Annotated in this window: 43 protein-coding genes, 1 pseudogene and 3 riboswitches; of the genes and pseudogenes, 34 read left to right on the forward strand and 10 right to left on the reverse strand. The window is 38.7% G+C overall.

Annotated features, from left to right (window positions below; translation table 11 throughout):
• Nucleotides 1-283: 283 nt before the first annotated feature.
• From A2U94_RS11980 to A2U94_RS11995, 4 genes are all read left to right on the forward strand, one after another.
• Nucleotides 284-1,801: a nicotinate phosphoribosyltransferase gene (locus A2U94_RS11980; protein WP_025908387.1), complete on the forward strand. Its 1,518-nt coding sequence runs from the start codon at nt 284-286 to the stop codon at nt 1,799-1,801.
• Nucleotides 1,802-1,826: 25 nt separating this feature from the next.
• A complete protein-coding gene (nadE, locus tag A2U94_RS11985) occupies nt 1,827-2,654 on the forward strand; it encodes an NAD(+) synthase (RefSeq protein ID WP_025908388.1) in 828 nt (275 codons plus the stop codon).
• A 246-nt stretch (nt 2,655-2,900) separates the two neighbouring features.
• Nucleotides 2,901-5,063, forward strand: coding sequence for a PAS domain-containing sensor histidine kinase (locus A2U94_RS11990; RefSeq protein ID WP_025908389.1), 2,163 nt, complete (start codon nt 2,901-2,903; stop codon nt 5,061-5,063).
• Nucleotides 5,064-5,076: 13 nt separating this feature from the next.
• Entirely contained in the window at nt 5,077-5,589 is a 513-nt protein-coding gene (locus A2U94_RS11995) for a methylated-DNA--[protein]-cysteine S-methyltransferase (RefSeq protein WP_025908390.1), read from the forward strand.
• A gap of 5 nt (nt 5,590-5,594) precedes the next feature.
• On the opposite strand, the gene A2U94_RS12000 is transcribed toward A2U94_RS11995, so the two are convergent.
• The 4 genes from A2U94_RS12000 to A2U94_RS12015 all read right to left on the reverse strand — a co-directional run bounded on the left by A2U94_RS12000 (nt 5,595) and on the right by A2U94_RS12015 (nt 9,299).
• On the reverse strand, nt 5,595-5,786 hold the full coding sequence (locus tag A2U94_RS12000; RefSeq protein ID WP_035320185.1) for a hypothetical protein: 192 nt from the start codon (nt 5,784-5,786) through the stop codon (nt 5,595-5,597).
• Nucleotides 5,787-5,927: 141 nt separating this feature from the next.
• On the reverse strand, nt 5,928-6,974 hold the full coding sequence (mtnA, locus tag A2U94_RS12005; RefSeq protein ID WP_035320187.1) for an S-methyl-5-thioribose-1-phosphate isomerase: 1,047 nt from the start codon (nt 6,972-6,974) through the stop codon (nt 5,928-5,930).
• 12 nt (nt 6,975-6,986) lie between these two features.
• Nucleotides 6,987-8,159 (reverse strand): S-methyl-5-thioribose kinase, encoded by a 1,173-nt coding sequence (gene mtnK / locus A2U94_RS12010; protein ID WP_025908391.1) that lies wholly within the window; start codon nt 8,157-8,159, stop codon nt 6,987-6,989.
• A 97-nt stretch (nt 8,160-8,256) separates the two neighbouring features.
• Nucleotides 8,257-8,424: riboswitch (SAM riboswitch) on the reverse strand.
• 92 nt (nt 8,425-8,516) lie between these two features.
• Nucleotides 8,517-9,299 (reverse strand): carbon-nitrogen family hydrolase, encoded by a 783-nt coding sequence (locus A2U94_RS12015; RefSeq protein ID WP_025908392.1) that lies wholly within the window; start codon nt 9,297-9,299, stop codon nt 8,517-8,519.
• Between the two features lie 107 nt (nt 9,300-9,406).
• On the opposite strand from A2U94_RS12015, the gene A2U94_RS12020 reads away from it, so the two are divergent.
• The 10 genes from A2U94_RS12020 (at nt 9,407) to A2U94_RS12065 (ending at nt 19,696) form a co-directional block, all read left to right on the forward strand.
• On the forward strand, nt 9,407-10,603 hold the full coding sequence (locus A2U94_RS12020; protein WP_025908393.1) for a pyridoxal phosphate-dependent aminotransferase: 1,197 nt from the start codon (nt 9,407-9,409) through the stop codon (nt 10,601-10,603).
• 96 nt (nt 10,604-10,699) lie between these two features.
• A riboswitch (SAM riboswitch) is annotated at nt 10,700-10,807 on the forward strand.
• Nucleotides 10,808-10,895: 88 nt separating this feature from the next.
• Nucleotides 10,896-12,134, forward strand: a complete 1,239-nt coding sequence (mtnW, locus tag A2U94_RS12025; protein WP_025908394.1) for a 2,3-diketo-5-methylthiopentyl-1-phosphate enolase — start codon at nt 10,896-10,898, stop codon at nt 12,132-12,134.
• Nucleotides 12,134-12,793, forward strand: coding sequence for a 2-hydroxy-3-keto-5-methylthiopentenyl-1-phosphate phosphatase (locus tag A2U94_RS12030; RefSeq protein ID WP_035320189.1), 660 nt, complete (start codon nt 12,134-12,136; stop codon nt 12,791-12,793). Before mtnW ends, A2U94_RS12030 begins: the two co-directional genes overlap by 1 nt.
• Complete coding sequence (locus A2U94_RS12035; protein ID WP_025908396.1) at nt 12,790-13,428, forward strand: methylthioribulose 1-phosphate dehydratase; 639 nt, start codon at nt 12,790-12,792, stop codon at nt 13,426-13,428. The genes A2U94_RS12030 and A2U94_RS12035 overlap by 4 nt, the downstream gene beginning before the upstream one ends.
• A gap of 13 nt (nt 13,429-13,441) precedes the next feature.
• A complete protein-coding gene (gene mtnD, locus A2U94_RS12040; RefSeq protein ID WP_025908397.1) occupies nt 13,442-13,957 on the forward strand; it encodes an acireductone dioxygenase in 516 nt (171 codons plus the stop codon).
• Nucleotides 13,958-14,143: 186 nt separating this feature from the next.
• Nucleotides 14,144-15,214: a sugar ABC transporter substrate-binding protein gene (locus tag A2U94_RS12045; protein ID WP_025908398.1), complete on the forward strand. Its 1,071-nt coding sequence runs from the start codon at nt 14,144-14,146 to the stop codon at nt 15,212-15,214.
• Nucleotides 15,215-15,226: 12 nt separating this feature from the next.
• Nucleotides 15,227-16,732 carry a sugar ABC transporter ATP-binding protein gene (locus A2U94_RS12050; protein ID WP_025908399.1) on the forward strand — a complete coding sequence of 502 codons (1,506 nt, stop codon included), beginning with the start codon at nt 15,227-15,229 and terminating at the stop codon, nt 16,730-16,732.
• The gene (locus tag A2U94_RS12055; protein ID WP_025908400.1) at nt 16,729-17,748 is read left to right on the forward strand and encodes an ABC transporter permease; all 1,020 of its coding nucleotides are present in this window, start codon (nt 16,729-16,731) and stop codon (nt 17,746-17,748) included. Before A2U94_RS12050 ends, A2U94_RS12055 begins: the two co-directional genes overlap by 4 nt.
• A gap of 102 nt (nt 17,749-17,850) precedes the next feature.
• Nucleotides 17,851-19,182, forward strand: coding sequence for a CoA-disulfide reductase (locus A2U94_RS12060; RefSeq protein WP_025908401.1), 1,332 nt, complete (start codon nt 17,851-17,853; stop codon nt 19,180-19,182).
• 274 nt (nt 19,183-19,456) lie between these two features.
• Entirely contained in the window at nt 19,457-19,696 is a 240-nt protein-coding gene (locus tag A2U94_RS12065) for an aspartyl-phosphate phosphatase Spo0E family protein (RefSeq protein ID WP_025908402.1), read from the forward strand.
• A 49-nt stretch (nt 19,697-19,745) separates the two neighbouring features.
• On the opposite strand, the gene A2U94_RS12070 is transcribed toward A2U94_RS12065, so the two are convergent.
• Both A2U94_RS12070 and A2U94_RS12075 read right to left on the reverse strand, forming a co-directional pair.
• A complete protein-coding gene (locus A2U94_RS12070) occupies nt 19,746-20,477 on the reverse strand; it encodes a ZIP family metal transporter (protein ID WP_025908403.1) in 732 nt (243 codons plus the stop codon).
• A gap of 145 nt (nt 20,478-20,622) precedes the next feature.
• Nucleotides 20,623-21,393: a DUF4931 domain-containing protein gene (locus A2U94_RS12075; protein ID WP_025908404.1), complete on the reverse strand. Its 771-nt coding sequence runs from the start codon at nt 21,391-21,393 to the stop codon at nt 20,623-20,625.
• Nucleotides 21,394-21,536: 143 nt separating this feature from the next.
• Here A2U94_RS12075 and A2U94_RS12080 point away from each other — a divergent pair, with 143 nt between their 5' ends.
• The 3 genes from A2U94_RS12080 to A2U94_RS12090 all read left to right on the forward strand — a co-directional run bounded on the left by A2U94_RS12080 (nt 21,537) and on the right by A2U94_RS12090 (nt 24,298).
• Complete coding sequence (locus tag A2U94_RS12080; protein WP_025908405.1) at nt 21,537-22,001, forward strand: MarR family winged helix-turn-helix transcriptional regulator; 465 nt, start codon at nt 21,537-21,539, stop codon at nt 21,999-22,001.
• Between the two features lie 125 nt (nt 22,002-22,126).
• Nucleotides 22,127-23,821, forward strand: a complete 1,695-nt coding sequence (locus A2U94_RS12085; protein WP_025908406.1) for a M3 family oligoendopeptidase — start codon at nt 22,127-22,129, stop codon at nt 23,819-23,821.
• A gap of 204 nt (nt 23,822-24,025) precedes the next feature.
• Nucleotides 24,026-24,298 (forward strand): hypothetical protein, encoded by a 273-nt coding sequence (locus A2U94_RS12090; RefSeq protein WP_025908407.1) that lies wholly within the window; start codon nt 24,026-24,028, stop codon nt 24,296-24,298.
• A gap of 50 nt (nt 24,299-24,348) precedes the next feature.
• Here A2U94_RS12090 and A2U94_RS12095 read toward each other — a convergent pair whose 3' ends face one another.
• On the reverse strand, nt 24,349-26,487 hold the full coding sequence (locus A2U94_RS12095) for an ATP-dependent Clp protease ATP-binding subunit (protein WP_025908408.1): 2,139 nt from the start codon (nt 26,485-26,487) through the stop codon (nt 24,349-24,351).
• A gap of 778 nt (nt 26,488-27,265) precedes the next feature.
• On the opposite strand from A2U94_RS12095, the gene nhaC reads away from it, so the two are divergent.
• From nhaC to A2U94_RS21820, 3 genes are all read left to right on the forward strand, one after another.
• Nucleotides 27,266-28,639, forward strand: coding sequence for a Na+/H+ antiporter NhaC (nhaC, locus tag A2U94_RS12100; RefSeq protein WP_025908409.1), 1,374 nt, complete (start codon nt 27,266-27,268; stop codon nt 28,637-28,639).
• A 293-nt stretch (nt 28,640-28,932) separates the two neighbouring features.
• Nucleotides 28,933-29,811: an alpha/beta hydrolase family protein gene (locus tag A2U94_RS12105; RefSeq protein WP_025908410.1), complete on the forward strand. Its 879-nt coding sequence runs from the start codon at nt 28,933-28,935 to the stop codon at nt 29,809-29,811.
• A gap of 70 nt (nt 29,812-29,881) precedes the next feature.
• A complete protein-coding gene (locus tag A2U94_RS21820) occupies nt 29,882-30,013 on the forward strand; it encodes a DUF6254 family protein (protein WP_220387615.1) in 132 nt (43 codons plus the stop codon).
• A 40-nt stretch (nt 30,014-30,053) separates the two neighbouring features.
• Here the strand turns inward: A2U94_RS21820 and A2U94_RS12110 are convergent, their stop codons facing one another.
• A complete protein-coding gene (locus A2U94_RS12110) occupies nt 30,054-30,773 on the reverse strand; it encodes a 3-ketoacyl-ACP reductase (RefSeq protein WP_025908411.1) in 720 nt (239 codons plus the stop codon).
• A 246-nt stretch (nt 30,774-31,019) separates the two neighbouring features.
• On the opposite strand from A2U94_RS12110, the gene A2U94_RS12115 reads away from it, so the two are divergent.
• From A2U94_RS12115 to A2U94_RS12155, 9 genes are all read left to right on the forward strand, one after another.
• Nucleotides 31,020-32,603 (forward strand): spore germination protein, encoded by a 1,584-nt coding sequence (locus tag A2U94_RS12115; protein WP_062954525.1) that lies wholly within the window; start codon nt 31,020-31,022, stop codon nt 32,601-32,603.
• 22 nt (nt 32,604-32,625) lie between these two features.
• Nucleotides 32,626-33,828: a Ger(x)C family spore germination protein gene (locus tag A2U94_RS12120; protein ID WP_062954527.1), complete on the forward strand. Its 1,203-nt coding sequence runs from the start codon at nt 32,626-32,628 to the stop codon at nt 33,826-33,828.
• A gap of 252 nt (nt 33,829-34,080) precedes the next feature.
• Entirely contained in the window at nt 34,081-34,347 is a 267-nt protein-coding gene (locus A2U94_RS12125) for a GerAB/ArcD/ProY family transporter (RefSeq protein WP_025908414.1), read from the forward strand.
• A gap of 21 nt (nt 34,348-34,368) precedes the next feature.
• Nucleotides 34,369-35,475: a GerAB/ArcD/ProY family transporter gene (locus A2U94_RS12130; RefSeq protein ID WP_025908415.1), complete on the forward strand. Its 1,107-nt coding sequence runs from the start codon at nt 34,369-34,371 to the stop codon at nt 35,473-35,475.
• A gap of 66 nt (nt 35,476-35,541) precedes the next feature.
• Nucleotides 35,542-35,585, forward strand: a riboswitch (PreQ1 riboswitch).
• Nucleotides 35,586-35,759: 174 nt separating this feature from the next.
• Nucleotides 35,760-36,422, forward strand: coding sequence for a 7-cyano-7-deazaguanine synthase QueC (gene queC, locus A2U94_RS12135; protein ID WP_025908416.1), 663 nt, complete (start codon nt 35,760-35,762; stop codon nt 36,420-36,422).
• Nucleotides 36,422-36,865 (forward strand): 6-carboxytetrahydropterin synthase QueD, encoded by a 444-nt coding sequence (gene queD / locus A2U94_RS12140; RefSeq protein WP_025908417.1) that lies wholly within the window; start codon nt 36,422-36,424, stop codon nt 36,863-36,865. The genes queC and queD overlap by 1 nt, the downstream gene beginning before the upstream one ends.
• Complete coding sequence (gene queE / locus A2U94_RS12145) at nt 36,858-37,589, forward strand: 7-carboxy-7-deazaguanine synthase QueE (protein ID WP_025908418.1); 732 nt, start codon at nt 36,858-36,860, stop codon at nt 37,587-37,589. Before queD ends, queE begins: the two co-directional genes overlap by 8 nt.
• Before the next feature lie 99 nt (nt 37,590-37,688).
• Nucleotides 37,689-38,186 carry a preQ(1) synthase gene (gene queF, locus A2U94_RS12150; protein ID WP_025908419.1) on the forward strand — a complete coding sequence of 166 codons (498 nt, stop codon included), beginning with the start codon at nt 37,689-37,691 and terminating at the stop codon, nt 38,184-38,186.
• Nucleotides 38,187-38,252: 66 nt separating this feature from the next.
• Nucleotides 38,253-38,954, forward strand: coding sequence for an oxidoreductase (locus tag A2U94_RS12155; RefSeq protein WP_025908420.1), 702 nt, complete (start codon nt 38,253-38,255; stop codon nt 38,952-38,954).
• Nucleotides 38,955-39,196: 242 nt separating this feature from the next.
• Here A2U94_RS12155 and A2U94_RS12160 read toward each other — a convergent pair whose 3' ends face one another.
• Complete coding sequence (locus tag A2U94_RS12160; protein ID WP_025908421.1) at nt 39,197-39,382, reverse strand: YkvS family protein; 186 nt, start codon at nt 39,380-39,382, stop codon at nt 39,197-39,199.
• Nucleotides 39,383-39,625: 243 nt separating this feature from the next.
• On the opposite strand from A2U94_RS12160, the gene A2U94_RS12165 reads away from it, so the two are divergent.
• From A2U94_RS12165 to A2U94_RS12180, 4 genes are all read left to right on the forward strand, one after another.
• Complete coding sequence (locus tag A2U94_RS12165; RefSeq protein WP_025908422.1) at nt 39,626-40,480, forward strand: patatin-like phospholipase family protein; 855 nt, start codon at nt 39,626-39,628, stop codon at nt 40,478-40,480.
• Between the two features lie 16 nt (nt 40,481-40,496).
• Nucleotides 40,497-40,691, forward strand: a complete 195-nt coding sequence (ykzS, locus tag A2U94_RS12170) for a protein YkzS (protein ID WP_025908423.1) — start codon at nt 40,497-40,499, stop codon at nt 40,689-40,691.
• 70 nt (nt 40,692-40,761) lie between these two features.
• Entirely contained in the window at nt 40,762-41,088 is a 327-nt protein-coding gene (locus tag A2U94_RS12175) for a hypothetical protein (protein WP_025908424.1), read from the forward strand.
• 769 nt (nt 41,089-41,857) lie between these two features.
• The gene (locus tag A2U94_RS12180; protein ID WP_025908425.1) at nt 41,858-42,607 is read left to right on the forward strand and encodes a cell wall hydrolase; all 750 of its coding nucleotides are present in this window, start codon (nt 41,858-41,860) and stop codon (nt 42,605-42,607) included.
• Nucleotides 42,608-42,930: 323 nt separating this feature from the next.
• On the opposite strand, the gene A2U94_RS12185 is transcribed toward A2U94_RS12180, so the two are convergent.
• On the reverse strand, nt 42,931-43,299 hold the full coding sequence (locus tag A2U94_RS12185) for a YueI family protein (RefSeq protein ID WP_025911362.1): 369 nt from the start codon (nt 43,297-43,299) through the stop codon (nt 42,931-42,933).
• Between the two features lie 170 nt (nt 43,300-43,469).
• On the opposite strand from A2U94_RS12185, the pseudogene A2U94_RS21825 reads away from it, so the two are divergent.
• Nucleotides 43,470-43,593, forward strand: a pseudogene (locus A2U94_RS21825) (IS701-like element ISPlan1 family transposase); the annotation flags it as partial.

The raw sequence follows: 43,593 nt of genomic DNA on the forward strand, positions 1-43,593 counted from the left end.
TGAATTGGCCAGTATCGGAAGAAAGTTCGCCTCCATCGTGAGTTAATTTGAGTTGGTGATTGAAATGAAGTGTTGTTTGCGGTAATCTAATCATGAGAAGAATCCTTTCTTTTGGTTAGTTCTTAGTCGATTTAACCTTAACAGAAATGGATTCTTTTTTCATTTTTTTAGTGAAAAAGAGAATCCCACAGGAAAGCCGATAAATCGCCTTTCCTGTGGGATTTTGTATTTGGGTATGAATAATTCAGGAATGGAATTGTAAAAATTGTTGGGGGTACGAATGATGAGCAGGCGATATGCTGACGATAGCTTAGCTTTACATACAGATTTGTATGAGCTAAATATGGCCAATACATATTGGAAAGATGGAATTCATAAACGCAGGTCTGTATTTGAAGCTTCGTTTCGTCGAATGCCTTTTGATAATGGCTACGCAGTCTTTGCAGGACTAGAACGAATGATTGATTTCATCGCGAATTTTCGATTTTCAGAAAGTGATCTCGATTATTTATCCAGCGAGCTGCACTATGAAGATGAATTTATTGATTATTTAAAAGGAATTCGTTTTACGGGTAACGTTAAATCGGTGGTAGAAGGTGAAATGATTTTTGCGAATGAACCTATTCTTCAAGTGGATGCACCGTTAGGAGAAGCACAGCTTATTGAAACACCGCTTTTAAACATTTTAAACTTTCACCCATTAATTGCAACCAAGGCTTCCCGAATTCGCTTAGCAGCTGGAGAAGATGCGGTGTATGAGCAAAGTGATAATCGTTTGATGGAATTTGGAGCAAGGAGAGCTCACGAGCTTGATGCAGCGTTATATGGAGCGCGAGCAGCTTATATTGGAGGGTTTGATGCCACTAGCAATGTGCGAGCAGGAAAAGTGTTTGGTATTCCAATCTCTGGAACGCATGCTCATGCGCTGGTACAGGTGTACCGTGATGAATATACTGCGTTTAAAAAATATGCGGAATCTCATCAAAACTGCATTTTCCTTGTTGATACGTACAATACCCTCAAGTCAGGAATTCCAAATGCGATTCGCGTTGCTAAAGAGATGGGGGATCGCATTAATTTTGTAGGTATTCGCTTAGATAGCGGAAAGCTTCCTTATTTATCTCAAGAAGCACGACGGATGCTAGATGAAGCAGGGTTTCAAAACGCGCGCATTTTTGCTTCAAATGATTTAGATGAACATAGCATCATGGATTTGAAAGCACAAGGAGCTAAAATTGACGGCTGGGGTATCGGCACAAAGCTGATTACTTCATATGATCAGCCCGCGCTTGGCGCAGTTTATAAACTTGTATCAATTGAAGGTGAAAACGGGGAGCTTGTTGATACCATTAAGCTGTCAGATAATCCTGAAAAGGTATCGACGCCTGGATTAAAGGATGTATACCGTATTGTTAATCAAGTAAACGGAAAATGGGAAGGCGATTATATTGCCATGCAGAATGAGCAGCCAAACGATGAGCATCATTTGAAGATGTTTCATCCGGTTTATACTCATGTAAGTAAGTTTGTCACAGATTTTCATGCCCGTAAGATTCATAAGCAAATTTTTGAATCTGGTAAACTCATCTACAAACAGCCGTCAGTCGAAGAGATGCGCGCATATTGCTTACAAAACCTTAATCATTTGTGGGATGACTATAAAATGATTGCTAAATCGAACGAAGAAGTGCTGCGACCAACCGAATACCCTGTGGACCTTAGCACAAATTGTTGGAATAATAAGATGGATAAAATCAATGAAGCGCGCTCTAGAGCGTCTCAGCTATTAACTCATGTATAACAATTAGAGGCAGGGAGAGGACCATATGACGAAGCAACAGTACATCATTGACGAAATGAAAGTAAAGCCAGTTGTTGACCCAAAAGAAGAAATTCGTAGAAGTGTCGACTTTTTAAAAGAATATATGAAGAAGCACTCGTTTTTACGTTCATTTGTACTAGGCATTTCAGGAGGCCAAGATTCTACGTTAACAGGTAAGCTTGCCCAAATGGCTATAGAAGAATTAAATGAAGAAGCAGGCGAAGAAACATATCAGTTTATCGCTGTGCGTCTACCGTATGGTGTACAAGCTGATGAACAAGACTGTCAAGACGCTCTAGCCTTCATTCAACCAAGTCGTTCGGTTGCTGTTAACATTAAGCCTGCTGTAGATGCAATGATTGCGGCAGTCGAAGAAGCAACGGGAGAAATTGTTTCTGACTTTAACAAAGGAAACGTAAAAGCACGTGAACGTATGATTGCACAGTATAGCATTGCTGGCATGCATCAAGGAGTTGTGCTTGGTACGGATCATTCTGCAGAGGCAGTGACTGGATTCTTTACGAAATTTGGAGATGGTGGCGCAGATTTAGTGCCGATTTTCCGTCTTAATAAGCGCCAAGGCAAACAGCTGTTAAAAGAATTAGGTTGCCCTGAACATTTATATTTAAAACAACCGACAGCTGATTTAGAAGAAGATCGTCCACAGCTGCCAGATGAAGAAGCATTAGGAGTTACATATAATCAAATTGATGACTATTTAGAAGGTAAAGAAGTTGGGGAGGAAGCAAGTAGGAAAATTGAGAGTCATTTCGTTAAAACAGCTCATAAACGCAGCCTGCCTATTTCAGTATTCGACGATTTCTGGAAATAATTTTTTAAAAAGTCCGCTATGTGTATAGATGTACGCGTAGCGGACTTTTTTCAGGAAGATTTTCATTGTTTTTTTAAAGGTGAAAAAAGAAATTTGTAGAATAATAGTGTATTAGTGACTAATGTGCCTATCAATGACTGCGCACATATCTACCTGGGAATCGTTAGATTATGAAAGAGAGTAGAAATTTGTCGAAATAGCTTTGTCTTTTGATAGGAAGAAAGAGTTTAGAAAGGAGGATGTGGCATGGCTCCACATCGGCAACTACCGATTGAACAAGACCAACACGAAGAAATAAAGCAGTTGCGTGCCATTTTTAATGCAGTTTCAGATGCAATTATTGTATTTGACGAGAATTTTTGCGTTCAGCATGTTAATGAAGCAGCCAGTCAGTTATTTGACAAACATTATGATGAACTGATTGCATATCAATTAAAAGACTTTCTTATGTTGTTTCCGTATGATGTCATCAATGATTATTATCCAACGCTAGTAGAAAATCAGAAGTTTACTTATAAAGGTACAATGAACTTGCAAAATGGCATCGTAAAATATGTAGAGTTTACGTGCGAACAACGAAGCGAAGCCTCTGGCAGTAAGATTTGTACTTTCCGTGACATTACAGCACAAAAAATGGTGGAGAACGAACGCTTTTTGAGTCAGCATATGTTTATGGACGTATTCAACGAAGCGGTTGATGGGATTGTCATTTTTGATCGAGCAGGGCAGCTGATTGATGTCAATCCATCGTTTTGTGACCGGTTGAATTTTCCAAAAGAATACTTATTAACAAAAACGTTAACAGAATTAGTTGAGCCTGCTTATCACTATAAGCTAAAAAAATTATGGCGCCTTCTTCAGAAGCAAGGAAAAGCGAGCGGAGAACTTCCGATTAAGCTTAAAAATGGAGACATAACTTTTTTTGAATTCACGACAACCGCAAATATTTATAGTCGTTACTATATGTCAATTATGCGTGACGTAACGGAAAAAAGAAGAATGGAGCAGAAATTGTTGCGAAGTGAGAAAAATTTTCGAGCCATTTTTGAAGATGCAATTGAAGCTATTTTAATTTGGCGTCATGACGGGGTAATTGTAAATGCTAACGCAGCTTCTTCTAGGACATTTGAACTACCCTTAGAAGAACTAATCGGCACAAATCTTCAAACGTTTATTAATAAAAAAGATCGTCACGTATGGAAGCTTTATTATCAATTTATTGAGCAGGAAGAGATTCGGGAAGAGCTTACCTTTTATATGCCAAACGGAGAAGAAAAAGAGCTTGAGTTTACAGGGAAAAAAGGCATTATTGAAGGCTATCATTTAACCATTTTTCGCAATATCAGCGAGCGAACCAAAATGGAGCAAGAACTTCGGAATAATGAACAAAAGTTTCGTAAAATCTTTGATGGTTCCATAGATGGCTTAATCTTATGGGACGGAGAGCAGCAGATCATTGATGTTAATGAGCCTGCTTGTGAAATTTTAGAACAAACGAAGGAAGACATTTGTTCCCAAACGATGGAAATGTTTTTATCATCCTCTAACTTTGATTTAGTCATTGAGCATAAGGCTACGATTGAGAGCAAAGGTGAAGGAGAAGGAGACATTCAGTATAAAACAGCTAGCGGTAAAGTGAAGCAAATTGAGTTTTCGACGAAAAAAGGTATTTTACCAGGCCTATACATGACAATTATTCGCGATGTAACGGAGAAAAAGCAAATGGAGGAGCAAATTCGGAAATCGGATACGCTTCAAGTAGTAGGGCAGCTTGCAGCTGGCATTGCGCATGAAATAAGAAATCCAATGACCGCATTAAAAGGTTTTATTCAGCTACTTGAAGATAGCATGAAAGAAGGTCATTCGCTTTATTTTGATATTATTACGTCTGAACTGCAGCGAATTGAATCAATTATTACAGAGTTTTTAGTATTAGCTAAGCCACAAGCAATTAAATTTGAAGAGAAATCACTAGCCGTCATCGTACAAGAGACGATTGATTTATTGAATGCTCAAGCTTTACTTGAAAATGTTCAATTTGAAACAGACTTCGATCCATCATTGTCAAAGGTTTATTGTGAGCCTCATCAGCTAAAACAAGTGTTTATTAATGTAATTAAAAATGCAATTGAAGCGATGAAGGGTGGAGGGGTAATCTCCATAGAGGTCAAGCATCTTAACAATCGCTATATGAGAGTATCCATTCATGATGAAGGAGAAGGCATGCCCCCAGAGCGAATTCGTAAGCTAGGAGAACCGTTTTATACCACAAAAGAAAAAGGAACTGGACTTGGACTGATGGTGTCTTATAAGATAGTAGAAGAACATAAGGGATATATTGAAGTAGAAAGTGAGTTAGGGGTCGGAACAACATTTCATGTGACGTTACCCGTTTCCCAAGTACAATAGAGAGGAGAAAACGATGAATTACTATGGAAGCATTCCGCTGTTTGACAATGAACATGTGTATGTTACATGTTCTGATAAAGGGATTTCCGGTTTATTCTTTTCTTTTGATGAGTTGATGTTACAAACAAAGGGAACGGCCACTTTGCTCGAAAATCATGAATATATTAAAGAAGCGACAAAGCAGCTACATGAGTATGTAGTTCAAACGCGGCAAAACTTTGATCTTCCGTTAGAAATAACAGGAACGGCTTTTCAGCAAAAGGTGTGGAAAGAACTTAAAACCATACCATATGGAGAAGTCATTTCCTATAAACAGTTAGCAAGTATGATTGGACAGCCAAAAGCTGTTCGTGCCGTAGGACAAGCAAATCGTAGAAACCGTCTACCTATCTTTTTACCTTGTCATCGTGTTGTTGGCGCATCAAAAGATTTAACTGGCTATGCAGGAGCACAGGTTCATTTAAAAGAGCGGCTTTTAACGTTAGAAGGAATACAAGTAGCAAACGGAAAGGTTGTATTAGCGTAGCGCTGCTAGGCTTCATCATCGTTCTCTAGCTTCCATCCTTCCCCTTGTACAAATACACCATCTACAGACGTGAACGTTTCGTCTGAATGATCTTGCTGAATGGTTTGATTTGTAACATCTAAAAGCTGAAATTGCTCCTTTCGTGCCCGCTGCTTTCGCTTTTTACAGGTTGAGTCGGGATGTTCTTGTTTGGTCATAGTTACCCCTCCTATACAGATTTCGCTTAACATGATAAAACTAACTATAATATATGTAGGTAGATGATAAATTACTGTTACATTTATGTTACAAAGCAAAAAAGAGAGAATCACATTGTAACCTGAGATTCTCTCTTTTTTTTAGTTTAGTACGAGTTTAATTGTATCGACAGAAGGTGAGTGAATAATGCCATGCTCTGTGATGATGGCTGTAATGAATTCACTTGGCGTAACGTCAAATGCCGGGTTATAAACAGAAATATTGTCTGGAGCAACTTGTACATCACCGATATGCGTAATTTCCTTTGCAGAGCGCTCTTCAATTGGAATTTCTGCTCCTGATGCGATCGATAAATCAAACGTTGATTTTGGAGCTGCTACATAAAACGGAATATTAAATGCTTTTGCTAAAAGTGCAAGCCCATATGTTCCAATTTTATTAGCAGTGTCACCGTTAGCTGCAATACGGTCAGCTCCGACAATAATGGCATTAATCCCTTTTGTTTTAATGGTATGTGCAGCCATACTATCTGTGATAAGTGTCACATCTACGCCTGATTTTTGAAGCTCCCATGCCGTTAAGCGTGCCCCTTGGAGAACGGGGCGTGTTTCGCACGCAAATACTTTCAGCGGAATATCACGCTCTTTTGAAATATGAAAAGGCGCTAAAGCAGTTCCATAATATGCTGTGGCAATCGAGCCAGCATTACAAATTGTCATAACACGATCGTGTTTATTAAACAGCGATAATGCATAATCACCTATGCGGTAGCAGGTGGCTTCATCTTCCGCTTGAATTTGAATCGCTTCATGAATAACAAGTGTTTTAGCCTCATTTATGGAAATGGCGTTATTGATGCTGTTTACTACGCGTTCTAACGCCCAAAATAAGTTGACGGCTGTTGGGCGAGAACTCGCCAAAAATTCTTTGTCGGCCTGCAGCTTTTTTTTGAATTCTTCAATCGTCTGTACATCGTAGTTTTGAAGCGAAAGCGCTAAGCCAAACGCTGCGGTAATGCCGATTGCAGGTGCCCCTCGTACTTTTAGCGTAACGATAGCGTCCCATACGTCTTGTAAAGTATGTAGCTTAATATATTCAACTGTGTTTGGTAATAGCTGCTGGTCAAGCAGTGAAATAAACGTTTCCTTCCATTCAACTGAACGAGGGAGTGTAAGAGTGTGTGTCATGTTGGGCTCCTTTCATTCTTCAATCAAGTTCTTAAAATCATGTGCACTAATTTCTGTTTGATGAGTTAGTAAATAACGTCCTAAACGAAGAGCTGCTTTTTGAGCGTTTAAGCGCTCTTCATCAGGCAATGAATCAATATCTACTACGTGCGCCAATCCAATTGTACGTCGAATTAACTCGCACCCCGCGTAGCCAACAGCATCGGTCCACGTTTGTTGTAAGATATAGTCGGAATAGTTTGGATTTTTAACGAACGGTTCCACTTTAGACTCAACCCAAAGTTTGTTCCATGTTGTTTGGAAAACATCCCACGTTTTGGTGATATGATCCAAAAGTACACTGCGTTTTTGAGCAGGACGAGACAAGGTGTTAAGCAGAAGATTGGCAACAAACTGTCCTAAGTCAAAGCCAAAGGGCCCATAAAACGCAAACTCAGGATCAATAACTTTTGTTTCGCGCTCACTAGCAAAAATACTACCCGTATGCAGGTCACCGTGTACAAGCGTTTGGCTACTTGTTAAAAACTTTTGTTTAAGCTTAGCTACTTCAAGCTTAGCTTCTTCATCTGTCCATAAGTTTTCTACATCGCTTCGAAGCGTTTCTTCAAATTCATTTGTATTGTAATCAAAAAACGGATCTGTAAACACTAAGTCTTCTGTAATATTGCATAAATCAGGGTTAATATATTGAGCAACCAGCTCTTTTTTCTCCTGTGGCTTAATCGCAAAGTCAGACGTCTCAAATGCAATATGAGCTAAAAATCTACCGATATGTTCTGAAAGAAGTGGGTATGTTTCTCCTTGGATTAATCCTGTACGAGAAATTGTTAGGTGAGACAGGTCTTCCATGACCGTAACAGCTAAGTTTTCATCATGATAATAAACGTCTGGAACGAGTTCGGGTGTTAAGCTGCCAAACTGTTTGAGCGCATTGCTTTCAATCGTTGCGCGCTTGAGTGATAAAGGCCAGCTTTCTCCTACAACTTTCGCATAAGGAAGAGCCTGCTTTACAATAATGGACTTGTTGGTTTGGTCGTTCACAATATGAAAAACAAGGTTTAAATTGCCATCACCAATTTCACGAGCTGTAAGAGCTTCACTTTCCGAAAATAACTTCAGCTGTTTTACAAGTCTAATTGCTGTAATTTCATTTAGTGGCTCATATGTATAAGTTGTTGTTGTCATCGTTATCTACCTCCATAAAAAATAAGTATACCGGAGGCTTTTAAATCATATAAAAGCCTCTTTCGGTGAGTGAAAGAGGCTTGATTGTCATTCAAACCTCTTATCTGCCAGAAAGATTTCTCTTTCTGTTGGAATTAGCACCGTGCCTTCATAAAACAACGAATTGTTTTATAGCGCTAAAAAGCTGCGCTCCATTTCACAATGGTATTACGGTCGGTTGCTGGGCGTCATAGGGCCAAATCCCTCAGCCAACTCTTGATAAGAGTAAAGATATTATTTAATTTTGATTTGTTTGACTTATTAGTAACTTCTGGAGAACATCGTATCATGTGAATTTTTGGATGTCAACAGCGAAATTTAATAAAATTCTGTGCGACGATCTGTAAAGACCGGAATTTGTTCTCGGATTGCCTTTACGGTTGATAAATCAACGTCTGCTGTTAGTATTTCTTCATTTTCACCTGCTTCTGCAATAATTTCTCCCCAAGGGTCAATGATTAACGAATGACCAGCAAATGTGTTAGCTGGATCGTCTCCAGAGCGGTTGCAGGCAACCACGTAGCATTGATTTTCAATGGCTCTGCTTACCAGAAGTGCTTTCCAGTGAGCAAGTCTTGGCTTGGGCCACTGAGCAACCACAAAAAGGAGTTCTGCACCTGCGCTTGTATGAACGCGAATCCATTCTGGAAAGCGAATATCATAGCAAATAACGCCTGCGCATAATGAGTTTTCAAGCGTAAAGATGTTTTTGGTTTCACCTGGTTGTAGAAATAAGTGCTCATTCATCAGCTTAAATAAGTGTAGCTTGTTATATTGCGAGACCTCCTGGCCTTCACGATTAAAGACATACATTGTATTCGTAACGCCGCTTTTTGTTTTCTTAGCAACTGATCCAGCGATGATGTTCACGCTGTGTGTTTTGGCGAAAGCAGAGAAAAAGCTAGTCGCTTGCTTACCTTCTGAGTCCGCGATAGCGTCGAGGTTCTGTAAATCATAAGCCGTATCAAAAAGTTCTGGCAGTATAAGAATATCTGGAGATTCAAACAGTGCTTCCTTCATTTTTTTTTCAGCATGCTCGTAATTTTTTTTAGGGTTTCCAAATGCAAGATCAAGTTGCAAACACGCTACTTTTAAGCTCATTAAACTTCACCATCCTGATTTATTTTATAAAAATGACTTTACAAGTTGACTATTACAATATATTATTTGTGACTAGAATTTCAAGAATTTTTTGAGAAGGTGTTCACATGAAGCAGTTTGAACAATCAGAACTATTGAAGAGTTTACCGAAACAATTTTTTGCATCCCTTGTTAGCAAAGTTGCAAAAGTAATAAAAGAAGGGCATGATGTGATTAATTTAGGGCAAGGAAACCCAGATCAGCCAACGCCCCCTCATATTGTCAAGGCACTTCAAGACGCGAGTGAAAATCCAAACTACCACAAGTACTCACCGTTTCGCGGACAAGCTTTTTTGAAAAAAGCGGCAGCAGCGTTTTACGAAAGAGAATACGGTGTCCAGCTAAATCCCGAAAAAGAAGTCGCTATTTTGTTTGGAGGCAAAGCTGGGTTAGTAGAAATTCCTCAGTGTTTACTTAACCCTGGAGATACAGTTTTAGTGCCCGACCCAGGTTACCCAGACTATTGGTCAGGAGTGGAGCTAGCACGAGCGAAAATGGAAGCTATGCCCTTGAAAAAAGAGAATGATTTTTTACCAGTTTACGAGGAAATAAGCGAAGAAGTGAAGCAAAAAGCTAAGCTCATGTTTTTAAACTACCCAAATAATCCGACCGGCGCAGTAGCTACGGCATCATTTTTCGAAAAAACGGTTGAATTTGCTCGCCAGTACGATACGTGCATTGTACATGACTTTGCGTACGGCGCAATTGGGTTTGATGGTCAAAAGCCCATTAGTTTTCTGCAAACTCCAGGTGCCAAAGAAGTGGGCATTGAAATTTATACGCTATCCAAAACGTATAATATGGCGGGGTGGCGCATCGGTTTTGCTGTTGGAAACGAAAGCGTTATTGAAGCGATTAATCTTTTACAAGATCACTTATTTGTAAGTGTATTTAGCGGAATACAGCAAGCAGCCGCGGTTGCTTTACTAGAGTCACAGAACTGCGTAGATGAACTAGTCGAACGCTATGAATCTCGTCGCCAGGTTCTCATTCATGGACTGCGTGAAATCGGATGGGACGTTGAAGCCCCACCAGGGTCGTTTTTTGCGTGGTTGCCGGTTCCAAAAAGCTATACATCAGAAGAATTCTCTGATTTGTTACTTGAAAAAGCACACGTCGTTGTTGCTCCTGGAATTGGGTTTGGTGAATACGGAGAAGGCTATGTGCGCGTAGGTTTATTAACCGATGAAGATCGACTGAAAGAAGCGGTTGATCGAATTGCTAAATTAAATTTATTCAAAAAATACGTTGACAATTCTTTTTGAGTTGGCTTAATATGTAAGAAGTTGTTGATTCATAAACACATATTTTTGATGAATACGATTAGCGTGAAAATCGATTATACAATATAAATAGCAATTTTCTTATTAAGAGTAGGTGGAGGGACTAGCCCTGTGAAGCCCGGCAACCGACTTAACGTTTTGTTAAGCACGGTGCTAAATCTTGCAGCAGTAGCTGAGAGATAAGAAGAGAGCAAAAAAGCCTCTTCTTTCTCACAAGAAGAGGCTTTTTTATTTCGTAACGATGGGAAATTTACAGCAAGGGAGTTTGAAGCAAATGAGTGAAATCGTTGCAAGTTATTTATTACATGATGAAAAAGGAAACTTTGAAAAAAAAGCAGAAGGCATTGCTCTAGGCTTAACGGTAGGTTCTTGGACAAATCTACCTCAGCTTGAGCAGGAGCAACTTAGAAAGCACAAAGGGCGCGTAGTTGACATTACGCCACTTGAAGACTGCGATCGCGTCAACAATTATTTAGAGCAAACGACAAAGCAAGCGATTGTGAAAATTGGTTATCCGCTTTCTAATTATACAAATGATTTACCTGCTATTTTAGTTACTGTTTTCGGAAAACTATCATTAGACGGAAAAGTAAAATTATTAGATTTAGAGTTTTCACAAGAAGCATTAGCCGCTTTTCCTGGCCCACGCTTTGGAATTGAAGGGATTCGTGAGAAACTAAAAGTGTACGATCGTCCTCTTGTAATGAGTATTTTTAAAGGTGTAATTGGGCGTGATATGGATTATTTAACGGAGCAGCTTCGGGCACAAGCACTTGGAGGTGTCGATCTTGTAAAGGATGACGAAATCCTATTTGACAACGAACTGACACCGTTCGAAAAGCGTATTACAGAAGGGAAAAAAGTTCTTGATGAAGTATATAAAGAAATGGGTCATCGTACGCTATATGCCGTAAATTTAACGGGGCGTACATTTGATTTAAAAGAGAAAGCTAGAAAAGCAGCGGAGCTCGGAGCCGATGCTCTATTGTTTAACGTGTTTGCATATGGACTAGATGTGCTACAAGCTCTTCGTGAAGATGATGATATTAACTTACCAATCATGGCTCACCCAGCAGTAAGCGGTGCGTTAACACCATCTGAATTTCATGGATTCTCAAATTCTCTTTTGCTAGGAAAATTACTTCGTCTTGTTGGAGCAGATTTTTCACTATTCCCATCACCGTACGGCAGCGTCGCGATGCCGCTTGAAGATACAGCTGGAATTACGTACGAGGTAACAAGACCGCTACATACCTATAAGCAAACGTTCCCGGTTCCATCAGCAGGTATCCACCCAGGCATGGTTCCGCAGCTTATTTCCGATTTCGGTGTGGATAGCATTATTAACGCAGGCGGAGGCGTACACGGTCACCCAGATGGAGCAGTCGGTGGAGGAAAAGCATTCCGTGCAGCAGTTGATGCTACGCTTGCTGGACAGCCTTTAGAAGATACAAATGACGAAGCGCTACAAAAAGCACTTGAGCTATGGGGAGCAGTGAAGGTGAAGGGGTGATGAACGTGAAGATTTTCTGTGACTTTGACGGTACGATTACAAACAGCGATAACATCATTGCTATTATGAAAAAGTTTGCTCCAAGTGAGTGGGAAGCTATCAAAGATGATGTGTTGGCAGAGCGCGTATCGATTCAAGAAGGCGTTGGCAAAATGTTCTCTTTACTGCCAATCTCTTTAAAGGAAGAGATTGTATCATTTATTTTATCAACTTCGGAGATTCGAACAGGATTCGAGCAGTTTGTGCATTACACAAAAGAAAAGGATATTCCGCTATATATTGTCAGTGGAGGAATTGACTTTTTTGTTGAGCCAATGTTAGACGGCAAAATAGATAAAAAGAACCTTTACTGCAACGGCTCAGATTTTTTAGGGCAAACGATTAAAATTACGTGGCCTCATACATGCGATAGCCACTGTGAAAATGGCTGTGGCTGCTGTAAGCCGTCAATTATACGAAATCTGGTAGATGACAAAGATTTTATCATCGTAATTGGAGATTCCATTACGGATTTGCAGGCAGCAAAAATGGCTGATTGCGTATTGGCACGTGATTTCTTGCTTCAGAAATGCAAAGAGTTACATTTACCGCATCGGCCGTTTGAAACATTCCATGATGTCATTGAACATATTAACGAATTATCGGAGGTGGAAGTATGAGTATTTTAGCACAGCAGCGTTTACAAGAGATTGCGGATGTAAAAGAAGAACTTGCACAGCGAGATTGGTTTTTTGGAACGAGTGGTAACTTATCGATTAAAGTAAGTGAAGAGCCAACAACCTTCTTCGTATCAGCTAGTGGAAAAGATAAGCGAAAGCGTACAAGTGAAGATTTCTTACTTGTAGATAGCAATGGGAAAGCAGCGGAAGAAACACACTTGAAACCTTCCGCTGAGACGCTTTTACATGTTAAGGTTTATAGTCATACAAACGCTGGGTGCAGCCTGCATGTACATACAATTGATAACAACGTCATTTCTGAACTATATGGTGACGAAGGAAAAGTAACGTTTAAGGGGCAAGAGATTATTAAAGCACTCGGTATTTGGGAAGAAGATGCAGAGGTTACCGTTCCGATTATTCCGAATTATGCGGACATTCCGACGTTAGCTGAAGTCTTTGCTGAATATGTAACGGCGGATCAAGGGGCTGTTTTAATTCGTAACCACGGTATTACCGTATGGGGGGAAAATGCATTTGAAGCGAAAAAAGCGCTAGAAGCATACGAGTTTTTATTTAGTTATCACGTGAAAATTCTTTCACTAAAGAAATATAATCAATCAACACTTACTTAAGGGGGAGTTACATATGGCAAACGTTCGTTTACATGCAACAGATGCACGCATTGAAAATCAAGAAGAGGTAGCAAGTTTTTTAGCTAATAATGAAGTCATTTATGAAAATTGGGATATTACAAAGCTACCTGAAAATCTGCGTGAAAAATTTAATTTAACAGACGAAGAAAAAGAAGAAATCTTAGCTTCATTTGATACAGAGATTAGGGATATTTCTGAGCGACGAGGTTATCAAGCACAAGATGTGATTTCGTTATCAGATACAACACCTAACTTAGAAGAGTTATTAAAAAACTTTCAGCGTGAGCATCACCATACGGACGACGAAGTTCGTTTTATCGTCAGTGGACATGGTATTTTCGTCATTCAAGGAAAAGATGGTTCATTCTTTGATGTCGAGTTAGAGCCAGGTGACTTAATTTCTGTTCCAGAAAATGTGCGTCATTATTTTACACTAATGGAAGATCGCAAAGTAGTAGCCGTTCGTATTTTTGTTACAACAGAAGGCTGGGTGCCAATCTACGAATAAATTGAGATTGTAGACAAGGAAAAATAGCAGGATGTATGCGTGGTTAACGCAAGAAAATGCCGCTTCTCTTCTTGATGAAGCGGCATTTTCTTAAGCAATAAAAGCTTTAAGTCGGCGCTTGCTCTTCATTGCGCTAGGAATAATTCTTACTATTTTTATGAGAATAGTAATAGATGGAGGAAGAAGATGAAATATGTAAAAAAATGGTACAGCCCATTTATTTTATTGCTATTTGTCCTGTTCGTTACGGTTGGATGTACAAACGAACAGCCGGATATAAACGCGGCAAGTAAGCCACAAGTCAAAGAAGAACAAAAGACAGAGGCGAATTTCACAGCAAAAAACGTTAGTAAAGATACGAAAGTCGCTCTTATTGCCGAGTTTACGACGGGAACGCACGCAGCCCAGTATATTAGCGGTGCAACAGCGGCTGCCAAAGAACAAGGTATTCAGCTTACCGTGTCAGATGCCAACAACGATCAGTCAAAAATGGCAGCGTATTTAGATACGGCAATTAATCAAAATGTGGATGGTATTATCATTAAGCACGGTCGTTCTGAAACGTTGGAACCTGGCGTGAAGCGTGCCGTTGCAAAAGGTATACCCGTTGTTGCATTTGATGTTGAGCTAGATGTAGACGGCGTAACAACGATTGATCAAGATGACTATATGTTGGCGCTGCAAGGCTTAAAGCAAATGATGCAGGATATTAATGGCGAAGGAAAGATTGTGTACATTTTTGTTGGTGGTTTTGCGCCAATGGAAAAGCGAAACACCATTTATGAAGCAATGCTAGAACGTTATCCGGACGTAGAAGAAGTAGCGCGATTTGGAAACGCTACATCTAATACATCGCTAGATACTCAAACAAAAATGGCGGCTATCTTGAAAAAATATCCAAACAAAGGCGACATTACAGCGGTATGGGCACCTTGGGACGAATTCGCCAAAGGAGCTACGCGTGCAATTAAAGAAGCTGGCCGAGATGAAATTAAAGTTTACGGCGTCGATTTATCGGATGAAGATCTGCAGATGATGCAAGAAGAAAATAGCCCATGGAAAGCATCAGCAGCGGTAAATCCAGCAGCAATTGGTGAAAAGCAAGTGGAATTTGTTCTGCAAAGAATTGCTGGACAAGACATACCGAGATATTACTCGTTTAACCCAACGCTCATCACTCAGGATGATTTACCTGATGCGCCTATTAATATGGACCAAGTGGGTGAGTTTGTAGAAGCTTGGAATCAAAAAGAGTAGAGGAGAAGGCAGATGACGATCGAACAATTAGAAATGAAGCATATCGCAAAGTCATTTGAATCATTTCAAGCGCTTCAAGATGTGAGCTTTACCGTGAAAAAAGGCGAAATCCATGCTTTACTGGGAGCAAACGGTGCAGGGAAAAGTACGCTGATGAAAATATTATCTGGAGCATACTCAGAATATACTGGGACCATTTACAAAAATGGTCATTCTGTTACGCTTGGTTCTCCAAAAGACGCAAAAAACTTAGGTATTGCAATTGTTCATCAAGAAGTCGATGTCGCGCTTGTACCATCACTAACGGTGGCAGAGAATATTGTGCTGGACCGCCAAACAAGTAAAGGTAGCCCTGCAATTGTTAAGTGGAAGCAACATGATACTGAAGCGAAAAAGGCGCTTGCTATGCTGGGTTCAACGTTAAACGTTAAAAAGAATGTATCGGAATTAACGCTAGCAGAAAAGCAGCAGGTATTACTCGCTCGTGCGATCTTACAAGATGCGGAATATATTATTTTGGATGAACCAACAGCACCGCTAAGTCAACATGAGACAAAGCGTTTGTTTGAAGTTGTGACGAACTTAAAGAAAAAAGGCATGGGTATTATTTATATTTCTCATCGCCTTCAAGAAGTTAGCGACCTATGCGACGTTTACACCGTTTTAAAAGATGGAAAGCATGTTGTGACAAAAGCAATTGTGCAATCTACAATGCAAGAAATGATTACATTTATGCTAGGGAAGCAAGTAGCGCAGGAGTCGGTACGTGAAGAGGTAGCGGTGGGAACTGAACTGCTTCGTGTGGAAAAGTTGTCTTTGCCAAACGTACTACAAGATATTACCTTTCATGTTAAAGAAGGTGAAGTTGTTGGCATTGCGGGACTTGTCGGTGCAGGGAAAACAGAGCTATGTCGAAGCTTATTTGGTCTGGAGAACAAAACAGCGGGTCAGCTATCAATGCGCAATCATCCGCTTTTAGTAAATCGCTCTCCTCGTTACTATATTAAAAATAAGCTTTCTCTCATACCAGAAGAAAGACGAAAAGAAGGCATTTTAGTAGACGAATCGATTGTACTTAATTTGTCACTTCCAAGCTTAAAAGATTTTACGAAATGGTCTTTTGTACAAAAGCGAAAACAAAAAGAAGCATCTCAGAGTGTTGCTGCGAATGTTGGTGTTAAAGCCTCGTCTGTTGAGCAAAAAGTAAAAACGCTAAGCGGTGGGAATCAGCAAAAAGTAGCTATTGGTAAATGGCTCTTAAAAGAGACCGATGTATATATATTTGATGAGCCAACAAAAGGAATTGATATCGGCTCCAAACAGGAGATTTTCTCAATAATGAATGAGCTAACTAAACAGCAAAAAGGCATTTTATATGCAACTTGTGAATTTGATGAACTGGTCAACATGGCTGATCGAATTTACGTTATGTATAACGGGAAAATTGTAAAAGAACTATCGAAAGCAGAAGCAACGTATGAACAGCTATTTTATTACGCGTCTGGAGGAACGGTATGAGTGCAGAGTTAGTGAATGAACAAGTAAAAGCAAAGAAACAAACAGGACAGCTGATGGAGTTTGTCACAAAATACGGTACGGTAGTAGCCATTTTATTAGTCACCATCTTTTTTTCAATTGCTTCACCCAATTTTTTAACTCCAGGAAACATCAGCGATATTTTACGTTCGATTTCAATTGTAACGCTTATCGCATTAGGTGTGACAATTTCACTGACTGTAAATGGTCTTGATTTATCAGTTGGCTCGACGGCTGGGTTAGCAACCATTCTATCAGCATCGATGCTTGTGTTGCACCGTCAAGAGCTGCTAGTGGCATTGTTGATTCCTATTTTAGCTTCACTTCTTGTAGGGCTTGTGAATGCATTTTTTGTCGTGAAAGTTAAAATTCCTGATATTTTAGCCACGCTATCAATGATGTTTATTGTGCAGGGAATCTTGTTAACCTATACGAAAGGATCGGCTATTTATACGAATATGCCTTTAGAAAGTGGAGAGCGTGCACCTGGAATCTTTATTCCTTCTTTTTTAGCCTTAGGACAAGGACATGTTTTGGGAGTTCCGGTGCCAGTAATTATTATGCTCCTTGCTGTCCTTGTTGTACATATTTTCTTCACGTATACAAAATACGGACGATTCTTTTATGTAACGGGTGGAAATATGGAAGCAGCGAGGCTTTCAGGAATTCCAGTCAACCGCTACCGCATGTATGCCTATGTGTTATCTAGCTTACTAGCGGGGATTGGAGGAGTTGTGTTAGCAGCGCGAATTGGGGTAGGAGAAGTGAATGCAGGAGCTCCTTTTCTAATGGATGCCGTTGCCGCAGCCTATATCGGCTTCTCTGTATTTGGAGCAGGTAAACCGAATATTATTGGCACGCTGCTAGGGTCTATTTTAATTGGAGTTCTCTTAAATGGTTTAACGATGTTAAATGTTCCGTATTATACACAAGATATTATTAAAGGAACGGTTCTTGCAGCGGCTTTAGCTCTTACATACTATCGTTCAAAGAAATGATTACGGTAGATTGCACGAGGTGACTTTGTCATCTTCGTGCAATTTTTTTGTTTGAAATCGGGCAAAGTAAGGGAAATATGCAAATAAAAAGGAGGCTATAAAATGAAGCGAATTATTGTAATTGGAGGCGTTGCGGGTGGTATGAGTGCAGCATCTCAGCTGCGTCGCTTAGATCAAGAAGCCGAAATTATTGTATTTGAGAAAGGTCGAGATGTTTCATATAGTGCATGCGGTATGCCGTATTATTTATCAGGTGTTGTGAAAGAGCAAGAAAGTCTTATCGCTCGAACAGTTGATGAGTTTAAAGAGCGTGATATCACGGTTCATCTTCAACATGAAGTAAAAGAAGTGAATCACATAAAGAAATATGTTGTTGTACATAATCATCAAACAAATGAGTCACAAGAAGTGTCGTACGATGAGCTTATTATCGCAACGGGAGCTTCAGCTGTAAAGCCACCCTTTATGATTGATGCTCAAAATGTTTTTTCATTAAAGACGTTAGAAGATAGTACGAACATCCATCGTTATTTAAAAGAAGAAAATGTACAAAAAGTTGTGATTATCGGCGGTGGATATATTGGAATGGAATTAGTAGAGACCATGCATCTATTAGGAAAGCAAGTGTCTGTTATTGAGCGCGGGAATCATATACTATCCATGTTTGACGAAGAAATTGCTACACGAATACAGGGCGAGCTGAAAAATGATATTGCTTTTCATGTCAATGAAGAAGTAGAAGAGTTAATTGCAGACCGTGAAAAAATAACTGCGGTTCGCACCAATAAAAATACGCATGAAGCAGACCTTGTTATTGTAAATGTGGGAGTGAAGCCAAATACATCTTTTTTAGAGAGAAACGGCATTCGAATGCTCGAAAACGGTGCGATCCTCATTAATGACAAAATGGAAACCAACGTTCCGCACCTTTATGCAGCAGGTGATTGTGCAAGCAGCTACCATCTTGTGTTGAAAAAGCCAGTTCATTTTTCACTTGGTACAATTGCTAATAAGCAAGGGAGAATTTTAGGCGCAAACCTAGGAGGAGAAGATAAACATTTCCCAGGTGTCATTGGTACCAGCATCCTAAAAGTTATGGATTTAGAAGTTGCTAAAACTGGAATTACTGAAAAAGAGGCAAAAGCAGAAAACCTTCAATATAAAGCGGTTACGGTAGACGCTTATAATCATACGCCGTATTATCCAGATGCAACAAAAATGTTGGTTAAACTTATCTATGAAAAAGATACACATATTATACTAGGAGCACAAATTATGGGTAAGTCAGAAGCAGCCAAGCGGATTGATGTGTTTGCAACAGCCATTACGGCACGGCTAACAACCGAGCAATTAACCATGCTAGATCTTAGCTATGCTCCGCCTTTTGCTACCGTTTGGGATGCGGTTCAAATTGCTTCTCAAAAAGCGACATAATCAGAGGCCGACGTGAATTTATCACGTCGGTTTTATCGTCTAAAGGAGACGTTGCAGAATTTGTAGATGCGTTGTCATATTTGCATGTTTTGTCGAAGAGGAATTTTTTTCTAAAATTTAAAGGTTGAGAAATCAACGTTGATAACGCTTTCTTTCTTTAGGCTAAAAAAACTTTATAAGAAAAATGTCTATTATTGCGACTCTATTTACATATTTAGTAGAATTTGTAATAATGCGTTATAGGCTAATTTTTCTTTTAATAGGAGAGGATCTTGTGTTTGGTTTAAAAAAGCAAAGTAAATCAGAAGCGTTATTTATACAAATTGTGAGGAAAAGACAAAAAATGGTGGAGATTGGTGGAAAAACAGGTTTATCAAGTGAAGAAACGATTACCTGTAGTCAAGAGCTAGATCAACTTTTAACGCTTTATCAAAAACAACTGTTACGTGAGGAAGAAGATCGGACAAGCATTACAGCAACAATCAGTCGCTTTTTGTCTTTTTCAAAATCGTAAAAAAGGGCAGCAAAGCTGTGCTCGAATCTGCCCTATATCTACTTGTACCTTAAAAGAAGTTAATAAGAAAAACCATAAATAATAGGCCCATGATGAAAGAATACGTTGCAAAGCGTTCATTTCCATCTCCATGACTTTCCGGTATTAGCTCTTTGTAAATGATAAACAACATTGCTCCAGCTGCGAATGCTAATCCATACGACACAAGAGACTCGACAAAATTAGTGAGATAAAAACCAAGTAGTGACGTAATAATTTCTACTGATCCTGTTAATGTTGCAATAAAAAATGCTTTGAACTTACTGATATTTTGCTGTGCTAAAAACAAAGCAACTAATAATCCTTCCGGTGCATTTTGTAATCCGATGGCTAAAGCAATCAGGTTTCCGGTATTTTCTGCATCAGATGCATAGCTTACACCAACTGATAATCCTTCTGGCAAGTTATGTAGCGTAATTGCTGCAATAATTAATAAAGCTTTTTCGTCAAACTGAATCCCTGTTTTAGAATGCTCTAAGTCAATATGAGGTATGTTTTGTTCTAAAATTGTAAGCGTCATGACCCCGAGTAAAAGCCCGATTGCTAACGAATAAAAACTTCCGCTTGCAAGGGATTCAGGAATTAAGCTCATTGTTGAAGCAGCCATCATAATTCCGGCTGTAAACGCGAGCAACACGTCTTTCCAACGGTGCGTTACTGCCTGATTCATAAACAGAATTGGCACAGCACCAAGTCCTGTAGATAGTGCAGAAAGAATACTGCCTATAAGTACGTCTGTCATAACAATCTCCTTTTTCTTCTATCTTTCCACATCATTACTACACTCATTATAATCTTCTTTATTCTTTCGCGAAAGCAGAACTTCTTTCATATTCTCATATGAAAAAAGCTTGAAGAACATTACTTCAAGCTTTTTTCATTGTTGCTTATTTTGAAAAATAAAGAGAGTGAACTTGTTTTGCAATCTCTTCAATTTTGTTTGACACCTGAGGGATTCCATACCCAACAAACAGCGGAGAGGTTGCAAAGCGAGGAATCACTTTACATGCACTTCGTCCATCATCCAACTGATAAAAAAACAGGTTATAGCTCGTGCAGCTACGATGGAAATGATTAAGCAAATAATGAGTAGCAGCTTGAATATAATCAGCTACTTCTTTATTATGTTCTTCAATATTCGATGTCACAATGTTAAATTCAAAAAATCCCATTCTTGGCTTTGTAGATAAGTTAAACTCGACATCTTTATTTTGTTGAATTGAGATGCCTTCAAAATGTGCTTCAGTAATATTTGAGCTTGTATCAAACGTTTTTAATCCAATGATTTGCATATGCGGATGGCGAAGAGAACCACCTGACATGGGTCCGTGATTTTTAAAGAATAAGACGGACTCATATTTTTTACTCTCAATCATCTGTAGCCAGCGAGTAGTGACAAACGAAAACAGTTTATACAAATGCTCTTTTGGATATTCTGATAGTTCTGATTGACATTGATCTGTTTCGATAATCACAGTTTGGTAAGCATTTTGGAGAACTGGGTACTTGTTTTCTAACCAAATAATTGAATCTTCTTTTTCAATAATGCCTGTTAAGGAGTCCACATCACAGAATGGACAAGGATTTTGACGATTTACAATGGTTTCTGGTTTTTGTGAACCAATTGCTGAATTAAAAAATAAATGAGATGGTTTCATAAGCTTCACCTTTTTAATCTAATTATATCTATTGTAGTAGAACAACTAGAAGAAATCTACTGTTTAGCTTGCTTCGTTGACTTTTTAACCAGATTTTAGTATTATCTTGATATCGAGATAAATTAAAAAAGGAACTGATAAAAATGGATTCAACAGTAAATCGAGAAGAATTAGATCAATCTTTAAAATTATTCATTGTTCTATCAAGAGCGAATCGTTCCGTTATGGAGCATGTTCATAAGTTTATTCAACAACACGGTATGAACCCAACTGAATTCGCTGTATTAGAGCTTTTATATCATAAAGGAAAACAGCCTCTTCAGCAAATTGGTGGCAAAATTTTATTAGCAAGCGGTAGCATCACGTATGTTATTGACAAGCTAGAGAAAAAGAGCTTTTTAGAGCGTGTAGCTTGTCCAAATGATCGTCGTGTCACGTATGCGCAAATTACAGAAGCAGGAAAAGAAATGATTGAAAGCATGTTTCCTGATCATGAGAAGCGCATTCATAGTATTTTATCTGTTCTTACAAGTGAAGAGCAAGAAGTAGCCATTTCGCTACTAAAGAAAATTGGACACTATGCAGATGAGTATACGCCGTCTGAATAAAGCAAAAAAGCATCGGTTTGATGCTTTTTTTGTGTGAGAAAATAGCGATTGCGGATTGTTTAAAGGAGATTATGTAATCATCACGAAGTACATAAATGAGCCTATAAAAGAGAGGGGAAAAAGACGTGACATTTCATCAATATACATATGAAAGACCGGATTTAAATCAGCTGAAAAAAGAGTTTAAACAAAGCATTGGCATTTTAAAAGAAGCTAAAACCATTGAAAAACAGTACGAAGCGATTGAAGAATTAAACGAGTTGCGAACAGATTATAGTACGATGAGCAACTTATGTTATATTCGCCATTCCATTGATACAAACGATGAGTTTTATCAAAACGAACAGGATTATTTTGATGAAATCAACCCTCTGTATGAAGAGCTTATGCATCAATACTACGAAGCGCTTGTTTCATCAAGCTTTCGCGAAGAGCTAGAGGCTGCATTAGGAACGCAGCTATTTGCATTAGCTGAAAACCAATTAAAAACGTTCCATCCGTCTATCATTGAAGATTTACAACAAGAAAACAGACTTTCTTCTCAGTATACGAAGCTTATAGCCTCCGCTAAAATTATGTTTGACGGTGAAGAACGCACTCTTGCTCAGCTGGAGCCTTTCATGCAGTCACCAAACAGAGAAACTAGAAAAAGTGCTGCGACTTCACGCTTTCAATTTTTTAAAGACCATGAAGATGAATTTGATCGGATTTATGATGAGTTAGTTCAAGTACGAACAAAAATGGCAAAAAAGCTGGGGTATAAAAATTTTGTAGAGCTTGGGTATGCACGTATGACTCGTACAGACTATAACGCAGAGATGGTTCAAGCATTTCGCGCGCAAGTCTTAACAGAAATTGTTCCATTAGCAGAAGAACTTAAAAAGAGACAGGCAGATCGTATTGGAGTTGACGAATTACTCTATTATGATGAGTCGTTTGAATTTCAAACAGGCAACGCAACCCCAAAAGGAGATGCAAGCTGGATTATTGAGAAAGGTAAAAAGATGTATAGTGAGCTTTCAGCAGAAACAGATGAATTCTTTGCTTTTATGATGGATAATAATCTTATGGACTTAGTTGCAAAGAAAGGCAAAGCGGGTGGAGGCTACTGTACGTTTTTAGAACGTTATAAAGCACCGTTTATTTTTTCGAATTTTAACGGGACCTCAGGTGATATTGATGTATTAACTCACGAAGCAGGACATGCTTTTCAAGTATATCAAAGCCGAAATATTGGGGTAATGGAATATTATTGGCCAACTTATGAATCAGCTGAAATTCATTCTATGAGCATGGAGTATTTTACGTGGCCGTGGATGGAAAGTTTTTTTAAAGAAGACGCACAAAAGTATAAGTTTACTCATTTAAGCTCAGGCCTTCTTTTTCTACCTTATGGTGTAGCAGTTGATGAGTTTCAGCATGTTGTCTATGAAAACCCAACGCTCACGCCAAAAGAGCGAAAAAATGAATGGAGAAAGCTAGAACATAAATACATGCCTTCTAAAAACTATGATGGGGAAGCTTACCTTGAAAACGGCGGATTTTGGCAAAAGCAATCCCATATTTATAACGATCCATTTTATTATATTGATTACACGCTGGCGCAAATTTGTGCATTTCAATTTTGGAAAAAAGATAATGAAAATCATGAAGAGGCATGGAGAGACTATTTGCACTTATGTAAGCTGGGTGGAAGTAAGTCGTTTACTTCTCTTGTGAAAGAAGCCAATTTGCTTTCTCCTTTTGAAGACGGTTGCGTAAAGTCAGTTGTTGGTGAGATTAAGGCTTATTTAAATAGTATAGATGATCAATCATTGTAAGGAAAAGCGAGCTGAAGTGGCTCGCTTTTTGTTACTTTGTAAAGGAAATGAATGAGAAATATAAAGAAATGAGCATAGTGTAAAGAGTTTGTTAGAAGACTGTAAAAACGCTCTTTTTTCCTTTTTTTTGAACTATAATCATCTCAAGAGCCATGTTGATGCACGTACATAGTGGCTCAATTGATTTGAAAGGGGACAGGTACGATGAGTAAAAGTTTCTTAGTCAAATTATTTGGAGCATTTGCAGCAATTACGCTTATGACAGCATGTAGTGCAGAAGAGGGAGAAGACATGACAGATCAAGAACAAACGGAAGATGCGGAAGAAACAACTGGAGAGCCGGCAGAAACACCAGTTGAGGAAGAAGCCGTAGAAGAAGATACAGAAGAGCAAGATCAAGATGCAACAGAAGAGGCAGAGGAACCAGCTGAAGAGGAAACAGACGAATCAACAGATGACCAAGAAGATAATCAATAAAACAAATAGAAAAAAAGCGACTCCCAAGGGAATCGCTTTTTCCTTTTTCATTATTTCAGTTTAGAAGTGACGCGGATTTCTTGCTGTTCATTGACATCAATGAATACCTCGTTGACTTCTTCATCCGTTAGTAAAAGGTCAGTAATTTGGTCTTCAACATGCTCCTGTATAGCGCGACGCAGTGGGCGAGCACCAAATGCCGGGTGGTAGCCAAGAGATGCTAGTGTTTCTTTCGCTTTATCTGTAACTTGTAGGGCGATGTTTTGTTCTTTAAGCGTTTCTTTTAATTCTTGAAGCATAAGCTCAACAATCTTAACCAGATGTTCCTGTTCAAGGTGATTAAATTCAATAATGGCATCGAAACGATTTAAGAATTCAGGCTTAAAGTAAGCAGATAGTGAATCTAAAACAGATGCATGTCTAAGAGCTGCATTTTCAGATTCAAAGCCCACCGTAATTTTCTTTTCTCCCACACCTGCGTTACTTGTCATGATGATTACAGTATCTTTAAAGCTTACTGTACGACCTTGACTATCGGTTAAACGTCCGTCCTCTAAGATTTGTAGGAACATATGCTGAACGTCAGGGTGCGCTTTTTCAATCTCATCTAATAAGATGATTGAATAAGGGTTACGACGTACTTTTTCAGTTAGTTGGCCAGCCTCATCATGACCTACGTATCCTGGAGGTGCGCCAATTAGTTTAGACACCGCGTGTTTCTCCATATACTCACTCATATCAAGACGAATCATCGCATCTTTTGTGCCAAACATTTCCTCTGCTAGAGTTTTTGTAAGCTCTGTCTTACCAACTCCTGTTGGACCAACAAATAAGAAAGATCCAATTGGACGATGCTTAGCTTTTAACCCAGCACGAGAGCGACGAATTGCTTTTGCAACTTTTTCTACAGCTTCGCTTTGACCAATGACTTTGTCGGAAAGGTTTGCTGACAGGTTCTTCATTTTGTGAGCTTCATTTTCTTGAAGTTTCCCAACTGGAATACCCGTTTTCTTTTCAATGATTGCTTGAATATGCTCAACGGTAACTTCAGCTTTATCTTGTTCTTGGTTTAGCTGCTTTTCAAGTTTTGCTTCTTCATCGCGAAGTTTGGCAGCCGCTTCGTACTTTTCTTCTTTTAAAGCTGTTTCTTTTTCCACAGCAATTTCTTTTAGTCGTTTATCGATATCGTCTTTGTTTGAGATACCTGCTTTTAAGTTCATTTTTGAGCCAGCTTCGTCTAATAAGTCAATGGCCTTATCAGGTAAGAAGCGGTCTTGGATGTAGCGATGTGATAAATTTACACAAGCTTTAATTGCATCTTCTGTGAAGTTGACGTTGTGATACGCTTCGTATTTGTTTTGGATGCCTTTTAAAATTTGAACGGCTTCGTCAACAGATGGTTCATGAACCATCACAGGCTGGAAACGACGTTCAAGAGCCGCATCTTTTTCAATAGCGCGGTATTCTTTCAGCGTTGTGGCACCTACGACTTGAAGTTCACCTCGCGCCAACGCTGGTTTTAGGATGTTACTTGCATCCATTGAACCTTCAGCAGAACCCGCTCCAACAAGCAAGTGGATTTCATCAATGAATACAATAACGTTTTTACGTTGTTGTAGTTCGGCGATTAGCTGCTTCATGCGCTCTTCAAACTGACCGCGAATACCCGTGTTTGCTACAAGAGCAGCGACGTCTAGTAAGTATACGTCTTTGTTCATGAGCTTTGAAGGAACGTCGCCTTCTGCAATTTTTAATGCTAAGCCTTCGACAACAGCGGTTTTACCTACACCAGGTTCACCGATTAAAACAGGGTTGTTCTTGTTACGGCGGTTTAAAATTTCAATGACGCGTTCAATTTCTTCGTCACGTCCAATAACAGGATCAATTAGTCCAGCTTTTGCAATTTGTGTTAGGTTGCGACCAAATTCATCTAAGAATCCACCCCCGTTACCTCTTTGCTGAGGAGTAGGCTGCTGAGCTGATTGATTCATGGCTTGTTCATTTGCTAATTGATTGAATAAATCATCGATGTTCATGAAGTGCCCACCTCCAAATCCAGACGGCATTTTACTTTGTTTCATTAATGATTGATAACATGTATGGCATAAACGATATTGTGATTTTTGTTGATTAGCTTGTACGTTTAAATAAATTGTTGCTTCACGTTGTTGACAGTTTTGACACATCATTTAAAAGACCTCCTTAGAATGATTAAATGAATGTAATCATTGATCAATTAGTCAATTTGACTTTGACTATATTTGACCTTTGTGAGTTCATTATACTTTGACCTTTTTTGACTTTCAAGTGTTTTGCTTACATTTTTGTTTTGGAAGTTATTTCTTATTTTAAGTAGAATATTTTGTGGTTTGTTTATTACCTTTTATATGAGATGTAGTAAGAATGCACGCAACGAGTTGTGATTTTCACTCCGGATTGTTCGCTTTCCACGGGGCTCGCGTTGAACTTCCTCGTCACTCCGTTCCTGCGGGATTTCAAGCTGTCTCGCTGATCCCGTAGGAGTCTCACATCCTCCGTTCCAATCACAGGCTTCTGGAATAGAAGGAACAAGTCCTGCTTCGCTGTCTTTTTGTTTTGAAGGAAGGAGCATACGCAACGAATAATTGTGATTTCCACTCCGGATTGTTCGCTTTCCACGGGGCTCGCGTTGAACTTCCTCGTCACTTCGTTCCTGCGGGATTTCAAGCTGTCTCGCTGATCCCGTAGGAGTCTCACATCCTCCGTTCCAATCACCTTTTCCTTTAATAATTATAAATAAGAAGTATAGGTAATGTACCCGGTTAGAATTGGGCAAAACATAGAAAAGAGAGTGGAATTTATTGACGATGTTGTTTTTTGGCGAGAAGCGATTGACAGTAGTAGGAATAACCCATATACTTCAACTATGTTTAGTGCATAAAAGCATAAAAGCGTTTAAGTGAAAAAGAGATTGAGGGGAACAAGTTAATGAAAAAAGAGATAACATTTGGACAGTCAATTGGGATTGTCGTTGTTTTATTAGGACTTATTTTTGCATCATTATTTTTATTAGGTTTAGCACCACATGTTCCATTGCTTATTAGCATTGTAGCGCTTTGTACCATTGGAGCACTTATGGGTGGTAAGTGGAAAACTTTTGAACATGGCATTGTAGAAGGGATTAAAGTAGGGGTTAAGCCAATTTTAATTCTTATGCTTGTTGGTGTATTAATTGCTGCCTGGATGGTGGGCGGAACGATCCCAACTATTTTATCGTATGGATTCAATTGGATTTCACCGCAATATTTCTTAATTAGCGCACTTTTAATCACAATTTTAGTATCGAGCTTTACGGGAAGTACATTTACAACGATTAGCACGGTTGGAGTAGCTTTATTTGGAATTGGAACGGCTATTGGGGTGAATCCAGGCCTAGCTGCAGGAATCATTGTGTCAGGAGCAGTGTTTGGTGATAAGATGTCTCCTTTATCCGACACAACTAACTTTGCTTCAGGGATTGTTGGCGTTTCTCTAAGTGATCACATTCGCCATATGTTGTGGACCACGTTACCAAGTATTATTGTAACGGCTGTAATTGCATTGGTCATTGGCATAAGCACACATCGAACAGGTGTAAACTATGGAGATATTGAAGCTGTACAAAGTGCATTAGGTGATACGTTTAACCTTAATCTTCTAACACTTTTGTCACCGCTTGTTGTGTTAATTCTATCGATTAAACGATTTGATGTACTCCCTACGTTGGTAATTGGAATTATCATCGCCGTAATAACAGGGGTATTATTACAGCCAACTGTTACATTAGGAAGCATGCTTGGGGCTCTTCAAAGCGGTGGTCAAATTGATTCAGGAAATGAAATTGTAAATGCTATTGTCACAAAAGGCGGACTGGACTCCATGATGTTTTCAGTGTCCCTTGTCATTATTGCGCTAGCTCTTGGTGGGTTGATGCGTGAACTTGGTGTTGTTCAAGCTTTAATTGAAGGATTAGCTAAGCAAGTGCGAAGAAGTGGCGATGTAGTGTTTTCAACAGTTCTTTCATCTATTGGTGTTAACGTTATAACAGGCGAGCAGTATTTATCTATTTTATTACCTGGGCAAACATTCAAGCCTCTTTACGTGAAGTGGAACTTGCAGGAGAAAAACTTATCTCGTACGCTAGAAGATGGAGGAACAGTTATTAACCCATTAATTCCGTGGGGAGTAAGTGGAGCTTTCATTTCACAAACACTTGGTGTTCCAGTTGTCGATTATTTACCTTTTGCATTTTTCTGTCTGCTATGTCCAATATTTGCTGTAATTTTGGGCTACACAGGACTTGGTATTGCTAAACAAAAATAACTTATGATCTAAAAAGCTTTGAATTCTTAATTACTTATTAAGAATTCAAAGCTTTTTATTGTACCAATCATGTTTAATATTTGCTGTTAGAGGTAATGTGAGTAGAAGCTCTAATCTTTCTCTTCCAAAAAAGAGAAAGTAGTAATACAATAAACCATAACGTTTAGTTGAAGAGCTATTTGTGAAGGATTCCACAAAAATCCTTTTTAGCAAACATTTAAAAAGGGTAGAGCAAAAAGAAACGGCTCATCATAAAAAGAGATGAAAGTTAGTAATTAAGGAGAGGATTCTGTTTGAAAAAGTGGGGGTTCATTGTACTACTTACCATCGTTGTACTTGGCGTAACCGCTGTTTTTTATCGAGCGGAAAGCGACGATGTTAATAAAGAGAAAGTGCATTTATTTTCACCTTATGCTAGGAGTGTTGATATATATCAAATCACATATCCAAGCGATGGGTTGCAGGTTAAAGGTTTTTTATTACAGCCAAAAGACATTGTGGATAAAAAATATCCACTGCTAGTTTATAATCGTGGCGGGAACCGTGAGCACGGTATGATTCGAGATAAAACGCTGCGCTACTTATCATCATGGGCGGATAAAGGCTATGTTGTGGTTACAACCCAATATCGTGGTAATGGTGGAAGCGAAGGAGTAGAAACATACGGCGGGGACGATATTCATGATGTCCTTAACCTCATTAAATGGGGAGAACAGTTGCCTTATGTAAACCCTGAACAAAAAGTAGCGTTTGGATATTCTCGCGGTGGAATGATGACGTATTTAACCATGAAAAATGGCATATCCTTTGATGCGGTGGTTGTTCAATCCGGAATTACGGATATGTTTCAGTTCTACGACCAACGGGGTTCTGAAATGAAGCAAGTGCTAAGAGATATTGTTGGAGATCCTAAGGTGTATCCTGAACGATATAAAAGTCGATCGGTTGTGTATTGGAGCGATAAGGTAAATTCGCCGCTTCTTATTTTACAAGGAGATCACGACAAAAAGGTACATCATACGCAAGCAGAAAAGCTAGTTGCGCAGCTTGAAGAACAAAACAAAGAGTATAAATATGTCTTATACAAAGGCGGAGATCACCCACTAAGCAACTATTATAATCAGTATAATGCTGAGATTGACAAGTGGTTTCAACGGCATTTAGTTGAATAAAAGTGGCAAGCATATTCGTCCGTTTTTCGCACATCCTAGAAAGGAACACTATAGAAAAGGATGATGAACGATGACACAATCAAAAAGACAGCAAGAGCGTCAATGGAATGTGCGTAAACAGTCGCAAAATCCACCTCATGGCAAAGTAAAGTCATTTGAAGAATTAGCAGAAGAAATTACGCCAAAAAATAAAAATAAATAATAAAAACCCCTCTAATTGAGGGGCTTTTTGTTTGTTTAGATTAAGGGTTAGTAGACCACATACCAGCTGATTTAATAAAGATACGAGGGTGTAGCTTCAGCTGTGCTACCATGATTTCCGCTAAATCTTCAGGTTGCATTACCTTTTCAGGATTACCGTCTGTTAGGTTTTCCTTATAAGCAAGCTCTGTAGCAACTGTACTTGGTGTTAAAGCAGTTACGCGAATATTGTGTTTGCGTACTTCAAGAGCAAGCGATTCTGTCAGACCTAATAAGCCAAATTTTGAAGCACTGTATGCACTTGTTACAGGAGCTCCTTTTTGTCCAGCAGTAGAGGAGATATTAATGATATCTCCACCGTTTTTCTCAATCATTTGTGGTAAAACAGCTCTTGTAACGTAATAGACACCCATTAAGTTAATATCAATGATCTGCTTCCATTCTTCGGGAGATAGTTCTAAAAAGCCTCCGAATTTTCCGATGCCGGCATTGTTGATTAAAATGTCTGCTTTACCTAGTTGGTTATATAAGTAATCAACGGCTTTATTTACTTCTTCCATTGAAGATACGTCTGCTGTAGCATAAGCAACTTTTACACCCAATGCTTCGACTTCTTGTGCAACGGCTTGTAAATCAGTTTCTGTACGTGCTAGTAAGCCAAGGTTGACACCTTCTTTTGCTAAATCAAGCGCTGTTGCTCGGCCAATACCTTTACCAGCACCAGTAATGATGGCTACTTTTCCTTGTAATGATTGTCCCATCTTTCGTCACTCCCTCTTAATTAAACTATCGTTATTGCTAAAATCAGTTTGCAAATCATGTTAAATGAGTAGCTGAATAAATTAGCAATCCATCTAATCCTACAAAATGTAGAGAACCATTGTCAAAGCTCTTGCTCTATAAGGCGGTTAAAAATACCAAGATAACTGAATAAATTTCCTGCATAGACAGAAACTATAAGGACTTGAAGAGGAACGCTGTGCCGTTTGGAAAATGGAGGATGACGTATGCGAATAAAAAAACTATCAGAATTAAAAAATCGATCTAAAAAGCCTAAAGAAAATGAATCACAACCAATAGCTGAATCTTCATCTTCCGATACTGAACTGTTAAAAAGCGTAAAAGATAACTTGAATGCGGTGAAAGCAGAGCTTGGAGATAGTGCTGATGTGGTTTGCCGCGAGTTTGCCATTTCAGTTCAAGAGAAATTTCGATTAGGGCTTATCTATATTGATGGATTGGCGAGTGAGGATAGCGTACAAGAGTTTACCATGGAATCAATCATGCATAATCATACGAAACAGCTCGTTCATGATGATGGTGCTGTGAACATGTTTGAGCTCATTAAAAATTACAGCTTAGCAATTGGGGAAATTAAAGAGGTGACTCTTTTAGATGACGTGATTTTACATGTTTTATCAGGTGATACGGCTCTATTTATAGAAGGTTATCAAACGTGTATCATTGCTAGTACAAGAGGGTGGGGAGAAAGAGCAATTTCAGAACCACAGGCTCAAACAGTAGTGCGTGGACCAAGAGATAGCTTTACTGAAACGCTGCGCACCAATACGGCACTGGTAAGAAGACGGATTAAATCTCCTAATTTACGAATGGAGTCTCAGAAAATCGGTAAAGTAACGCAAACAGACGTAGCGATTATGTATGTAAAAGGAATAGCTGATAAGCAAGTGGTGAAAGAAGTAAAGTCCCGGCTTTCTAAAATTGATATTGACGGCATATTAGAGAGCGGATACATTGAAGAGCTTATTCAGGATGAAGATTATACTCCTTTTCCAACAATTTATAACACAGAGAGACCTGACTCAGTATCAGCAGGTCTTTTAGAAGGTCGAGTAGCAATCTTTGTAGACGGAACGCCGTTTGTGCTATTAGTCCCGGCTGTGTTTATTCAATTCTTTCAAGCTGCTGAAGATTATTATCAGCGTGCAGATATTAGTACACTCATTCGTATTATTCGATACGTCGCATTTTTCGTAGCTTTATTAACGCCGTCAGCTTATGTTGCGCTTACCACTTTTCATCAAGAAATGCTGCCGTTTAGTTTGCTTATTAGTATTGCAGCTCAGCGTGAAGGTGTCCCTTTTCCAGCCGTAATTGAAGCATTGATTATGGAAGTGGTCTTTGAAGTTTTGCGTGAGGCAGGAATTCGATTGCCAAGAGCCATAGGTTCTGCTATTTCGATTGTAGGAGCGCTCGTATTAGGGGAGGCTGCGGTACAGGCGGGGGTGGTCTCACCAGCGATGGTCATTGTTGTATCCATAACTGCCATCAGTAACTTTGTATCGCCGGCTTACGATATGGCGATTGCTGTAAGGATGCTTCGCTTTGCCTTGGTGTTTTTAGCAGCAACATTTGGATTGTTTGGAATTATTTTAGGACTTATTTTAATGATTCTACATCTGTGCAGTTTACGTTCATTTGGTATTCCATATATGACACCAATGGCTCCATTTGTAAGTAGTGACCAAAAAGATGCGCTCATTCGTCGTTCGTTAAAGAAAATGAATACGAGACCGAAGCTTATTAGCGAACAAAACGTTGTACGTGAACGGTCAAATGATGAGAATTAGCTTTTATAAAGGTGGAATAAGCATGAAACGAATCGTACTTGTATTATGCATATGTCTACTCCCACTATCAGGCTGTTGGAGTAGTCGAGAGCTAAATGAATTGGCCATCACCGTAGCGGTAGGTATTGACGAAGTAAAAGATGGAATTGAGTTAACGGTTCAAATTATTAACCCGGGCGATATTCAAGCCAAAACGCCGACGAATGGTCCCTCGGTTACTACGTACTCGATTAAAGCAGATTCTGTCATGGAAGCTCTTCGGAAAATGACAATTGAATCACCTAGAAAAATATACTTATCTCATTTACGGATGCTTGTTCTTAGTGAAGGGATTGCAAAAAGCGGAATTGCTGAAGTGTTAGATTTTTTCGCGCGAGATCATGAGGTGCGAACCGATTATTTTGTTGTGGTAGCAAAAAATTCACGCGCTTCATCCGTTTTAAATGTCTTGACAACCATTGAAAAAATTCCAGCCAATTATATGTTTGCTGCATTGGAGACGTCACAAAAAGTTTGGGCGCCTACGCGAGGTGTAAAGCTGAATGAGCTTATTAGTAACTTAACGAGTCAAGGCAAACATCCTGTGTTAACCGCTGTTCTTGTAAAAGGTAACCACAAAAAAGGCGGAGATATGGCAAATATCCAGCGAGTTAATCAAAATACCATTCTAACATTTAAAGGTCTTGGCATTTTTAAAGGAGATGAACTTGTTGGGTGGTTTAATGAAAGTGAAAGTAAAGGATATAACTATGTTACCGGAAATGTAAAAAGTACGGTCGTTGTTATTCCGTGTGAAAAAAAAGAAAAATCCCATGACATTATTGGAGTTGAGATGCTGCGAACAAGTACGGATATTAAAAGCCGTATGAAAGATGGAAAGCCTGTTATTGATGTGAACTTAAAGGGAGAAGCAAACATCGCTGACGTAGAGTGCCAGGTTAACTTGCAGGACCCTGCTATGATTACTGAACTAGAGAAAAAAGCGGAACATGATGTGCAAGATAAAATGCGAAGAGCAATTAAGAGAGCACAAAACGAATATCAAAGTGATGTCTTTGGGTTTGGAGAAGTTTTTTACCGCCAAAACGTAAAGGACTGGAACAAGATGAAAAATCGCTGGGATGAAATCTTTGCGACAGATCTAGAAGTGAACTTAAAAGTAGATGTGCAAATCCGTCGACTTGGAACGTTGAATAACTCATACATGAAAGAGATGCAGAATTAGTGCAACATGGAAAACTTACTGCTGTTTTTAGGGGTATTCAGCTTTTTAGCATATAAGGCAATCCGCCTTCTTTATCAACAAAAACAGATAAAAGAAATCGTAATATACAGCAGCTTTTCTACTATAAGAGTGGTAATGTGGATAGCGGTTATTTTTCGAATAACCATTCCAACTCCGCTGTATGCCCTTGAGTTTTGGATGCAGTCCATCATTGATATCTTTTCTTCATTCTATTCGGTGTAGGTGTTCAATATGAGCCAAAAAGAAGTGATAAGTGGGAAACAGTTCTTTACATTAACCCATGTATTCTCCATTGGAAGTGCAATCTTAGTTGTATCTACTTTATTATTAGCTGTGGCAAAGAACATCGCTTGGATTTGTGCAATAATTGGAACAGGAAGTGGGTTAGTATTTGCGAGGCTTTTATTATGGTTAATCCAAAAATACCCTCAATCGACGCTAATTGATATAGCAAAGAAGTCTTGTGGCAAGTATGACCGAAAATCGGTAACTACCTAGTGAGGAAAGGAGAGGAAAGGAATGCATCCACGCTTAGTAATAAGCAATTTTCAACTATTCTCAATGATGCTGCTGTTCTTACTTGGAAGTGCGACCATTGTGAGTATTGGACAGGAAGCACGTCAATCCGCATGGATTGCCGTTTTAGTAGGGATGTTAATGTACCTGCCTTTCTTTGCTCTTTTTACACTTTTATATAAAAGGCATCCAGAAGAAACGTTTCCAACAATATTAAAAATTGCTTTTGGAAAGCTAGTTGGCAAAATTATTTGCATGCTGTACGTGCTATATTTTATTTACATTGGTGCGCGTGTTCTAAGAGACTTTTGTGAGCTATTATTGTTAACATCAATGAAGGATACGCCTCTAGTTATTGTGGGTGGGGTTATGACGCTAGTTATTGCGTATGCATGCTTTTTAGAAGTTGAGCCAATCGCAAGAGCGAGTGTGTTATTGTTAGTTGTTTTTGTTGGCTTCATTGTATTAGTTTTTTTCTTACTGTTCTTTTCTGATGTTATGAACCCAGATCATATGCACCCCATTTTAGCTGAAGGAATCGGTTCAATTTTTAGAGCGGTGTTTCCGCTTATTTTGACGTTTCCATTTGGAGAAATGGTTGTTTTCTTAATGTTTAACCAGTTTATAAAAGGAGAAAAGTCTCTTAGAAAGATGGGAACGCGTGCCGTGGTGATAGGAGGCGTTATGCTTAGTATGTTAAGTTTAATTAACTTAACTACACTCGGACAGCACTTGGTAGAATCATCGACAATTCCCCTACTTGTAACCGTACAGCAAGTGAATATTGGAGATATTATTCAGCGGATGGATATGCTAGTCATTAGTGTTCTTATTATTGGCGGTTTTGCTAAAGTAACGATTTTCGCATATGCAGCTATTTTAGGGATAAAAGATATTTATCAAACCAGGAGTCACAAGCTATCACTCCTTTTGGTTACGGTATCCATTCTGACTACGACTATTTTTATGTCGGATAATGTTGTTAAACATTTAGAGATAGGTTTGAAAATTGTACCAGTTTGGATTCACATTCCCATGCAGTTTGTCATTCCAATCGTAACGCTGGTGATGATTCAATTGAAAAGTAGGAAGAAAAGTAGAAGTACATAGTAATTTTAAATGGAGTATGATATAGTTAAAAGCGAAAATTGAAAGAAGAAATGCCGTGCTCTATGTGCGGGAGAGGTTCGTAAACTCCCTCTATAAAAAACTAAGATCATCAGTGAGATGACAAATGGCGCCGATTTTAGGGGCTTTTTTCCTGTTTCTTTTTTAATATAAGAAAGGGATTCTTAGTTAAGGGAGATTGCAAACGAAGCAATCTCTTTTTTTATATGATCTAAACAACGGAATGTTTTCTTCTTTGACTTTATAAAGGAAAAGGAGACAAAAAAATGAAAAACGAAAAAGCAATTGTTGTATTTAGCGGTGGACAAGATAGTACGACTTGTTTATTTTGGGCGCTAAAAAACTTTAAAGAAGTGGAAACTGTTACGTTCGGCTACGGTCAGCGTCATAGTAAAGAGATTGAGGTTGCGGAAGCCATTGCAAAAGATCTTGGTGTAAAACACACAATTTTAGATATGTCGTTGTTAAGCCAACTAGCGCCTAACGCACTAACAAGAGATGATATTGACATTAGCCAAGAGGAAGGGGAGCTACCGACAACGTTTGTGGACGGACGCAACCTTCTCTTTTTATCATTTGCGGCTGTATTAGCTAAAAATAGCGGTGCACGTCATTTAGTAACAGGTGTATGCGAAACAGATTTCTCAGGGTACCCAGACTGCAGAGATGTGTTTGTTAAATCGCTAAACGTAACGTTGAACTTATCAATGGATTTTGAATTTGTCATTCACACACCATTAATGTGGATTGATAAAGCAGAGACATGGGGACTAGCCGATGAATTAGGTGCGCTTGATTATGTGCGTGAACATACGTTAACTTGCTATAACGGTATTATTGCAGACGGGTGCGGAGAATGTCCGGCATGTAAGCTTCGCAAGAGAGGTCTAGAACAATACCTTGACACGAAACAAGGAGGGGAACAGTAATGCTTCAGCAAATTTACCCACAGGTAGCACATCCTTATTTGTACGAATTAAATAAAGACATGAATTTTGCCGCTGCGCATTTTGTTCCTCATGAGTCAGCAGGAAAATGTCAGCAGGTTCATGGCCATACGTATTTTGTTAATTTAACTATTGCAGGTGATGAATTAGATTCATCAGGCTTTTTAGTTAACTTTGCTACGTTGAAAAAAATTGTTTCTGGTCAGTTCGATCATACGCTTTTAAATGATCATAAAGAGTTGTTTAATGAAGAGGATGCGAATGATTTTCCAACATCTGAAGTGATTGCTCGGAAAATTTATGAACTTGTACAAGCTCACTTAGATGAACTTGAAAATAAGCCAGCATGCGTGCAAGTGTTTGTTCGTGAAACTCCTACAAGCTATGTTGTATATCGTCCAAAGAAGGTGAAGCGAGATGAATAATAAGGTTCCTGTTCTCGAAATATTTGGTCCAACGATTCAAGGAGAAGGAATGGTTGTGGGCCGAAAAACAATGTTTGTGCGCACAGCTGGCTGTGATTACTCATGCAGTTGGTGTGATTCGGCATTTACTTGGGATGGGTCAGCGAAAAGTGACATCCGTCAACTGACGGACGAAGAGGTCTGGCATGAATTGCAAACCTTAGGAGGAGACCGCTTTGACCATGTAACTATTTCAGGAGGGAATCCAGCGCTGTTGAAATCTTTAGATAAACTGATTGATCGCTTGCATGATCATCAAAAGCAAGTCGCGCTTGAAACTCAGGGAAGTCGCTTTCAAGAGTGGTTTTATAAAATTGACGATTTAACTCTTTCACCCAAGCCACCAAGCTCGGGAATGAAGACAAATTACGAAGTGTTGGATGATATTGTTGAACGCTTGCAAAACAATGGACGTAGTCAACATATTAGCATTAAAGTGGTTGTGTTTGATGAAACGGATTTCGATTATGCAAAACACATTCATCAGCGCTATCCATCAGTGCCATTCTTTGTTCAAGTAGGAAATGATGATTTGACAACAACGGATGACGATGCGTTAACTCGTAAATTATTAGGGAAGTATGAGTGGCTAATTGATCTTGTTGTAGCTACAACAGATATGAATAATGTACGCGTATTGCCGCAGGTTCATGCACTTGTATGGGGAAATAAAAGAGGCGTGTAAGCGTTCTTTAAAAAATTTACAAATAAAATACAAAAACAAATATGTACAAAATGAAAAAACGCTGTTAGAATGACAATCGTAGAAAGAGAGGAAACACACATGAGTGGTCGTAAAGAAGAGGAATTAGAAGGTGTAACGCTTTTAGGTAATCAAGGAACAAAGTACTTGTTTGAGTATTCACCAGAAATTTTAGAGGTGTTTGATAACAAGCATCCAAATCGAGATTATTTCGTTAAATTTAATTGTCCAGAATTTACAAGCTTATGTCCGCAAACAGGACAGCCTGATTTTGCTACAATCTATATTAGCTATATACCTGATGAAAAAATGGTTGAAAGTAAGTCTTTAAAGCTTTATTTGTTTAGTTTCCGAAACCATGGTGATTTCCATGAAGATTGTATGAATATTATTATGAATGACTTAATCGAATTAATGAATCCACGTTATATTGAGGTATTGGGGAAATTTACGCCACGTGGTGGAATTTCCATTGATCCATATACAAACTATGGTCGTCCAGGCACAAAGTATGAAGAAATGGCTTCTTATCGATTAATGAATCACGATTTATATCCAGAAACGATTGATAATCGTTAATGAAAGCAGGTTGTCTTAACAACCTGTTTTCCGATGTAAACAACAACAAGGTGAGAAGGTGAAAGAATGTCACAAAGATCAGCATTAGTACTAGGAGCAAGTGGCCTTATTGGTCAAGAACTTTTACAGTTGCTTTTAGATAATCGCTCATATAGCCATGTGACAGTACTTGTTCGAAAGGCACTGCCGGTTGAACATGAAAAGCTACGTCAGCTCGAAATTGATTTTGCAGAGCTTGAAAAGTATGAGAAAGATTTTGCAGTTGATGATGTATATTGTTGTTTAGGCACAACGATGAAGAAAGCAAAAACAAAATCGAAATTTATTAAAGTGGACTATGAATTCCCACTAAAAGCAGCAAAATGTGCCGAAGCAAATCGCTGCCAAAACTTTTTAACCGTTACAGCAATTGGTGCTGATCTTCGTTCCCCTTTCTTTTACAGTAAGGTAAAAGGTCAGGTGGAAGAAGATATTGCGAGTCTGTACATTCGATCTACGCATTTCTTCCGTCCATCGCTACTATTAGGCAAACGCGATGAGTTTCGTTTGTTTGAAAAAGTAGGGGAATACACTCTTAAGTCTTGCTCATTCTGCCTAATTGGTAAATGGAAGAAATATCGACCAATTAAAGCTTACAATGTTGCAAAAGCAATGATGAAAGCGGCTATGGAAGATAAAGCAGGGGTTCATATCCATGAAAGTCAAGATATTTTCACAGGAGAATGTTATTACTCATTTACAAATGGTAAAAAAGTGATTGCAAAGTAAAAGCCTCGAATTTGAGGCTTTTTTTCTTTTTTTAGAGGAAGCTATTTTTCTTTCCTTAAGGAAACTTTTTTAGTTGTGTGAATATAATAAAGTAAAAGCATGAGGAGGAAGGAAATGAAATCGGCTAAAAAAGCACAACAATATGCGTATATGTTGTACAAACTCGGTATTTTAAGTAAAGAGCAAAAGGAAAAGATTTGTAACAAATAACCACCCAGTACTTTGTACTGGGTGGTTATTTGTTACATCGCATGATTGATAATGGTGTAGTTTTTATGGTTTACAACTGTTCGCTGTTCTAAGTCTAAATCACGATAGTTAGTCATATAAGTTAGGTCAACAATTACAGAGTTCTCATTTACTTTTTCTACAATACCTTTTAAACCATTTTTAAATTCAATTACGTTTCCTACCTCTGCAATTTTCATCGCAATCGCTCCTTCATTAGATTATTTTTAGAAAATTTATAAAAGTAAATCTAGTTAACGCTTTCTATTTTCTTTTTCTCAATTTTGCCTTAAATTGGTTAATTAGTAAAGATGTTTTTTTAAAAAATGTAAAAAAAGATGTTTTTTTAAGTGAATTCTTCGACAAAAGGAGGGTAATTCGATATAGTACTGACATGTAGGATTATTTAATGATTAAAACATTAGAAATAGAAGGTGTCAATTATTATGATAAATACAGGGTTAGTATTAGAAGGTGGCGGTATGAGAGGTCTTTATACAACGGGGGTACTTGATTACTTTATGGAACAAGATTTATATTTACCTTATGTGATTGGTGTTTCGGCGGGAGCCTGTCATGCAACTTCCTATTTATCCCGACAAGTAGGAAGAAGCCGTCGAGCTAATCTAGATTATATAGATGATCCACGTTATTTGTCACTGCGAAATTATTTTAAGACGCGTGAGATGTTTGGGATGGATTTTATATTTGAAGAAATTCCAACCAGCTTACTTCCATTTGATTTTGATTCTTTTCACAAGCGAACTGAACAGCTTGTAGTAGGCACAACGGACTGCGTAACGGGAAAGCCTGTTTATTTTGACAATCATGAGGACGATTTGCTGACCATTATTCGCGCGTCAAGCTCGCTTCCATTTGTGTCAAAAGTTGTGGAGTATGGTGGTAAACAGCTGTTAGACGGGGGAATCAGCGATCCAATTCCAGTAAAAAAAGCAGAGAGTGATGGATTTAAGAAAAATATTGTGGTGTTAACACGAAATAAAGGATACCAAAAGAAAAAATCCAGTTCATCTTGGTTTACAAAGCGTTATTATCGTAAGTATCCAGGTTTAGTTAAGGCATTAGAGAACCGCTATAAGCTTTATAATGATACGCTTGCTTATATCGATGAGCAGGAGGAAGCAGGAAATATATTTGTGATTCGTCCACAGAAGCCACTGGTAGTAGGGCGAATGGAGAAAGACCGATCAAAGTTAGACGTTTTGTATAAGCAAGGATATGAAGAAGCTGCAGAACAGTATGATAAACTAAAAGAATGGTTAAAGGACTTTTCGTAGAAAGGAGTACATATAAATGAACGAAGAGGAAGTAATGAAGCAATTAGATGCTCTCCGTGACGGCGAGATTCAAGAGCTGCACGTTCGTAAAGAGGATTTTTTAGGGTTTCAACCTGTGCTTGTAAGAAGAGAGGATTTCAAGCATTTTCGCGGAGTAGCTGGTCGAGGTGGGAACTTTACGTATTATTATACCGAAACGCCTCGTAGTTAAGTTGAAACGCTAGCTTTCTTGAGCAGACGCTTATATAATGAAAGTAATGTGTAGCTATAGGAGGGATTACATGGACGATTTTCGAAAAAGTACAGCACCATTTTATTTTGCAGATTATATATGGAAAGATAAAAATGGACAGATGACATATGGGATGCTGTTAACAAACCGGCCAGCTGACGACCGGGAGTACGACCTCCATTCATTATTAGAAGAAGCGTTTGTTGAGCACAAAAAGGTTTCATTAACAACGGTTTATGATAATAGTGAACAGCTACTGTCAGGTTATGTCCTGGATTTATCAGACAATCAATCTGCGTTTACGTTTATGGACGATACAGGTGCTAAGCTAGTAATTGATTTCTATGATGTTGTAGAAATAGAGCTTGAAGATTAAAGAAGATGAAGCGTGTAAATTTGCGCTTCATCTTTTTTGTTTTGAAAGAAGAAAAAACGCATACAATGGGTTGTGATTTCTACTCCGGCTGCTCCCTTTCCGCAGGGCTCGGTCTAAGCCTAAGCCTCCTCGTAAACTTGCCGGGTCTCAGAGCATTCGCTAGTCCTGCAGGAGTCTCCCATCCTTCGTTGCAATCACAGGCTTCTTCGAGTAGTAGGAAAACTACTTATCTCTATGTATTGTTTGGGTGTGAAAGAGGGCAGAACGCGCGCAATGAGTCGTGATTCTCACTTCAGATAGTTCGCTTCACTCACAGGACTTTTAAGGAAAAGGAGAAGTCATACTCTATATCTTTTTAATTCGATTTTCTAAGAGGAAAGTTTCACATAACGAATGATGACTTTGCCTGATAGGAGTTGTTTTACTCACAATATCTTGGGGGAAAGGTGTGGCATAGAGTACGTTTTGAATAATTGCTTCTTTCAGCAAATGTAGTTATAGAGTAGTTAAATGTGCATTTATTTCTAGAATTGAAATGATTTTGAAGTGAGTCAAAAGTCTGAAAAGGGAAATATAAACAAGGTAATACCTACCTCCTTGCACAAAAAAATTCCTTCATTATGACAAATATATAGGATTATTGTCATAATCGTGTTTGATTCGTAATGTTATTAATCAAACTAAAAGAAATGTAAAGGAATCGTTCGGTGAAAGAGGTACTACGCTATGTTAGAGTAGTACCATACGAATTTTCAGGAGGTATTACCGCATGAAAAAGAGTTATGTTAAGTCTTTATTCATGATGCTAACTGCTATGTTTGCTCTTGGAAGCGTTCAGTCAGTCGCAGTAGCAGAAACGAAATATAAAGTCATTAAGGGAGATACCCTTGGGCAGTTAAGTAAACAATATGGTGTAACCATTGCAGATATAATGGACGAAAATAATCGTACAGACGAATGGATTTATGAAGGGGAAACGCTTCGTATTCCAGAAAAGCCAAACGGTCGAGATACTGATGGGCTAATTTCAGAGTCAAAAGTAGCTGAAGAAGAGAAAGCCGTTAAAGCGGTTGAAACGGAAGAAGTAAGCCAACCTGCTGAAGTAGAAGAAGTTAAGGCCGAAACACAGCCCGCTCCTGAAGGAATGGCCATTTCTCAAGGAGAGAAAGATTTGTTGGCACGCTTAGTAGAAGCGGAAGCAAAAGGTGAGTCGTATGAAGGAAAATTAGGTGTAGCTATCGTTGTCCTAAATCGTGTAGAGTCACAGCAGTTTCCAAACAGTGTTAACGGAGTAATTATGGAAGTGGTAGGGACTAGCTATGCGTTTTCTCCTGTTCAAAACGGCTCAATTAATAAGCCAGCATCTGATGAAGCACACCGTGCAGTGGAAGAGGCACTAATGAGAAAAGATCGCTTAAATGATTCCATTTACTTTTATAACCCTGACACAGCGACAGATGATTGGATTCGCTCTCGTCAAGTTGTAAAAACAATTGGAAATCATGTATTTGCAAAATAAAGAAAGAGGCTGGGACATAAGTAATTCAGCCAATGATAAACCTGAACGATTGAGAGTTTCTCACTTTTAATCGTTCAGGTTTTTTAGTTGATTGTGAAAACAATGTTGGAAACAGGGTGGAATGGAGCGTAGGACACTCGACTCCTGCGGGAAAGAGAGGGAAAACTGAGATCCTGCAGCGCAGCGAGGAAGCTCAGTTTCCTCCCCGCGGAAAGCGAGTGGCCGTAGCGCAATGGAACGAACGTGTTCAGACAAACCAAAAAGATTGGAACAGCTATTGTTCGTCTCTTAGAAGCAATCATTTTGTTATGTCCCAAACTCTTTTAATTTTTGATAAAAATTTCATTTTCAGTGGAACCTTTTGACCCTGTGACCACGAGTCCGATATCTGTATCAGCTTCTAGATTTTGTACAATAGTAAAAGGAACGTTATGTTTGTTTGCTATTTGAATATATTTTGATAAAAAAGAGTAGGAAATCGTTCCGTTTAAAAAGACTTGTCCACTTTGAACGTTAGTGATGGTTGTTTCAACCTCTTTATAAACGGTTGGCTTCATTACCTGTCCCTTAGTTAGAGCAATTTCAATTCGTTCACGTAAAGCAGTGAGGAAGTATTTACGCTCAGCTTGCTTTGTTTCTTGGGTGCCATATAGTCCTCTTTCTAAATATTCTTCGATGTTTTCACTCATAATTGTCACTCCTTCTTACGTATCATTTCCCCATATTTCAATAAAATACTGATAATGAGTAAATTCAGTTCAAAATATTTCCATCTTATAAAATAAAAAAGACAAATACGCAAACCTGGTTTAGAATGAAAGCTCTGACCCAATCATCCATCCAGAGGAGCGTTATTTGTCCAATGAATAGACTATCACATCAAGAAGAAATCTACAATGGCTTAATAAAATGGAAGCTGCCCTTTTATTTCTCAAAACCTGTCATCAACCACTTAACCCACTTTATAGATGGGATGTTGAGTGTGG

Origin of the sequence: Bacillus sp. VT 712, assembly GCF_001614195.1 — a bacterium.
GTDB classification, from domain to species: Bacteria; Bacillota; Bacilli; order Bacillales; family Bacillaceae_H; genus Priestia; species Priestia flexa.

What these genes read in the sequence shown, in the direction of transcription:
- A2U94_RS11980 (WP_025908387.1), top strand. Translation starts at nt 284, where the DNA reads ATGAGCAGGCGATATGCTGACGATAGCTTAGCTTTACATACAGATTTG.
- nadE (WP_025908388.1), top strand. Translation starts at nt 1,827, where the DNA reads ATGACGAAGCAACAGTACATCATTGACGAAATGAAAGTAAAGCCAGTT.
- A2U94_RS11990 (WP_025908389.1), top strand. Translation starts at nt 2,901, where the DNA reads ATGGCTCCACATCGGCAACTACCGATTGAACAAGACCAACACGAAGAA.
- A2U94_RS11995 (WP_025908390.1), top strand. Translation starts at nt 5,077, where the DNA reads ATGAATTACTATGGAAGCATTCCGCTGTTTGACAATGAACATGTGTAT.
- A2U94_RS12000 (WP_035320185.1), bottom strand. Translation starts at nt 5,786, where the DNA reads ATGACCAAACAAGAACATCCCGACTCAACCTGTAAAAAGCGAAAGCAG.
- mtnA (WP_035320187.1), bottom strand. Translation starts at nt 6,974, where the DNA reads ATGACACACACTCTTACACTCCCTCGTTCAGTTGAATGGAAGGAAACG.
- mtnK (WP_025908391.1), bottom strand. Translation starts at nt 8,159, where the DNA reads ATGACAACAACAACTTATACATATGAGCCACTAAATGAAATTACAGCA.
- A2U94_RS12015 (WP_025908392.1), bottom strand. Translation starts at nt 9,299, where the DNA reads ATGAGCTTAAAAGTAGCGTGTTTGCAACTTGATCTTGCATTTGGAAAC.
- A2U94_RS12020 (WP_025908393.1), top strand. Translation starts at nt 9,407, where the DNA reads ATGAAGCAGTTTGAACAATCAGAACTATTGAAGAGTTTACCGAAACAA.
- mtnW (WP_025908394.1), top strand. Translation starts at nt 10,896, where the DNA reads ATGAGTGAAATCGTTGCAAGTTATTTATTACATGATGAAAAAGGAAAC.
- A2U94_RS12030 (WP_035320189.1), top strand. Translation starts at nt 12,134, where the DNA reads ATGAACGTGAAGATTTTCTGTGACTTTGACGGTACGATTACAAACAGC.
- A2U94_RS12035 (WP_025908396.1), top strand. Translation starts at nt 12,790, where the DNA reads ATGAGTATTTTAGCACAGCAGCGTTTACAAGAGATTGCGGATGTAAAA.
- mtnD (WP_025908397.1), top strand. Translation starts at nt 13,442, where the DNA reads ATGGCAAACGTTCGTTTACATGCAACAGATGCACGCATTGAAAATCAA.
- A2U94_RS12045 (WP_025908398.1), top strand. Translation starts at nt 14,144, where the DNA reads ATGAAATATGTAAAAAAATGGTACAGCCCATTTATTTTATTGCTATTT.
- A2U94_RS12050 (WP_025908399.1), top strand. Translation starts at nt 15,227, where the DNA reads ATGACGATCGAACAATTAGAAATGAAGCATATCGCAAAGTCATTTGAA.
- A2U94_RS12055 (WP_025908400.1), top strand. Translation starts at nt 16,729, where the DNA reads ATGAGTGCAGAGTTAGTGAATGAACAAGTAAAAGCAAAGAAACAAACA.
- A2U94_RS12060 (WP_025908401.1), top strand. Translation starts at nt 17,851, where the DNA reads ATGAAGCGAATTATTGTAATTGGAGGCGTTGCGGGTGGTATGAGTGCA.
- A2U94_RS12070 (WP_025908403.1), bottom strand. Translation starts at nt 20,477, where the DNA reads ATGACAGACGTACTTATAGGCAGTATTCTTTCTGCACTATCTACAGGA.
- A2U94_RS12075 (WP_025908404.1), bottom strand. Translation starts at nt 21,393, where the DNA reads ATGAAACCATCTCATTTATTTTTTAATTCAGCAATTGGTTCACAAAAA.
- A2U94_RS12080 (WP_025908405.1), top strand. Translation starts at nt 21,537, where the DNA reads ATGGATTCAACAGTAAATCGAGAAGAATTAGATCAATCTTTAAAATTA.
- A2U94_RS12090 (WP_025908407.1), top strand. Translation starts at nt 24,026, where the DNA reads ATGAGTAAAAGTTTCTTAGTCAAATTATTTGGAGCATTTGCAGCAATT.
- A2U94_RS12095 (WP_025908408.1), bottom strand. Translation starts at nt 26,487, where the DNA reads ATGATGTGTCAAAACTGTCAACAACGTGAAGCAACAATTTATTTAAAC.
- nhaC (WP_025908409.1), top strand. Translation starts at nt 27,266, where the DNA reads ATGAAAAAAGAGATAACATTTGGACAGTCAATTGGGATTGTCGTTGTT.
- A2U94_RS21820 (WP_220387615.1), top strand. Translation starts at nt 29,882, where the DNA reads ATGACACAATCAAAAAGACAGCAAGAGCGTCAATGGAATGTGCGTAAA.
- A2U94_RS12110 (WP_025908411.1), bottom strand. Translation starts at nt 30,773, where the DNA reads ATGGGACAATCATTACAAGGAAAAGTAGCCATCATTACTGGTGCTGGT.
- A2U94_RS12115 (WP_062954525.1), top strand. Translation starts at nt 31,020, where the DNA reads ATGCGAATAAAAAAACTATCAGAATTAAAAAATCGATCTAAAAAGCCT.
- A2U94_RS12120 (WP_062954527.1), top strand. Translation starts at nt 32,626, where the DNA reads ATGAAACGAATCGTACTTGTATTATGCATATGTCTACTCCCACTATCA.
- A2U94_RS12125 (WP_025908414.1), top strand. Translation starts at nt 34,081, where the DNA reads ATGAGCCAAAAAGAAGTGATAAGTGGGAAACAGTTCTTTACATTAACC.
- A2U94_RS12130 (WP_025908415.1), top strand. Translation starts at nt 34,369, where the DNA reads ATGCATCCACGCTTAGTAATAAGCAATTTTCAACTATTCTCAATGATG.
- queC (WP_025908416.1), top strand. Translation starts at nt 35,760, where the DNA reads ATGAAAAACGAAAAAGCAATTGTTGTATTTAGCGGTGGACAAGATAGT.
- queD (WP_025908417.1), top strand. Translation starts at nt 36,422, where the DNA reads ATGCTTCAGCAAATTTACCCACAGGTAGCACATCCTTATTTGTACGAA.
- queE (WP_025908418.1), top strand. Translation starts at nt 36,858, where the DNA reads ATGAATAATAAGGTTCCTGTTCTCGAAATATTTGGTCCAACGATTCAA.
- queF (WP_025908419.1), top strand. Translation starts at nt 37,689, where the DNA reads ATGAGTGGTCGTAAAGAAGAGGAATTAGAAGGTGTAACGCTTTTAGGT.
- A2U94_RS12155 (WP_025908420.1), top strand. Translation starts at nt 38,253, where the DNA reads ATGTCACAAAGATCAGCATTAGTACTAGGAGCAAGTGGCCTTATTGGT.
- A2U94_RS12160 (WP_025908421.1), bottom strand. Translation starts at nt 39,382, where the DNA reads ATGAAAATTGCAGAGGTAGGAAACGTAATTGAATTTAAAAATGGTTTA.
- ykzS (WP_025908423.1), top strand. Translation starts at nt 40,497, where the DNA reads ATGAACGAAGAGGAAGTAATGAAGCAATTAGATGCTCTCCGTGACGGC.
- A2U94_RS12175 (WP_025908424.1), top strand. Translation starts at nt 40,762, where the DNA reads ATGGACGATTTTCGAAAAAGTACAGCACCATTTTATTTTGCAGATTAT.
- A2U94_RS12180 (WP_025908425.1), top strand. Translation starts at nt 41,858, where the DNA reads ATGAAAAAGAGTTATGTTAAGTCTTTATTCATGATGCTAACTGCTATG.